39 protein-coding genes and 2 pseudogenes (1 of these 41 only partly in view) are annotated in these 46,941 nt (G+C 74.3%); 15 read left to right on the plus strand and 26 right to left on the minus strand.

The genetic code is table 11. The features are described from left to right. Positions 1 to 857, minus strand: the 5' portion of a protein-coding gene (locus ACFVWU_RS09775) for a cytochrome P450 (RefSeq protein ID WP_387617576.1). The gene continues 328 nt to the left of window position 1, outside the view; the window shows 857 of its 1,185 coding nt (coding positions 1-857); its start codon is at positions 855 to 857; its stop codon lies beyond the left edge, outside the window. Positions 858 to 926: 69 nt separating this feature from the next. On the opposite strand from ACFVWU_RS09775, the gene ACFVWU_RS09780 reads away from it, so the two are divergent. Next, a complete protein-coding gene (locus tag ACFVWU_RS09780) occupies positions 927 to 2,264 on the plus strand; it encodes a pyroglutamyl peptidase (protein WP_387617578.1) in 1,338 nt (445 codons plus the stop codon). Between the two features lie 70 nt (positions 2,265 to 2,334). Here the strand turns inward: ACFVWU_RS09780 and ACFVWU_RS09785 are convergent, their stop codons facing one another. From ACFVWU_RS09785 to ACFVWU_RS09795, 3 genes are all read right to left on the minus strand, one after another. Further along, positions 2,335 to 2,760, minus strand: coding sequence for a cupin domain-containing protein (locus tag ACFVWU_RS09785; RefSeq protein WP_387617580.1), 426 nt, complete (start codon positions 2,758 to 2,760; stop codon positions 2,335 to 2,337). 129 nt (positions 2,761 to 2,889) lie between these two features. Further along, positions 2,890 to 3,621, minus strand: a complete 732-nt coding sequence (locus ACFVWU_RS09790) for a Mut7-C RNAse domain-containing protein (RefSeq protein WP_387617582.1) — start codon at positions 3,619 to 3,621, stop codon at positions 2,890 to 2,892. 81 nt (positions 3,622 to 3,702) lie between these two features. After that, entirely contained in the window at positions 3,703 to 4,962 is a 1,260-nt protein-coding gene (locus ACFVWU_RS09795) for an MFS transporter (protein WP_387617584.1), read from the minus strand. A 455-nt stretch (positions 4,963 to 5,417) separates the two neighbouring features. Between ACFVWU_RS09795 and ACFVWU_RS09800 the strand changes: the two genes are divergently transcribed. Together ACFVWU_RS09800 and ACFVWU_RS09805 are read left to right on the plus strand one after the other, a co-directional pair. Further along, positions 5,418 to 7,766, plus strand: a complete 2,349-nt coding sequence (locus ACFVWU_RS09800; protein WP_387617586.1) for a molybdopterin cofactor-binding domain-containing protein — start codon at positions 5,418 to 5,420, stop codon at positions 7,764 to 7,766. Between the two features lie 30 nt (positions 7,767 to 7,796). Continuing rightward, the gene (locus ACFVWU_RS09805) at positions 7,797 to 8,261 is read left to right on the plus strand and encodes a (2Fe-2S)-binding protein (protein WP_387617588.1); all 465 of its coding nucleotides are present in this window, start codon (positions 7,797 to 7,799) and stop codon (positions 8,259 to 8,261) included. Between the two features lie 53 nt (positions 8,262 to 8,314). On the opposite strand, the gene ACFVWU_RS09810 is transcribed toward ACFVWU_RS09805, so the two are convergent. Together ACFVWU_RS09810 and ACFVWU_RS09815 are read right to left on the minus strand one after the other, a co-directional pair. After that, a complete protein-coding gene (locus ACFVWU_RS09810) occupies positions 8,315 to 8,722 on the minus strand; it encodes a hypothetical protein (protein ID WP_387617590.1) in 408 nt (135 codons plus the stop codon). Between the two features lie 237 nt (positions 8,723 to 8,959). Beyond that, positions 8,960 to 9,358 (minus strand): hypothetical protein, encoded by a 399-nt coding sequence (locus ACFVWU_RS09815; protein WP_387617592.1) that lies wholly within the window; start codon positions 9,356 to 9,358, stop codon positions 8,960 to 8,962. 266 nt (positions 9,359 to 9,624) lie between these two features. Between ACFVWU_RS09815 and ACFVWU_RS09820 the strand changes: the two genes are divergently transcribed. After that, positions 9,625 to 10,851 carry a hypothetical protein gene (locus tag ACFVWU_RS09820; protein ID WP_387617594.1) on the plus strand — a complete coding sequence of 409 codons (1,227 nt, stop codon included), beginning with the start codon at positions 9,625 to 9,627 and terminating at the stop codon, positions 10,849 to 10,851. A gap of 20 nt (positions 10,852 to 10,871) precedes the next feature. On the opposite strand, the gene ACFVWU_RS09825 is transcribed toward ACFVWU_RS09820, so the two are convergent. The 6 genes from ACFVWU_RS09825 to ACFVWU_RS09850 all read right to left on the minus strand — a co-directional run bounded on the left by ACFVWU_RS09825 (position 10,872) and on the right by ACFVWU_RS09850 (position 19,102). Further along, on the minus strand, positions 10,872 to 11,477 hold the full coding sequence (locus ACFVWU_RS09825; RefSeq protein ID WP_387617596.1) for a TIGR03086 family metal-binding protein: 606 nt from the start codon (positions 11,475 to 11,477) through the stop codon (positions 10,872 to 10,874). A 120-nt stretch (positions 11,478 to 11,597) separates the two neighbouring features. Further along, positions 11,598 to 12,353: an SDR family oxidoreductase gene (locus ACFVWU_RS09830; RefSeq protein ID WP_387617597.1), complete on the minus strand. Its 756-nt coding sequence runs from the start codon at positions 12,351 to 12,353 to the stop codon at positions 11,598 to 11,600. Between the two features lie 357 nt (positions 12,354 to 12,710). Next, positions 12,711 to 13,457, minus strand: a complete 747-nt coding sequence (locus ACFVWU_RS09835; RefSeq protein WP_387617599.1) for a transglycosylase family protein — start codon at positions 13,455 to 13,457, stop codon at positions 12,711 to 12,713. A 555-nt stretch (positions 13,458 to 14,012) separates the two neighbouring features. Continuing rightward, positions 14,013 to 14,681 (minus strand): response regulator, encoded by a 669-nt coding sequence (locus tag ACFVWU_RS09840; RefSeq protein WP_387617601.1) that lies wholly within the window; start codon positions 14,679 to 14,681, stop codon positions 14,013 to 14,015. 104 nt (positions 14,682 to 14,785) lie between these two features. Next, complete coding sequence (locus tag ACFVWU_RS09845; RefSeq protein WP_387617603.1) at positions 14,786 to 16,471, minus strand: sensor histidine kinase; 1,686 nt, start codon at positions 16,469 to 16,471, stop codon at positions 14,786 to 14,788. A 36-nt stretch (positions 16,472 to 16,507) separates the two neighbouring features. Then, entirely contained in the window at positions 16,508 to 19,102 is a 2,595-nt protein-coding gene (locus tag ACFVWU_RS09850) for a SpoIIE family protein phosphatase (RefSeq protein WP_387617605.1), read from the minus strand. Between the two features lie 243 nt (positions 19,103 to 19,345). Here ACFVWU_RS09850 and ACFVWU_RS09855 point away from each other — a divergent pair, with 243 nt between their 5' ends. After that, entirely contained in the window at positions 19,346 to 20,662 is a 1,317-nt protein-coding gene (locus ACFVWU_RS09855) for a PQQ-binding-like beta-propeller repeat protein (protein ID WP_387617607.1), read from the plus strand. Positions 20,663 to 20,702: 40 nt separating this feature from the next. Further along, the gene (locus ACFVWU_RS09860) at positions 20,703 to 21,338 is read left to right on the plus strand and encodes a uridine kinase (RefSeq protein WP_387617609.1); all 636 of its coding nucleotides are present in this window, start codon (positions 20,703 to 20,705) and stop codon (positions 21,336 to 21,338) included. 46 nt (positions 21,339 to 21,384) lie between these two features. Here the strand turns inward: ACFVWU_RS09860 and ACFVWU_RS09865 are convergent, their stop codons facing one another. Both ACFVWU_RS09865 and ACFVWU_RS09870 read right to left on the minus strand, forming a co-directional pair. Next, a complete protein-coding gene (locus tag ACFVWU_RS09865) occupies positions 21,385 to 22,191 on the minus strand; it encodes a DNA-formamidopyrimidine glycosylase family protein (protein WP_387617611.1) in 807 nt (268 codons plus the stop codon). Positions 22,192 to 22,258: 67 nt separating this feature from the next. Beyond that, positions 22,259 to 22,714, minus strand: a complete 456-nt coding sequence (locus ACFVWU_RS09870; RefSeq protein WP_387617613.1) for a universal stress protein — start codon at positions 22,712 to 22,714, stop codon at positions 22,259 to 22,261. 148 nt (positions 22,715 to 22,862) lie between these two features. Between ACFVWU_RS09870 and ACFVWU_RS09875 the strand changes: the two genes are divergently transcribed. Next, positions 22,863 to 23,303: a hypothetical protein gene (locus ACFVWU_RS09875; RefSeq protein WP_387617615.1), complete on the plus strand. Its 441-nt coding sequence runs from the start codon at positions 22,863 to 22,865 to the stop codon at positions 23,301 to 23,303. Here the strand turns inward: ACFVWU_RS09875 and ACFVWU_RS09880 are convergent. From ACFVWU_RS09880 to ACFVWU_RS09890, 3 genes are all read right to left on the minus strand, one after another. After that, the gene (locus tag ACFVWU_RS09880) at positions 23,248 to 24,216 is read right to left on the minus strand and encodes a zinc metalloprotease (protein ID WP_387617617.1); all 969 of its coding nucleotides are present in this window, start codon (positions 24,214 to 24,216) and stop codon (positions 23,248 to 23,250) included. The genes ACFVWU_RS09875 and ACFVWU_RS09880 overlap by 56 nt on opposite strands. 137 nt (positions 24,217 to 24,353) lie before the next feature. Beyond that, a complete protein-coding gene (locus tag ACFVWU_RS09885) occupies positions 24,354 to 24,971 on the minus strand; it encodes an AAA family ATPase (RefSeq protein WP_387617619.1) in 618 nt (205 codons plus the stop codon). 193 nt (positions 24,972 to 25,164) lie between these two features. After that, positions 25,165 to 26,091, minus strand: a complete 927-nt coding sequence (locus ACFVWU_RS09890) for an LLM class F420-dependent oxidoreductase (protein ID WP_387617620.1) — start codon at positions 26,089 to 26,091, stop codon at positions 25,165 to 25,167. A 142-nt stretch (positions 26,092 to 26,233) separates the two neighbouring features. Here ACFVWU_RS09890 and ACFVWU_RS09895 point away from each other — a divergent pair, with 142 nt between their 5' ends. Further along, entirely contained in the window at positions 26,234 to 26,587 is a 354-nt protein-coding gene (locus tag ACFVWU_RS09895) for a DUF6401 family natural product biosynthesis protein (protein ID WP_387617622.1), read from the plus strand. A gap of 113 nt (positions 26,588 to 26,700) precedes the next feature. Further along, entirely contained in the window at positions 26,701 to 27,480 is a 780-nt protein-coding gene (locus ACFVWU_RS09900; RefSeq protein ID WP_387617624.1) for an alpha/beta hydrolase, read from the plus strand. 106 nt (positions 27,481 to 27,586) lie between these two features. On the opposite strand, the gene ACFVWU_RS09905 is transcribed toward ACFVWU_RS09900, so the two are convergent. Next, on the minus strand, positions 27,587 to 28,573 hold the full coding sequence (locus ACFVWU_RS09905; protein ID WP_387617626.1) for an ArsR/SmtB family transcription factor: 987 nt from the start codon (positions 28,571 to 28,573) through the stop codon (positions 27,587 to 27,589). A gap of 117 nt (positions 28,574 to 28,690) precedes the next feature. On the opposite strand from ACFVWU_RS09905, the pseudogene ACFVWU_RS09910 reads away from it, so the two are divergent. Beyond that, positions 28,691 to 29,188 (plus strand): annotated as a pseudogene (locus ACFVWU_RS09910) (GlxA family transcriptional regulator); the annotation flags it as partial. Here the strand turns inward: ACFVWU_RS09910 and ACFVWU_RS09915 are convergent. Then, positions 29,136 to 30,656 carry a sensor histidine kinase gene (locus tag ACFVWU_RS09915; protein WP_387617628.1) on the minus strand — a complete coding sequence of 507 codons (1,521 nt, stop codon included), beginning with the start codon at positions 30,654 to 30,656 and terminating at the stop codon, positions 29,136 to 29,138. The pseudogene ACFVWU_RS09910 and the gene ACFVWU_RS09915 overlap by 53 nt on opposite strands. Beyond that, positions 30,653 to 31,372: a response regulator transcription factor gene (locus tag ACFVWU_RS09920; RefSeq protein WP_387617630.1), complete on the minus strand. Its 720-nt coding sequence runs from the start codon at positions 31,370 to 31,372 to the stop codon at positions 30,653 to 30,655. The genes ACFVWU_RS09915 and ACFVWU_RS09920 overlap by 4 nt, the downstream gene beginning before the upstream one ends. Positions 31,373 to 31,605: 233 nt before the next feature. Between ACFVWU_RS09920 and ACFVWU_RS09925 the strand changes: the two genes are divergently transcribed. The 5 genes from ACFVWU_RS09925 (at position 31,606) to ACFVWU_RS09945 (ending at position 36,134) form a co-directional block, all read left to right on the plus strand. Next, entirely contained in the window at positions 31,606 to 32,973 is a 1,368-nt protein-coding gene (locus ACFVWU_RS09925) for a ferric reductase-like transmembrane domain-containing protein (RefSeq protein ID WP_387617632.1), read from the plus strand. Between the two features lie 51 nt (positions 32,974 to 33,024). Next, the gene (locus ACFVWU_RS09930; protein ID WP_387617634.1) at positions 33,025 to 33,537 is read left to right on the plus strand and encodes an FMN-binding protein; all 513 of its coding nucleotides are present in this window, start codon (positions 33,025 to 33,027) and stop codon (positions 33,535 to 33,537) included. Positions 33,538 to 33,567: 30 nt separating this feature from the next. Beyond that, positions 33,568 to 34,332, plus strand: a complete 765-nt coding sequence (locus ACFVWU_RS09935) for an FAD:protein FMN transferase (protein WP_387617675.1) — start codon at positions 33,568 to 33,570, stop codon at positions 34,330 to 34,332. A gap of 277 nt (positions 34,333 to 34,609) precedes the next feature. Continuing rightward, a complete protein-coding gene (locus ACFVWU_RS09940; protein WP_387617636.1) occupies positions 34,610 to 35,230 on the plus strand; it encodes a cysteine hydrolase family protein in 621 nt (206 codons plus the stop codon). 10 nt (positions 35,231 to 35,240) lie between these two features. Further along, positions 35,241 to 36,134 carry an SAM-dependent methyltransferase gene (locus ACFVWU_RS09945; protein WP_387617638.1) on the plus strand — a complete coding sequence of 298 codons (894 nt, stop codon included), beginning with the start codon at positions 35,241 to 35,243 and terminating at the stop codon, positions 36,132 to 36,134. 32 nt (positions 36,135 to 36,166) lie between these two features. On the opposite strand, the gene ACFVWU_RS09950 is transcribed toward ACFVWU_RS09945, so the two are convergent. The 6 genes and pseudogenes from ACFVWU_RS09950 to ACFVWU_RS09975 all read right to left on the minus strand — a co-directional run bounded on the left by ACFVWU_RS09950 (position 36,167) and on the right by ACFVWU_RS09975 (position 46,500). Further along, positions 36,167 to 37,180 (minus strand): NUDIX domain-containing protein, encoded by a 1,014-nt coding sequence (locus ACFVWU_RS09950; protein WP_387617640.1) that lies wholly within the window; start codon positions 37,178 to 37,180, stop codon positions 36,167 to 36,169. 86 nt (positions 37,181 to 37,266) lie between these two features. Continuing rightward, entirely contained in the window at positions 37,267 to 42,492 is a 5,226-nt protein-coding gene (locus tag ACFVWU_RS09955; protein WP_387617642.1) for an SAV_2336 N-terminal domain-related protein, read from the minus strand. A gap of 11 nt (positions 42,493 to 42,503) precedes the next feature. Next, positions 42,504 to 43,537: pseudogene (locus ACFVWU_RS09960) on the minus strand (AAA family ATPase). A 32-nt stretch (positions 43,538 to 43,569) separates the two neighbouring features. Beyond that, complete coding sequence (locus ACFVWU_RS09965; protein ID WP_387617644.1) at positions 43,570 to 45,087, minus strand: hypothetical protein; 1,518 nt, start codon at positions 45,085 to 45,087, stop codon at positions 43,570 to 43,572. A 4-nt stretch (positions 45,088 to 45,091) separates the two neighbouring features. Then, positions 45,092 to 46,039: a trypsin-like peptidase domain-containing protein gene (locus ACFVWU_RS09970; RefSeq protein WP_387617646.1), complete on the minus strand. Its 948-nt coding sequence runs from the start codon at positions 46,037 to 46,039 to the stop codon at positions 45,092 to 45,094. Continuing rightward, positions 46,036 to 46,500: a CU044_2847 family protein gene (locus ACFVWU_RS09975; RefSeq protein WP_387617648.1), complete on the minus strand. Its 465-nt coding sequence runs from the start codon at positions 46,498 to 46,500 to the stop codon at positions 46,036 to 46,038. The genes ACFVWU_RS09970 and ACFVWU_RS09975 overlap by 4 nt, the downstream gene beginning before the upstream one ends. Positions 46,501 to 46,941: the final 441 nt, after the last annotated feature.

A 46,941-nucleotide genomic window follows, 5' to 3' on the forward strand; every position in this document is an offset into this window, starting at 1 on the left:
AAGCGGCGGATGGACAGCGGGGCGGGGCCGTCGAAGCGGGCGAACTCCTCGACGGCGCTCGCGATCAGCTCGGGCTCGGCGCGCAGGGCGGCGAGCTGCTCGGGGTGGGTGAGCAGGGCGAGGACGGCGTTGGCGATCAGGTGGACGGTGTTCTCGTAGCCGGCGAAGAGGATCAGGAAGGCGAGCGAGGTCAGCTCGTCCTCGCTCAGGCGGTCCTGTTCGTCGCGGACCGCGATCAGGTCGGAGAGCAGGTCGTCGGCCGGTTCGGCGCGCTTGCGCTCGATCAGGCCGGTGAAGAAGCCGAGCATCGACTTCACGGCGGCGCGGGTTTGCTCGGGGCGGGCCGGGTCCGGGGTGATCAGGGTGTCGGTCCAGGAGCGGAAGTCGAGCCGGTCGTCCTCGGGGACGCCGAGCAGGTCGCAGATGACCGTGATCGGCAGCGGCGCGGCGTAGCTGGCCAGCAGGTCGGTACGGCCCAACGGCTCGATCGTGTCGAGGAGTTGCTCGGCGACCCGCTCGATCGGCGCGTGCAGGGCGCTGACCCGGCGCGGCGTGAAGGCCCGCGAGACCAGGCGGCGGATCCGGGTGTGGTCCGGCGGGTCCATGTTGAGCAGGTTGGCGTCCAGCGCGGGCGGCAGTGAGAAGCCCCTGTAGTTCCCGGGCGCGGCGTGCGCCTTGTCGAGGGCGAGCCTGGGGTCGGCGAGCGCCTGGCGGACGTCCGGGTAGCGGGTCACCAGCCAGACGGGCAGCCCGTCCGGGCCGACGATCCGCCGGACCGGCGCCTCGGCGCGCAGCTTGGTGTAGGCGCCGTACGGGTCGGCGATCAGGGACTTCACGGTCGGGTCGAGGGGTGTCACCCGCCCAGCCTACGGGTACCGTGCGGGCACCCTGGCGGGGCGTCAGCCCGGCACCTATTGTCGGTGGACATGACACAGCTTCGCCGTGCCACCGGACGTACCGTCGGCCGCCACGCCGAGCGCGCCGGACGCACCGTCGGACGTGCCGGACGCGCCGTCGGCCGTACCGCCGCCCTGGCCGCCGCCCTCGCCGGGACACTCGCGGCCCTGCTGGCCCCGGCCACCGCCCACGCCGAACGGCCCGGCTGCCGGTCCGTCGCCACCGCGCCCGTGGACGCCGAGCAGGCCCGCCTCCAGGACGCCCGGACCGCCGCCTTCATCGAACACTCCGGCTTCGACGAGTTGCTCGCCGGCTTCCCGGCCGCGCTCTGCGCCGCCCGGAACGCCCACCGCGCCGAGCGGGTGGTGGACGCCTGGGGCCGGGCGCTCTGGCAGGCCGGCGTCGACCGCGCCCAGGGCCGCCGACCGGGCGGCGCACTGCCGGCCCGCGACGACCGGCCGCTGTACTGGAGCAGGCTCGCCATGACCGTCCAACTCGAGTGCTGGCAACCGAAGTTCGACGTCGACCACGCCGACCTGCGGGCCCGTTTCGAGGACGCCTCCCGCGGCCTGGACGACGGCTTCAGCAGCGACCCCGACATCCGGCGGATCTTCGTCAGCGGCTTCGACCCGTACGGCCTGGACACCGAACCGCGCCGCGCCAACCCCTCCGGCGCGGCCGTCCTGCAACTGCACGGACAGCGGATCACCCTCGCCGACGGCAGCGCCGCCGAGGTCCGGGCCGTCGTCCTGCCGGTGCGCTACGGCGACTTCGACGACGGCATCGTGGAACGCGCGTTCGGCCCGCACCTGGTGCCCGGCGCCCAGTCAGCCGACCTGATCACCAGCATCAGCCAGGGCTACCCCGGCACGTTCACCCTGGAGGCCTGGGCCGGCCGCGCCCGCTCCGCCGACCCGGCCACCGACAACGTGGGAGCCCTCTCCGGCGGCACCCGCGACCACCCGGTCGACGCCCCGGGCCTGGCCGACGGCCCCCAGTTCATCCACACCACCCTGCCCACCGACGCCATGACGGCCGTCCAGCAGCCCTACCCGGTCCTGCTCAACACCCCCGTCACCGAGATCCCCGAGGGCGCCACCACCCCCGTCACCCGCCCCGACGGCCCCACCCCCGGCTCCCGCGCCGTCGCCGGAGGCGGCGGAGGCTACCTCTCCAACGAGGTCGCCTACCGCTCCAACCGCCTGCGCCTCGACCTCGCCCCCGACCTGCCCGGCGGCCACCTGCACACCCCGGTCCTCACCGGACTCCCGGCGGACCAGGCGCAGGTCACCTCGCCGGAGTTCGAGCGGAACGAGGCGGCGATCTCCGACCAGGTCGGGGCGATCCTGCGCAGTGCCCGGATCTGAGGAGCGGCGGCGCGGCCGCGGGCAGCCGACTCCGAGGCGCCCGGCCCAGCCCGGCCCGGCGTTCCCCGGCTCAGCGGCCGGTCGCCTTCCAGGGGCCGTCCTCGGGCCGCGCCTCGGTGTCCGTCCCCGGCCAGGGCGGCATGGTGACGGCCGTGATCCGCAGCGGGCCGTCACCGTCCGCGTCGGCCCGGAACTGGAAGGCGGTGCCCAGCGGGATCGACGCCGCCGTCCCGGGCACGAGCCGGACGGTCTCCTCCCGGCCGTCCTGGCGCCGCCACAGTTCGCCGCTGCCCGCGGTGACCTGCCACAGCTCCTGCACGGTCGCGTGCGACACCGCGCGGCTGACCTGCCCGGGGGCGAGTACGAAGACCGCGAGGCTGCCGTGCCCGTCCAGGACCAGCAGCGGGCGGACCTCGGCCCCGTCCGGGGCGGTCACCACGGGGGCGTCATCGACCTCCGCGGTCTCGAAGGGGTGGTGCACTGGCTGACCGCTCATCCGACGACCCGGCCTCTCTCCTCATGACGGAGTTCCTGGACTCGTCCCCCACCACCGATGAGACCACGGCCGTCCGAGGGCCCGCCATACCCACTGACGCCTAGCCGACCCCGCGCGGACCCCGAGCCGCTACCCCGGGACACCCCCGAACTCGCGCACGGCGTCGGTGACGATGGCCTCCAGCCGTGCGTGGTGGGCGCCGCGCCAGTAGGCCTGTCCGCAGTCCTCGCACTGGGCGAAGGCGTCGTAGGAGCGCTCGGTGCCGTCCCGGAGCTGCTCGCGCACCGAGGTCTTGGTGACCGTGCGCAACGTGCCGTTGCAGGTGGTGCAGCGGCTCCAGGGGGCGAGTGGCGGGGCGAAGCGGGAGAGCACGTCGCGCAGCTGCTCGGCGGGGCGGTGGCTGTAGACGTAGGCGCCGGCCCAGAGTTCGCGGCGGTGCAGCAGGCCGCGGTCGCGGGAGAGCATGACGCGCTGCTCGGCGGCGGAGCGGGCGGCCAGGGCGGCGTCGCCGATGTCCGGGTTCTCGTAGGCGGCGTCGACGCCGAGCAGGCGCAGTCGGCGGGCGAGGGTGCCGAGGTGGACGTCCAGCAGGAAGCGTGGCGGGGTGGGCGAGGGCTGCGGCCTGGTCACGGCTTCGACGGTGACGTGCTCGGCGTCGGCCGGGACGTACGAGTCGGGGACGGGCCGTCCGTCCACCAGCAGGGCGCCCACCTCGGTGCGCGGGATGCCCAGGGACTCGACCACGTGGCCGAGGGTGGAGGTGCCGTCGGTGCGCAGCGAGGTGCGGCCGGCCCGCCGGGGCGCGGAGACGAAGAGGTGCAGCTCAGGGGCGAAGTCGAGCCAGATCTGGGGCTTGTCCACGCGGCCAGCATGCCAGCGCACGGTGGGCGGGGGCCACCGTTTTCCGGGCGGCCGGCCGCTTTCCGGGCGCCCGCCCTCCGGCTACCCCCGGGTGGCCGCGAGCGCCGGGGCGGCCACGGGCCGGCGCTCGCTCGCCGCCCAGCGGGCGACCGGCCCCATCGCGTACCCGGCGGCGAGGAACACCCCGCCGAGCACCAGCCAGCCCGCGAGGCCGCCGTCCAGCAGCAGCGTGGTGAGCAGCAACGGTCCGAGGGTGCGGGCGACGGCGACGCCGGTGCCGAAGAAGCCCTGGTACTGACCGATCCGCTCCGGCGGCGCGAGGTCGAAGCCGAGCTGCCAGGAGCCGGCCGACTGCCGCATCTCGCCGGCCACCTGCAGCACGGCCCCGCCTGCCAGCAGCGCGCCGACCGCCCACACCGGGACGTCCACCGCGGACAGCCCGAAGACCGCGCAGGAGGCGAGCAGCAGCACCCCGGCCGCGCGGACCGCCTTCACCGCCGAGTCCAGCCCGGTGACGCCGCGCGCCGCCCGGACCTGGAAGGCCAGCACCGCCACGGTGTTGAGCACGAACAGCGCCGAGCCGAGCCAGCCGATCCCTGGGGCGCGCTCGGCGATCCACAGCGGCAGCACCAGGCTGAGCAGCGGCATCCGCAGCAGCAGGACGGTGTTGACCAGGGTGACGGCGGCGTAGCGCCGGTCCCGCAGTACGGCCAGGCGCGGGCCGGTGCCCGACTCCGGTGGCGCGGACGGGACTTCGGGCAGTCGGCGGAGTACCAGCGCGCCGGCCAGGAAGCCGAGCGCGGTGACGGCGAAGGCGCCGAGGTAGGCGGTCCGGGTGCCGAAGGTGAGCGCGATGCCGCCGATGGCGGCGCCAACGGCCAGTCCTCCGTTGAGGGTTGACTGCAGATGGGCGAGCAGTCCGGTCCGTTCGGCGCGCGGCACCAGGCCGGCGACCAGCGCCTGCCGGGCGGCGGTGAGCCCGGACTGCGCGGTGGCGTAGAGGCAGACGGCGAGCAGGAACGGCCCGTAGGAGCGGATCACCAGGAAGGCGGCGACCACGGCCGTGGTGCCGAGCGCGAGCGCCACCGCCGTACGGCGCGGCCCCCAGCGGTCGGCGAGGTGGCCGAGCGGGACACCGGCGAGCGAGCCGAGTGCCCAGGCGACGGCGAGACCGACGCCGAGGGCGGTCGGCGACATGCCGACCACGCGGGTGAAGTAGAGCGCGGAGCAGGTGTAGTAAGCGCCGTCGCCCACGGCGCTCACCAACTGGGCTGCGGCGAGTGTCCGCTGGGGTCCGGCGGGCGGCAGCAGGGCAAACCGGGCGGCGCTGCGGTTCGACACGTCTCTCCTGTTCGGTACTTCGCTCCTGGCCGGCTGACGGGCCGGCAGGCGGGCTGACGGTCGGGCTGACGAGCGGCGCGCAGGCATGGCGTCCACAACCGTCGCCGCCGGCCGTCGGCGTCTTGAAACCCACCCTAGGGGGCCGAATGGACCATGCGACAGGTCCATTGATCTTGCCATTTCCTGGGCCACTCAAGGCCGCCGCCGCACCGCCGGGCGACCGGTGAACCCCCGTACGAAAGCGGCCCGTCGAGCCCCAGGCGCGCTTCGACCGCACCGGGCCCGGCCGCGCCCGCGCGGCCGAAGCGCCGTCCGTACCCGCTCCGACTCCCCCGCCCTGAGCGGACGGAGCACCTCCACCACCCGACCGGAGGGCCAAGATTGGCCGTGTTGACCCGTCAGTAGCGCCCTCCTATGCTCAACGGCGTTCGCGATCCGGCACCGGGGCCGGGGCCGTGCGTGCCCGCCCGATCCGGCGCCGTCTCCGGCTCGAAGGGCTTCCTCCCATCAGCACCTCCATCGCGCCCTCGGACTCCACCGCCTCGAACTCCACCGGCCACCCGGGCGAGGCAGCCGAGCCGGCCGTCGCCGAGGGCACCGGTCGGCGCCGATTCCTCACCTACCTGCTGGCCGCCCCGACCCTCACCGTCGCCGCCCGGCTCGGCCTGGACGCCGCCGCACCCGCCTCCGCCCAGGCCGCCGTACAGGCCGCCGCGGCCGCCCAGGACACCACCGCGCCACCGCAGTTGCTCGGCCTGCCGGGCATCCCGGACGTCCTCGACCTCGGTGACGCGATGATCCTCGCCGGGCTGCCCACCTCGCACCTGCTGGTGCTCGAAATCACCCCCGCCGGGCGTGCCGCGCTCCACCTGCCGCGCCTGGAGGTCGGCCAGGGCCTTACCACCGCGATCGCCATGCTGGTCGCCGAGGAACTCGACGCCAAGCTCACCGACGTGGACGTCCCGCTCTCCGACGGCCGCCCCGAACTGCTCTTCAACCAGCTGACCGGCGGCTCCAACTCGGTGCGCTCGCTGTACGACCCGGTGCGCGCCGCGGCGGCCGCCGCCCGCGCCCGGCTGGTGACCGCCGCCGCCAACCGCTGGAACGTTCCGGCGACCACCCTGCGCACCGCCGACACCGCCGTCCTCGCCCCCGACGGCCGCCGCCTCGGCTACGGCGAACTCGCCGCCGACGCCGCCTCGGTGGTGCTGCCCGCCGTGCCCGGCACGCCCAAGCCGGCCGACCAGCGGCGCCTGGTCGGCACGCCCACCGGCCGGATCGACGCCCGCGACATGGTCACCGGACGCGCCAAGTACGCCGGAGACCTCCAGATCCCGGGCGCCGCGCCGACCGTGGTCGCCCGCCCGACCACCATCAACGGCACCCTCAAGTCCCTGGACGCCTCGGTCGCCCGCGCCATGCCCGGGGTGCTCGCCGTGGTGCAGATCCCCAGCGGCGTCGCCGTCCTCGCCGAGACCTTCGACCAGGCGCTCAAGGCCCGTGACGCCCTGCGCACCACCTGGAACCCCGGTCCGGTCGCCGACCTGTCCACCGCCGACATCCAGGCCCAACTGCGCGCCGCGCACGCGCCGTTCCTCCTGCCGCCGCTGCTCACCCCGTACCTGGACGGCGAGTTCGACTTCGCCTTCGTCAACCACGCCCCGATGGAGGTGCTGACCGCCGTCGCCGACGTGCGGCCGGGTCGCGCGGAGCTGTGGTTCGCCGCGCAGAGCCCGATCATCGCCCAGCAGACCATCGCCGCCGAACTCGGCCTGCCGCAGAACGCCGTCACCGTCCACGTGGTGCGCGGCGGCGGCTCCTTCGGGCGCCGGCTGTTCTTCGACGCGGCCCTGGAGGCCGCCCAGATCTCCCAGGCCGCCGGCCGCCCGGTCAAGCTGATGTGGACGCGCAACGACGACATGCGCCACGGCCGGATGCGCCCCGCCAGCCACCACCGGATCCGCGCCACCTACGGCCTCGGTCAGGTGCTCACCTGGGAGCACCGCGCCGCCACCGTCCGGACCGACCTCTCGCACGGCCTCGGCGAGGCGCTCACCGGGGCCGGGTTCAACCTCTCGTTGGCCGGGCTCAGCCTCGCCCAGGCCTTCTTCCTGCTCACCGAGAAGAACCCGTACAACGTCGGCATCCCCACCCAGCTGCTCGCCGAACTGCCGCTGGCCGTGCACACCGGCAGCTGGCGCTCGGTCTACTCCGGCATGGTCCGGGTCGCCGACGAGATCATGATGGACGAACTCGCCCGCCGGATGGGCCAGGACGAGGTCGCCTTCCGCCGCGCCCGGGTGCGCGACGCCGCCGGACAGGCCGTCCTGGACAGCGTCGCCAAGGCCGGCGACTGGGGCCGCCCGATGCCGGCCGGCCACGCCCAGGGCGTCGGCTACCACGACGAGAACGGCGGCCGGGTCGCCTACCTGGTCGAACTGGACGCCTCCGACCGGGCCAACCCCCGGGTCACCAAGGCGGTGGTCGCCGCCGACGTCGGCCAGGTCATCAACCCCCGCGGCCTGGAAGCCCAGTTGACCGGCGCGCTGATCGACGGCATCTCGGTCATCCTGCAGGCGGGCAACCACATCGACAACGGCGCGGTACGGGAGGGCAGTTACGCCGACTTCCACTACGCCCGCCAGCGGCACACCCCGCCGGTGGTCGAGATCCACCTGATGCCCCCGAGCGGATCACCGGGCGGCGCGGGCGAGTTGGGCGTCCCGGCGGCCTCGGCTGCCGTCGCCAACGCCTACGCGCGCGCGACCGGCACCAGCCCGCGCTCCTTCCCCATCAACTTCTGATCACCCAGAGCCCGAGGATCACCACTCCCCATGCCCACCCACACCTTCGTCCTCAACGGGCAGCCCGTCACCGTCGAGGCCCCGGACGACATGCCGCTGCTCTGGGTACTGCGCGACAAGCTCGGCGTCACCGGCCCCAAGTACGGCTGCGGGGTGGGCGTCTGCCGGGCCTGCACCAGCCACCTCGACGGCCAGGAGTTCCAGCCCTGCACCCGCTCCGTCAAGGACTGCGAGGGCCACACCGTCACCACCATCGAGGGCCTCGCCGACGGCGACACCCTGCACCCGGTCCAGGAGGCCTGGATCGACTGCGACGTCGCCCAGTGCGGCTTCTGCCAGCCCGGCCAGATCATGACGGCGGTCGCCCTGCTGCGCCGCACGCCCGACCCCACCGACGCGGACATCGACCAGATCCAGAACATCTGCCGCTGCGGCAGCTACCCGCGCATCCGCGAGGCGATCAAGCGCGCGGCGGCGGCCCGGCGGACGCACTGACGCGGGTGCGCCCCGCCCGACGGACGGGCGGGGCGCACCGGGTCAGCGGGCGGTCAGCACTGCGGGATGGTCCCCGCGTGGAAGTTCCAGTTGTTGTCGGTGTAGGCACCGTACGTGTAGGCCGTCCCGTACCAGTAACCGTAGCCGGCGGAGTACACGGCGGTCACCCGGTACCACACGTCGCCCTGGTTGTTGATGTCCTGGCCCGTGGTCCAACACACCATGTTGACCGCATCGCCGGACCACGAGTACGAGCCCAGGTCACCGGTGGTCTTGGCCGTCCAGGAGTACGGTGCCGAGTAGACGCCCACGCCGTGGCCGGTGGGGTTGTTGTTGAGGTAGTACCAGCCGACGGCGTTGGCGTCGCCCGCCGAGAGGCCGACCCCGGCCGCTGCCAGCGCCACCGCGGCCACCGCGGTCGCCCCGCGCCGCCCGATCTTGTTGAGGATGTTCTTGACCATGCCGATTCTCCTGTCCGGTCGAACCGTTCTGATGCCGTCCCGTTGACCTCGACGGCGGAGCAAGCTGACCCGATCACCACCGGTGTTCGGTACCGCCTGACAGGAACTGACAACAGCTGACACCATCGGCCGCGCGCCCCGAACGGCCTTCCGACGGCCTTCCGACGGCCTTCCGAGGCCGACAACGCGAAGTGCCCCCGTCCGGCGGCCCGGGGGCACTCGCGGTTCAGTGGGATCTCAGCACTGCGGAACAACGCCCTGGTGCCACACGAGGCCACCGTCCACGTAGGAGGCGTAGACGTAGCCGTTCCCGTACCAGGTCTGCCCGGTGGAGGCGTAGTGCGCGGCGTCCACCCGGTACCACACGTCGCCCTGGTTGTTGATGTCCTCACCCGTGGTCCAGCAGACCACGTCGACGGAGTCCCCGTGGTGCAGGTCTCCCGTGACCTTCCACGACTTGGTGGTGGGCTGCGCGTAGACGCCCACCGCCTGACCGATGACCGGGCCGCCGACGGTGACCCACCCGAAGGCGGACGCCTCGCCCGCCGAAAGGCCGACCCCTGCCGCCGCCAACGCCGCCGTCACCACCACGGTCGCCCCACGCCGTCCGATCCTGCCGAGCAGGCTCTTGACCATGTCGATTCTCCCTTCCTGTGGAACCGTTGTGCCGTCCCGCCGCCTGACGTCGACGGCGGTGCCAGCTGACCTGACAGGCGCTGGTGTTCGATACGGGCCACCGAGATCTGACAACAGCTGACACGGGCGGCTGACCACCCCGAACGCGCCATCCCCCGAGGAAAGTTGTCAGACCTCTGATCGCCACCGTCACCCGCCGCTATGATCCGTACGCAACAAGCAAGCAGCGCCACCAAGGGATCTGACATCTGACAACAGGGGGCGTCATGGCGGAGCACGCACGTGACCCGCGACCCGGGCAAAGGGCAGCCTCGCCCACCGCCGCCGAGAGCTTCGCGGGCGAGCTGCGCACCCTCCGGCTGGACGCGGGCCAGCCCTCGTTCCGCACCATGGCCAGGACGGCCGGCTCGATCTCCCACACCACGCTCTACGAGGCCGCCTGCGGCTCGCGGCTCCCGTCCTGGGCCACCACCAGGGCCTTCGTCCAGGCTTGCGGCGGCAACGAGGAGGAATGGCACCGCCGTTGGACAGCGGCCGTCAACGGGGAGCCGCCCGCCGGGCCGGTGCTCCCCTCGCCCGCGGTGACATCGAACCCGGAACCGCGGCCTCCTCTCCCCTCGGCCGAACCGCCGGTGCCATCGGTGCTGTTGGTCCCACCGTTGCCGCCGGCCGTACCGCACCCGCACCGCCGTCGGATCTGGACCCACGCGCTCAGCCTGCTCGTCGGCCTGCTGCTCGGCATCCTCGGCACGCTGGGCCTGCTCGCGATCCGCGCGCCCGCCGCCCATCCCGACGCGCGGACCTGTCCGTCCGCCGAACCGGACACCCCCGACCCGCAACCGACGCCCGCACCGGACGGCGCGACCCCGAGCACCGAGGCCGGGTCCTGGATCGCCCGGACCGCCTACGACCAACAGGCCGCCTCCAGTACGCGACTCGCGATCCCCGTACGCGTCGCGGTCACCCCGGGAGACACCCTGGTCGTCGCGATGATGCTCACCGGCACCTGCCCCGGCCCGGTCAAGGTCACGGACGGTCACGGCGACCGATTCCAGGTCCTCGGGGACGTCACCGACTCGCTGCGCCACCGGGTGCTCGTCCTCGCCGCCTTCGGCGCCACCGCCCTGACCACCGCCGACTCGATCCGCGCCGACTACCCGCGCGCCGGCGAGTACCACATGACCGTGGACGAGTTCCGGGGCGTCACCACCGTCCGGGCCGTCACCCGTGCCTCCGGCGACGCCGGTGGCACCGACTTCACCACCGCGGCGACCGCCACCACCTGCGACCCGGGCGACCTCCTGGTGAGCGCGGTCGGCAGCAACACCGGCACCGCCCCCGAGTTCGGCACCGGCTGGACCACCCTGCCGGCCCTCCAGCTCTCGTCCTACCGCCTCACCACCGCGCACCGGATCGCGGCCGACGCCGAGCACTGCGTCGCCGCCGGCCGGACCACCTCCCAGTGGGGCGCCGTCCTGGCCGTCCTCCGCTGACCCGCGGTCCCGGACCGCCGTCACGAACCGGAGGCCGCCCAGGGGTCGCGGCCGAAGAACGCGGCGAGCCGGTCGTACGGCGGGGCGTCCGCCGGGGCGGGGACCTCGGGGCCGAAGGCGTGGTGGTCGGACTCCTCGCCACGGTACTCGGGTTTGAGCGCGCCGCGGGCCCAGGTGAGGGCGGCGGCCGAGACCTCGTGGTCCAGACCGTCCGTGGACTGGCTGGTGGCTCTGGCCAAGTCCCAGGCGTGGACGGCGAATTCGGCGACCTGCTGGTCCACCGGGAAACGTGCCGGGAGGGCGCCGACGCCGGGGACCTCCACCGTCCCGGTGAGGTCCCCGGCCGCGCGCCAGGCCTCGACCAGCCGCTCCGCGCCGGCCTCGAAGGCGTGCAGCCACTCCTCTTCCACCCGTTCGAACGGCTGCGACCAGTCCGGCTGCCCGCCCTGCGCCCGGACGGTGAACTGCCGCAGGTCGAACAGCAGATGGCTGATCAGGTCGCCGACGTCCCAGGAGCGGCAGGGGGTCGGGTGCCCGGCCAGCTCGACGCCGGCGCCGTCGATCAGACCGGCGGTCTGCGCGAGGGCCCGGGCGAGCAGCTCGATCGGGTCGTCCACGGCGGTCATGGCACACCTCTCGGTCGGGAAGGGGGGACGGGTCGTGCCGGGTGATCGTAAGCACGTGCGCCCACGACCGCCCGGCACGACACCGGCCCCCCGACCGACCCGACCGCTCCCGACCGACCGTCAGGCCGCGAACCCGCCGTCCACCGCGAGCTCCGCACCGCTGACGTACCGGCCCTCGTCGCCGACCAGGTAGGCGACGGCGGCCGCCACCTCCGCCGTCGTGCCGTAGCGGCCGAGCGCGGTGAAACTGCGCTGGAAGTCGGCGGACTCGCCGTCGGCCGGGTTCATGTCGGTGTCGATCGGGCCCGGGTGGACCAGGTTGACGGTGATCCCGCGCGGACCGAGTTCCCTGGCCAGCGCCTTGGTGAGACCGATCAGCGCGGCCTTGCTGGTCGCGTAGAGCGTGCCGCCGGAGAAGGCGACGCGCTGCGCGATGCAGCTGCCGATGCCGACGATCCGTCCCCCGTCCGTCAGGTGGGCGGCCGCCGCCTGCGCGAACAGGTAGGGCGCCCGGACGTTCACGTCCAGCACCCGGTCGATCTCGTCCAGCGTCATCTCCTCGATCGGCCCTCCGGCGCCGACGCCCGCGTTGTTCACCAGGATGTCCAGCCGACCGAACCGCTCGGCGACCGCCGCCACCGCGGCGCGCACCGCCTCCGGGTCGGCGCCGTCCGCCTGGACGGCCCAACCGGTCCGGCCCATCGCGCTGATCTTCGCGACCACCTCCTCGGCCCGGTCGGCCGCGCCCTGGAAGGTCAGCGCCACATCGGCACCGTCCTCGGCCAGCCGCAGCGCGACCGCCGCCCCGATCCCCCGGCTGCCGCCGGTCACCAGGGCCACCTTGCCGTCGAGCGCCGCCGTACCGCTCATCGTCATATCCACAGAACTCCTTGCTCCGGTCTCGGACATGAGGCAATCCTCGACCGAAGCCCTCCCCGACTCCGGCGGTATTCAGACGTTGCGTTCAACGTTCAACTACGACTCCGCGCGCCCCCGGTCGTACGACCCGACCGCCGGCTGCCCGGTCCAGTTCGGCCCGGCCGACGGGTCGGCGCCCGCGCAGTCGCAGGGCGGCTCGACCGGTCGCCCGCCGTCGAGGAGCAGCAGGTGCCGGCGCGCAGATCCCCCGCGGGGAGCCTGACGCACGGACCCGGCGCGCGGGAACCGCGAACGCGCCGAGCGGCCACCCCGCGCAGGGGTGGCCGCTCAGGCGGCGTCAGGACGCGGGAGGCGTCAGACGGTCAGGGTCTGCCCCGGGAAGATCAGGTCCGGGTTGCCGCCGATGGTGCGGGCGTTCTTGCTGTACAGGCTGTCGGTGTCGACGCCGAACTTGGCGGCGATGTCGCTCAGCGTGTCACCGCTGCGAACGGTGTAGCTGCCGCCGGTGGCGTTCTTCTCCGCGACCGGCGCGGACTGGGCCGGCTTGGCGGACGGCTGGCCCTTGGCGGCCTTCGACGCCTGCTTGGCCTTGGGCGCGGCCGGCTGGGCAGCCTTCGGGGCCGCGGCGGGCTTCTCGGCCCGCTGGACGGGCTTGGCCGCGGCGGCGCTGTCCGCCGAGGTGTCGACGGCCGCCGGGGCGCCGCCCTTGCTCAGGCCCGCCTTCTGCGAGCAGACGGGCCAGGCGCCCGGCCCCTGCGAGGCGAGGACCTTCTCGGCGACGGCGATCTGCTGCGCCTTGGTCGCCTGGTTGGCCTGGGCGGCGTACGCGGTCCCGCCGTACGCGGCCCAGGTGGACGGGGTGAACTGCAGTCCGCCGTGGAAGCCGTTGCCGGTGCTGATGCTCCAGTTGCCGCCGCTCTCGCACTGGGCGACGGCATCCCAGGCGGAGGAGGGTGCGGCAGAGGCCGAGGTGGCCGTGACGAGGCCGGCCACCGGCAGGGCCGCGACGGCGGCACCCGCGAGGACCGCCATCCGAACGCGGTTGCGCTTGGTGCTGACGGTGGTGTCGGTGGCAGCGGCGGTCTCGTGACGGGAAGTCATGAAAGTCCTCTCGACAAGCCCCGGGCGGGCAGGCGGAACCAGGCCCGGGACATGGGCAGGTCGGTCGCGCTTACCTCGCTCGACGGGCGGCCGCGCACGTGTCGGACGTGCCGTGCCGCCCCGGCCACCTCCGCTCGCCGACGGCCTGTTCGAGCCGGCCTGGTCGGCGGGCACCGCCCTCGCGCCGGGGGTCAGTCGGCGGGCAGTGCGTCGGGGTGAACCCGGGTGGCGCTCGTTGCGCCGCCAAGAAAGCTAGGGGGCAGATCCCGGGCACAGCAAGCAATTCTTGGTCATCGCAGGTCAGTTGACTGTTACCGGCGGTATCGATCAAGAAACTGTGCCCGATTCGACCGGGTTTGACCGCATTTTCGCGATCAATCGATCAACTTCCGTGCCCTCACTCACATCTGTCCGCCCGTGAACTCCGGCACACCATCCACGCAGTGCGACGAGAAACTGACAGACCGTCACCAGTTCATCCGGAGTTCCCGATTCGGAAACCCGATTGAGTGGGATCCGCCACATCCATCACGCAACGTGTCCACGCCAACGCGTTCAGCTATGCCCGTCGAGCTCCGCGTCCCGCGCCAGCAACGCCGCCTGGACCCGGTTCTCGCAGCCCAGCTTGGCCAGGATCCGGCTGACGTACGTCTTCACCGTCGCCTCGCTCATGTGGATCCGCGCCCCCGCGTCCGCGTTGGACAGACCCTCACCGAGCAGCGCCAACACCTCCAGCTCGCGCCCGGTGAGCACCTCCAGCCGGCGTCTGGCCCGCTCGCTACGGGCGGCCGCCGAACCGCTGCGGCCGGAGGCCAGCGAGTCGACGATGTGCCGGGTGGCAGCGGGCGAGAGGAAGGCGTTGCCGCTGGCCGCCGCCCGGACGGCCTGGATCAGCTCGTTCGGCGCGGTGTCCTTGAGCAGGAATCCGGCGCCGCCCTCGGTCACGGCGCGCAGGACGTTCTCGCGCTCCCCGAAGGTGGTGAGGATGATCGCCCGTGCGCCGGGTGCGACCCTCGCCAGCTCCCCGAGCGCCGTCAGCCCGTCCATCACCGGCATCTGGATGTCCAGCAGCACCACGTCCACCCGGTGCGCCCGGGCCAGCTCCAGTGCCTCCCGGCCGTCGGCGGCCTCCGCGACCACCTCGATGTCGTCGGCCGAACCCAGGATCATCCTTATCCCGGCCCGGATGAGCGGCTCGTCGTCGGCGACGAGGACTCGGATCACTGGTGGTCATTCCCCTCGGGTGGTGCGTCAGCTGCGGCACCATCCTCACATCCCGCCCGGCCCCGGCCCGAACCCGCCCCCGCGGCGCCCGGGCGGCCGACCGCTCAGCCCTTGCTGACGTACTCCTGCTTGTCCACCAGCACACCGTCCTTGAAGCAGAACCGCGCCACGTGGTCCTCGTCCCAGGCGACCCCGGGCTCCCCGTCGAGGAGGAACCAGCGGCAGTGCGAACCCTCCGGCGCGACGGGCCCGGTGCCCTTGTAGCCGTCGGTGAAGAAACCGTTGCCGGGCGGCAGCTCGTGCAGCACCTCGGACTCCGCCGTGCCGACCTTGATCTGCTCGTACTTCGGTTTCGGCACCGTCGCGTCGTCGGCACCCTGGATGAGGACGACCAGGCCCCAGATCAGCAGGCAGAGCACGGTGACCGCGACCCCGGCCACCCCGACCGCGCAACCCATCGCCGGGCTGCGCCTGCCGCCGTCCGGCTCGTCGGCCGACGGCAGGCCCTCGAAGACCCAGTCGTCCACCCCGGCCACCGCCGCGCCACCGTCCTGCTCCGACCCCTCGTACGGGAGGACGGCCGCGAGCCGGAAGCCCTGCTCGGGTGTCGCCCCGGCGTGCACCATGCCGCCGACCAGTCGGGCGCGCTCCCGCAACCCGGTCAGCCCCTGTCCGCCGCTCACCGCCGCACCCGCGCCGGCGCGCGCGCCCACGAGCTCCGGCGCGCGGGGATTGGTGACCTCCACCACCAGCGCGTCCGGCTCGTACCGAAGCGCGACCGCGATCGGCGCGCCGGGGGCGTGCTTGTGGGCGTTGGTGAGCGCCTCCTGCACGATCCGGTACGCCGCGTTGTCGACCGAGGCCGCCAGCGGGCGCCGCTCGCCCTCCGCCGAGTACGCCACCTCCGTCCCGGCCGCCCGGGAGGACTCCACCAGCCCCACGATCCCGTCGACCCCACCGCGCGCCGGCGCCGGGCCCTGGGTACCGACCACGGGCGGCGCTGCCGTCGACTCGTCGTGCAGGACCCCGACCACCTCGCGCAGCTCGCGCATCGCCGCGACCGCCGCCTGGCGCAGCACGCCGACCGCCTCCCGCTGCCGGTCGGTGAGGCTGCGATCCACCTCCAGCGCGCCCGAGTGCACGGAGATCAGCGCGAGCTGATGGCCCAGGCTGTCGTGCATGTCCTGGGCGATCCGGTGCCGCTCGCGCAGCCGCGCCTGGTGCACCACCATGGCCCGCTCGCGCACCAGCTGGTCGTTGCGCTCGCGCAGCGCGTCCAGTAGGGCGCGGCGCTGCGCCCGGTACCGGCTGTAGAGAGCGGGCAGGACGGCGAAGACCAGGAAGGTGCCGAGCGACAGTCCGATGATCAGCTTGGGCGAGGCCGAGGCGCCGTCCTTCAGCACACCGGTGGCGGTGAACAGCAGGTAGCTCAGGACGAAGGAACCGACCAGCCACCAGACCCGGCGGATCCGCGCCCCGGCGGCCCAGCCCGCGCAGACCAGCATCAGCAACGGCCCGAACGACCAGCCGGTCAGCGCCGCCGTCAGCAACAGCACGCTCGCCGGGAACCCCCGCCGCAGCACCCACAGCACGGCGACCGCGAACCCGAACGGAACGGCGAGCCCGCTGCCCGCCACCAGCTCCAGCAGGGCCGCGACGGCGCCCATCACCAGGGCCAGCGAAGCCTCGCCCACCACCCGCCGCCAGGGCCAGGGGCCCGGCAGCGCCGTCCGTACCACCTTCGACGCCGTCCGTACCGCCCTCGACCAGGCCCGCGCGATTGCTTCCACCCGTCGAGGCTAACCGGGCGGTCACCGCGCCCGCGGTCACCCTTCGTCGCCCTCCGCACCGACGAAAGTCGCCGGTCCGCAGGCGGTGAGCAGCAGCGCCACGTCGTCCACCCGCCCGGTCGAGCCGACCTCGCGCAGCAGCCGCTCGGCCAGCTCCTCCATCTCCTCCCCGGCCCGGCCGTGGTCCAGCGCGGCGCGCAGCCGCTCCACCCCCTGGTCGATCGCCAGCGCCGGGTCCTCCACCAGTCCGTCCGTGTAGAGGGCGAGCAGCGAGCCGGGCCGCAGCCGCAGCTCGCTGATCGGGTACGCCGCCTCCTCGTCCACGCCCAGCAGCGGCCCGCCGGCGACGTACAGCGCTTCGGCCCGCCCGTCCGGGTGGCGCAGCACCGGCGGCAGGTGCCCGGCGCGGGCGATCCGGACGGTGCCGTCGGCGGGGGTGAGGCGGACCAGGCAGCAGCTGGCGAGCAGCCCGGGGTCGAGGTCCAGCAACAGCCGGTTGGTACGGGCGAGCACCTGGTCGGGCGGCTCGCCGCCGCAGGCGAAGGCGCGCACGGCGCTGCGCAGCTGGCCCATCGCGGCGGCGGCGCCGACGCTGTGGCCCTCGACGTCGCCGATCACCAGGGTGAGGTCCGCGCCGGTGACGATCGCGTCGTACCAGTCGCCGCCGATCTCCATGCCCTGGGTGCCGGGCAGGTAGCGGGCGGTGATCCGGATGCCGGGCACCTGCGGGAGGCGGTGCGGCAGCAGGCCCTGCTGCAGGCCGCGGGCCAGGGCGAACTCCGCGTCGTAGAGCCGGGCGCGCTCCAGGGCCTGGGCGATGAAACCGCTGAGGCCGGTGAGCAGGCCGCGCTCCTCGGCGGTGAACGGGCGCGGGAGGTCGAAGCCGAGGATGCAGCTGCCGACCGGGCGCCCGGAGGCGATCAGCGGCAGGAAGGCCCAGGCACCCATGTCGTCCAGGGCCAGGCCCGGGTAGGTGGCGGCGAGCTCGCCCACCGACTCGAAGAAGATCGGGGTTCCGGTGCTGAGCGTCTCGGCGCCGGGCACGCGGGCGTCGAGCGGGGTGCCCTCGAAGCGGTCCAGGAAGCCGTCCGGGTAGCCGAACTGGGAGACCAGGTGCAGGTGCTGCTCGCGCACCCCGTAGATGGCGAGCTCCTGACCGCCGAAGGCCGGGAGGATCTCCTCGGCCACCGCCCGGCACACGTCGCGCACGGTGACCGCCTCGGTGAGCGCGCTGGCGAGCTGGAGCAGGTGGTGGGTGCCGCCCACGCCGGTGGTCGTGGGTGGCGGCGGGGCGGCGGGCGGTTCGGCCGCGCCCGGCGGGGCCTCGGCGGCGACCACCCGGCCGGTGACGCCGTGGATGTCGGGGTAGAGCGAGAAGGCGAGCCAACCGTCGGGCGGTCGGGTGGCGAGGAAGGCGGTGGGCTGCTGGGAGATCAGGGCCGCGCGGTAACGGTTCTCGTAGACGGGGTCGGTCAGCCAGGGCAGCACCTCCCAGAGGTGGTGGCCGACCAGCTCCTCCCGGCTCGCCCGCAGCAGCGGCTCGCTGGCGCGGTTGGCGTAGGTGATCAGGCCGTCCGGGTCGAGCGAGAAGACGCCCTCGCGCAGCCGCTCGACGGCGGCCGCCGCGGCGGTGAGGGTCCGGACGTCCAGGACGGCGCCGACCAGGTGGGTCCGGCCGTCGACGATCGCGCCGGGCACCCGGGCCCACAGCTCCACCGGGTACGGGCGGCCGTTCGGCCCGAGCACCCGCACCCGGGCGGCCAGCACCTCGCCGCGTTCCAGGGCGGTGCGGGCAGCGGCCCGGAACTCGGGCAGGTCCCCGGGGGCGATCCGGCGGGTCAGACAGCTCACCGTGCCGTCGAACTCACCGGGCGCGAAGCCGAAGATCTCCCGGAACACCGCGTCGGCGGCGAGCGCGCCGGTGGCCGTGTTCCAGTCGAACAGCCCGACCCTCGTGCTGGGCACCGCCGGCGGCGGAAGCTCCACCACGGCGGCGTCCCCGGCCGGCTCGACCGGTTGCCCGGACCCGGCCAACCCGGCAAGCCCGAAGGCGAGTCGGGAGGCGATGGCGTCCAGCTGACCGGCCGCCTGCTCCGGCACGCCCTCGTCCGAGGCCGGCCACAGCACGCTGAGCACCCCGAACCGGTCCCCGCCGTACTCCACCGGCACGCAGGCCGAGACGAAGTCGTACGGCAGGCCGACCGCGAGCTGCGGGAAGCGCCGCATGGTGTCCTCGGTGTCGGCCAGCGCGATGGTCCGGCCGGTCCGGAAGCAGACCGCGACCGGCAGCGGCCCGGCGGCGGCGACCCGCCGGAACGAGCTCATGATCGAAAGCGGCACCCCCGCGAGGGTGCACAGCACCAGCGACCGGCGGTCCCGCGAACGCAGGTACGCCATCGCCCCGTGCGCCCCGGTGGACCCCAGCACCCGGCGGACGGCCTCCGCCAGCAGCTTGTCCCGCTCGCGGACCGCCACCGGAGCCGCCTCCAGGGCCACCTCCACGACCGACTCCCAGACCTCCCCCGGCACCGCGCCCGCATCCGGAGCCGTGTCCAGGACCGGTTCCGGCAGGATTTCCGGGACCTCCTCGTGAACCGGCTCAGCGGCCCCGGTCGCATGCGGACGGCGCATGCTCCCTTGCTACGTCCGCCCCGGAACCGTGTCAAGGCGAGCACCCACTGCCCCGGGTGCACCGGCACGGACGTCCGTACCGCCCTCGCGGCCCATCCGCCAGGAGGGTGAAGATCTACAGCTCGGTGAGGTCGACCTCCGCCGGGTACGGCTGAGCGGCGGCTTCGGATGGTTCGGGGACTGTTCGATATCCTCCCGGCGGGTGGCGGCGCCGAGGCCGCCGGGGGTGGAAGCGAGAGCGGGATGCAGTCGCCGTCGTCCGAGGGGGCCGCCCGGGAGCAGTCGTGGCAGTGGGACGGGGAGGCGGACGGCGCGGCCGAGGCGCCCGGGGACGTGATCGGCGCGGGCGGGGACGGGCCCCGGCTGAGTCGGCGCGGGCTGCTGGTCGGGGCCGGGGTGCTGGCGGTCGGCGGGGTGGCGTGGGCGTTCGCGGGCTCGGGCTCCGACCGGCCGGTGCCGGAGCCGACGAAGCCGACGCCGACCGCGCTGTCCGGGCCGACCCCGCTGTGGACGTACCGGGGCGCGCAGGCCATGACCCCCGAGCGGCTGGTCGCCCCGCCGGACCGCCCGGTGTTCCTTTCCAAGGCCGGGATGCAGGTCCTCGACCCGGCCAGCGGTGCCCCCCAGCGGCTGCTGGTGTTCGACCCGCCGCCGCCCCCGGGCTGGCCGAGCGACCTGGAGCCGCCCGTCGGGAAGGTCGCGGTCGGGCCCGAGTACCTCTTCACCGCCGCCTCCCGAGGACACCTGGACGCCCGCCACCTCACCGACCCCACCCGCGACTGGAGCCTGCCGCTGCCCGATGAACTGCAGGACCAGCTCCTGTTCACCTGCATGGGCGGCGGCGTCCTCTACGGCTACGTCTGGGGCCGACCCCGCGCGGACGGCACCGCGCCGGGCAACCGGGTCTTCGCGCTGCAGCTCGACGGCCGTTCCCTGCTCTGGTCCGTCGCCGCCGACCACCAGGAACAGCCGATCGCCCCCGCCACCAGGGGCACTGCCCGCCTGGTGGCCTGCGCCCGCTCCCTCGGCAACCGCACCGAGCTGGTGGTCCGGGACGCCACCACCGGTCGCGAGCTGTGGACCGCCCCCGGCGACGAGGATCTGCGCTGGTGCGCTGCCGTTCGGGAGAACTTCCTCGTCCCGGACGGCAACGGCGGCGTGCGCGGGCTGGGGCCCGGCGGCGAGCCGCGCTGGACCCACTCCCCCGCCCGGGGCGAGTCCTGGCGGGCGTTGCCGCCCGTCCCGGACGGCGTCCGGGTGTTCGTCCCGCGCGACAACGGCCTCGTCACCTGCCACGACGCGGGCACCGGCACGGTGCTCTGGTCCTACCGCCTGCCGTTCCTGCTGGACCGACGCAGCCGTCCACTGGTCGTCGGCGGCACGCTGTACGTCCCGGGTCCGGCGGCGGGTGGGGTCAGCGCGATCGACACCGCGACCGGCGTGCCGGCGTGGACCTTCCACGACTCCGGCCCGGGCCGGGACGTCTGGACGGTCGCCGCCGACGGAAACCACCTCTACGCCGGCCACGACGACATCCTGCACGCCCTCCCGCTGTCCTAGGACCTGCCCGGCGGACGGGACGACGCGGCAGGATGGCCTGATGCAGGTACGCCCGATCTCCCCCGACAAGCTGGCCGAACTGCTCGCCGACCGCATCACCGCGCTGCCCGGCGCCGGCGAGCGCCGGCTGCGGGTCGCGGTGGACGGCGCCGGGCCCGCCCGGCCCGAGGTGCTGGCCGACGCCCTGGTGGAGCCGTTGCGGCTGCGCGGCCGCCCCGCGCTGCGCGTGTCCGCGGCGGACTTCCTGCGCCCGGCCTCGATCCGGCTGGAGTACGGCCGCCACGACGCGGACGCCTTCCACGACCTCTGGCTGGACGACGGCGCCCTGCTGCGCGAGGTGCTGGACCCGCTGGAACCGGGCGGCAGCGGCCGGGTGCTGCCCTCGCTGCGCGACCCCGTCACCGACCGCTCCACCCGCGCCCCGTACACGCAACTCCCGCCCGGGGGCGTGCTGGTGCTGGACGGCGCGTTGCTGCTGGGCCGCTGGCTGCCGCTGGAGCTGACCGTCCATCTGGCGCTCACCCCGGCCGCGCTGGCCCGCCGCACCCCCGCCGACCAGCAGTGGACGCTGCCCGCCTTCGCCCGCTACGAGGCGGAGACCGGGCCCGCCGAATCCGCCGACGTCACCGTGCGGGTGGACGACCCGCGCCACCCCGCCCTGGTCGAGCGGCCGTAGGGCCCGACCGGAGGGTCGCGCCGCGGACCCGGCGGGGATCCGCCGGTCAGGCCCTGCCCGCCGGGGCCGGGCCGCGCTGGCAGTAGGGGCACCAGAACACCATCCGGTCCCGTGGGGGTTCGCCCTGACGTCCCGACCGGACGGGCGTGACGCAGCGCGGGCAGGGCCGTCCGGCCCGGCCGTACACCCAGTGCTGGTAGCCGGGCCGGGTGTCGCCGGTGGTGATGTGGCCGGGGCGCAGCTTGTTGGCTTCCAGCATCTGCCGGGCACGTTCCACCAGCCGGTCGGGGTGCGGGAGTTCGCCGATCGCGGTCCACGGCGTCAGTCCGGCCGTGAAGCACAGCTCGTTGGCGTAGACGTTGCCGATCCCGGCCAGGTTGCGCTGGTCGAGCAGGGCCTCGACGAGCGGGCGGCCGGGGTGGGCGAGGAGTCGGCGGACGGCCTCGACCGGATCCCAGTCGGGGCCGAGCAGGTCGGGGCCGAGGTGGCCGACGGCCCGCTGCTCGTCGGTGGTGCGCAGCAGCTCGACGACGGGCAGCCGGTAGCCGACGGCGGTGCCCCGCTCGGTGTCGAGGACGGCGCGGATCTGCCGGGCCGGGCCGCCGGTCCAGCGCTCGCCGGGGCGGTAGACCTCCCAGCGGCCGTCCATCCGCAGGTGGGTGTGCAGGGTGAGGCCGCCTTCGAGGCGGGTGAGCAGGTGTTTGCCGCGCGGGCGGACCTCGAGCACCCGGCGGCCGGCGAGGGCGGCGGTGGCGTGCGCGGGCACCCGCAGCTCGGCGCTGGTCAGCAGCTGCCCGGCGAGGGCGTCGTGCAGCCGGGCCGCCACGCGGTAGATGGAGTCACCTTCTGGCATGACTCCATTCTGGTCCGCATGACGGCCCGGCGGGCTGCCGCCCCTGGCTGCCGGCCGGCCCCGGGCGCTATTCGGACTCGGCCGCGACCTGGCCCTCGCGGACCACGACCACCGGGCAGGGCGCGTGCTCGGTGACGTGGCGGCTGACCGAGCCGAGCAGTACGCCGGAGAAGCCGCCGAGGCCGCGGCTGCCGACGACCAGCAGCGCGGCGCCCTTGGCGGCCTGGAGCAGGGCCCCGGCCGCATTGCCGGGCATCACGCGCTGGCTGATCCGCACGCCCGGGTCGTCGCCGACCACCTTGACGACGCTCTCGGAGAGGGTCTTGCCGGCGAGCTCCTCCGGGCTGTAGACGTCGGCCGGCACGCTCGTCCCGCCCCAGCCGTAGAAGGCCGGGTACTCCCAGGCGGCGATCGCGTCGACGGTCCCGCCGACGGCCTTGGCGTAGTCGACCGCCCAGCGCAGCGCCTGCTCCGAGGCGGGTGAGCCGTCCACACCGACGACGATCCGGGGGTTGGCAGTCATGCCGTGTCTCCTTCGGTTGCTCCTGCTCGGCATCAACCCGCCAAACATAGATCAAATCGGACAAATGGTCGGTAGTTGCCGCGCCGTATGCGGCGTTCCGCATTCACATTCGGGTGCGACGACCCGGCGCGCCTGGGACCATCGACGGATGCCGAGCAAGCCGCGCCGCCGTACCGGCGGCTTCGCCGAGGTCCTCGCCGCCCTGGCGTCGAGGGAGGCGCACGAACCCCGGGGCCGTGAGCACCCGGTCGCGGCCGGCGGCTTCCTGGACGCCGACGGCTGCTCCTGGCACCTGGACCGGGGCCCGCTGGAGCGCCGGCTGGCCAAGCGGCTGGCGGTCGGCGCCGACGAGATGACACTGGGCGACTGGGACGGCTGGCACCAGGACTTCCCGGATGCCCTGGTCCCGGTGCTGCTGGCCCCCGAGGAGCGCCCGGCCGCCTGGCGGAAAGCCTCGGCCGAGGACCACCGGGCGTACGAGTTCCGCGCCGCCGGCGGCCGGACGCTGCTCTACCTCGACGTCTTCTGCCGACTCAACTGCGGTAGGCGGCCCATGAGTTCGCCATCCGCTGGGCCTGACCCGGGGTGAACTGGCTCATGCAGGAGTCGTAGCTGTAGTCCATGAAGTTGTGGATCGGGTCGAGCCCGGAGCCCGGGCAGCTGTGGCGGCCCTCGGGGCAGCCGTAGCCGGGCGTGCCCTCGGGCGGGGTGTCGTCCACGTAGTCGCCCGGGGGCAGGCAGCCGCCCTGGAAGGTGTGGAAGAGGCCGAGCCAGTGGCCGGTCTCGTGGGTCGCGGTGTTGCCCTCGTTGTAGTGGGTGGCGGGACCGCCGGGCAGGGAGTCGTCGAGGACGACCACGCCGTCGTCGGTGGGGTTCGAGCGGTAGACGTTCGGGAAGGTCGACCAGCCGAGCAGGGACTGCCCGAGGTGGGCGGTGTAGAGGTTGAGGGTGCCCTGGTCGCCCTTGCGCAGGGCGGTCTTCATCGCCCGCTCGGTGGCGGAGCCCGGGGTCATGCCGGTGTACCAGGCGGCGTTGTCGGTCCAGTCGGTGCCGGCCAGCTCGAAGTGGAACGGGGTGGGGGTGTTGCCCGCGCCCTGGCCGCCGTAGGTGGCGTTGAGGTGGTCGATCTGGGCGGCGACGACGCCCTGGTCCAGCCGCCCGGCGTCCCCGGCGTGGATCACGTGGACGTACACCGGGACGATGGTCGGGACGGCGGCGAGCGGGACGTGGGCGGAGCCGAGCTTGGCGAGCCGGTCGTCCAGGTCCGTCTGCATCGCCCGGGCCTCGGCGGCGCTGACGGCGTTCGGGTCCTTCCCGGCCCGGCTGCCGGCCGGCTTGCGGGCGGCGGCGGCAGCGTCGGCGCCGTCGCAGACCGCTGCGGCGGCCACCGCGTGGTGCGGGGCCGGGGCCACGAGCTGACTCAGCCCGGCGGCGGCGACCAGCGCGGCGGCGCAGGGGAACAGACGAGGGGCACGCGAGCGCGCCCGGGCGGTACGGCGCATCAGCGCTCCTGACGGGAAAGGAAGGTGACCGGGTGTCGCCCGCGCCACGCGCCCGCCCGTCGGCGCCCGGCCGCTGACCACCGGGCGCAGCCACCGACGAAAGCCCACCGGCGGTGCCCGGCGCGGATTCGCCGAGACTACGACGCCGTGAAGTCGATCTCCCGCAGGGCGCGCGCGGCGGCCCGGTCGAGTACCACGGCCGACGCACAGCCCGCCGGCGGCCGCCCGGCCCCGAGCAGCAGCCGGCGCAGCCGGTCGGCGGCGGCCCGGTGCCGGGCGAAGGCGTAACGGGAGACGCCGCGTCCGCGCCGCCGCTGGCCCGCCCGGGCCTCCGCCGGGTCGACGTCGAGCAGCAGCAGGTGCACCCGTCGGCCCTGCCGGGCGGCGGCACGGGTGAGCCAGGCCCGGACGAAGGGGAGCGTGCCGCAGTCGTGCACGGCGAGCGGCCCGCCGCCCAGGACGGCGCGGCGCAGCCGCCGGTAGTGGGCGAGCCGGGCGAGCGGACGGTAGAGCGCGTACGGGAGGCGGCCGGGCAGCCGGACCGCGTACTCTTCCCGGACCTGCTGGGAGTCGACCAGCGGGGCGCGGACGCTGCGGCGCATCAGGGTGCTCTTGCCGCTGCCGGGCAGTCCGGTGACCACCAGCAGGTCGCCGGCGGGGTAGTGCAGGGCGGCCGGGCCGGGGCCGCGCAGCTCGTGCAGGCCCGCTCGGATCGCCCGGCCGCCGGCGGGGCGGGGCGGCGGCGCCGTGGGCACCGCCGCCCTCGCTGTTCGTGTCCCGGCCACCGGCCCGCCCCCCACCGTTTCCTGGTTCCTCCCCCAGGAGCATGACGCATTCCCAAGAACGAGTAAAGACCCGTGGTCAGGGCGGGTACGGAGGGCCGGTGCGGGCAGCCGGGCCCGTCCTGTGGACCTTGGCGGACCCGGCGAAGACCCGCAGGACGGACCTTCAGCCCAGCTGAGGGGCGACCCGGGAGGCGATCAGCTCCAGGTGGTCCAGGTCGGCCAGGTCGAGCACCTGGAGGTAGACCCGCTCGCTGCCGACCGCCGCGTACCGGCCGATCTTCTCCGCGACCTCGTCCGGGGTACCGGCCAGGCCGTTGGCCTTCAGCTCGTCGACCTCGCGGCCGATCGCGGCGGCCCGGCGGGCCACCTCCGCGTCGTCCCGGCCGACGCAGACGACCAGGGCGTTGGAGTAGACCAGCCCGTCGGCCGGACGCCCGGCCCGCTCGGCGGCCTCGCGGACCCGGCCGAACTGGGCGGCGGTGTCCTCCACCGAGGCGAACGGCAGGTTGAACTCGTCGGCGAAGCGGGCGGCCAGCGCCGGGGTGCGCTTCGGGCCGTAACCGCCGACCAGCACCGGGATGCGCTCCTGGGCGGGCTTGGGCAGCGCGGGCGAGCCGGTGAGGGTGTAGTACTCGCCGGAGAAGTCGAAGGTGTCGCCGAGCTTGGTCCTCCACAGCCCGGTGATGATCTCCAGCTGCTCCTCCAGCCGCCCGAACTTCTCCTTGGGGAAGGGGATGCCGTAGGCGGTGTGCTCGGCCTCGTACCAGCCGGCGCCGAGGCCGAACTCGACCCGGCCACCGCTCATCGCGTCCACCTGGGCGACCTGGATCGCGGTGACGCCCGGCAGCCGGAAGGTGGCGGCGGTCATCAGGGTGCCGAGGCGGATGGTGCTGGTCTCGCGGGCGAGGCCGGCCAGGGTGATCCAGGCGTCGGTAGGGCCGGGCAGGCCGTCGGCGTCGCTCATCTTCAGGTAGTGGTCGGAGCGGAAGAAGGCGCTGAAGACGCCGAGCTCCTCGGCGGTGCGGGCGACCTTCAGGAGGGTGTCGTAGCTCGCGCCCTGCTGGGGCTCGGTGAAGATGCGGAGATCCATGCGGGCCATTCTGGTACAGACCACCCGCCCGTGAACGCAGGGAACCGGCCATGCCACGGAACGTTCCGAAGGTGGCCAAGGTCTCACCACGGAACCGTCACGGGTCGGCTTGCCCACCCGCCGGTTCGCCTACCTTGGACGGATGTTCGCGACCCCCGACGAACCGTTCCGGCCCTCCCCCGACGGGCCGGACGGCTGCCCGCTTCCCGGCATCGTGGCCTCCTTCACGCCCCGGCTGGCCGAGCTCGCCTTCGAGCCCGGCTTCGTCGCGGCGGTCGACCAGCACGTGGCGATGCTGCGGGAGCTGCTGTACGCGCAGGGGCCGGAGCTGGCGCCCCGGCCCCTGGACCGTGCGGAACTGGCGGACTACGCGCTGGGCTTCCTGGACGCGCTGGCCGAGATCGGCTGGCAGGAGCCGGTGGGCTACGACTACGCCGTCCTCCGGCTGACCGCGATCTGCTGGCTGGTGCGCGAGCAGGGCCTGCTGGAGGTCTGAGTTCCGCTACCGGTTCCGGGCGCGCCCGGTTGTCCGGGATGGTTCCGTCGGGTGAACGCTCCGGCCGTCCGCACGCGTACAGTGGCGGTCCGGAGGATCGGGAGGGTGCGCAGGTGATCGGAAGCGGTACGGACAGCGGTACGGACAGCCGTGCGGCCGCGCACCGGGTGCTGCAATGGCGGGTGCGGCCTTCCGGGGCCCGGGCCGCCGTCCTCGTCCTGCACGGGGGCGAGGAGCACAACCTCTCCCGGCCGGGCCGCCTCAACCTGCCGCTGCTGCGGATGCGCGGCTTCCTGCGCTCGCTGGGCCGGGACACCGCGGGCGCCGGGATCGCCGTCGGCACCGTCCGCTACCGCCACCGCGGCTGGAACGGCGAACGCGCCGACGCCGCCCGGGACGCCCTGGCCGCCCTCGACGAGGCGGCCGCGCTGCTCGGCCCGGTGCCGACCGTCCTGATCGGCCACTCCATGGGCGGCCGCGCCGTCCTGCGGGCCGGCGGCCACCCCTCCGTCACCGGCCTGGTCGCCCTCGCCCCCTGGTGCCCGGCCGAGGACCCCTGCGAGCACCTGGCCGGCCGCGACGTCCTGCTGCTGCACGGCGACCGCGACACCGTCACCCCGCCCGCCGACACCTACGCCTTCGCCGCCCGCAGCCGCGCCGCCGGCGCCCGCGTCTGCGGCTACACCGTCACCGGCAGCGGCCACGCGATGCTCCAGCGCATCCCCGACTGGCACCGTGCCACGACGCGCCTGACCACCGCGCTCCTGGGCCTGCGCCCCCTCCCGGCCGAGACCGCCTCGGCGTTGGCGCTGCCGGCCACCTCACGGGAGGCGCTGACGCTGCCGCTGCCCCGGCAGCCCCGGGTCGCGCCGAACCTGCCGGCGAACGTCTGAGGCCGGCGCCCCGGCGCGGTGGCCACCTGTGCGGGTGAACCGTACGCGGGTGAGCGCGTGCCCGGCTGCACCTGTGCGGATGCGGGTGCGGAACGGCCGCGCGGCCCTAGGAAGCGGCCGGGGGCGCGGGGAGACGACCGGCCAGGAGGGCGTGGGCGAGCGGGGTGGGCCGGTGGGTGACGGTGCGGCCGTCGCGCTCCTTGGCGCTGAGGCCGGATTCGGCGAGGACGGTGGCGTGTTCGCTCGCGGAGGCGGCGGAGATGCCGAGTAGGGCGGCCAAGTCCTTGGTGGAGCACGGGCCGTGGTCGACGATCGCCTCCAGGGCGGCGGCCCGGGTCTGGCCGAGCAGGGCGGTGAGGGTGCGGCTGGGGGTGGGTTCGGCTTCGGCGAGCAAGGGACCGTTGATCCTGGCGGGGTAGAGGAGGACGGGCTGCTGCCCCGGGTCCTCGAAGCGGGCGATGACCGGGCGGCGGACGCCGAACACGCAGGGCTGGAGCAGCAGTCCGCGACCGTCCAGTCGCAGGTCGTGCCGGCAGCCGCCGACCAGCGGGAGGGTGAGCACCGGGCTGCGCCAGGAGATCGCCGGGTGCAGCGAGCGCAGCACCCGGTCCGGCTCGGTGATCCTGCGGCGGAGGCCGTGCTCGGTGGTGACGATGGTCTCGATCTGCCGCCGGTAGGGGTCGATCGCCCGGGTCTGGTACTCGGCGGTGACGTTGCCGAGCAGCTTCCTGGCCCGTCGGTCCCCCGCCGCCACACCTCGGGCGAAGGCGCTCAACTGCCGTTCCCCGCCGACCGATCGCAGGTGCTCGCGGAGCGGCTCCTCGGGCGCCTCGGCGGTGGCGCTCTCGGTCGCGCCGGGGTCGCGGCGGACGGTGAGGAACTCCGGGATCGCGGAGCGGGTGTAGAGGTCGAAGAGCAGCGCGGTGCGCGGGTTCCAGGAGGACCGCAGCCGGTCCCGCCAGGGCTTGAAGCGCGGATCGCGGTGCCCGCTGACCAGGGCGTGCACGCTCAGTGACAGCTCCATCGACATGTCCGGACGCGCGGCCACCCGGAGGCGTTCCAGGTCGTCCCTACCGAAGAAGATTCGCAGCACGCTGCTGATCGTCGCCTCGGAACCGCCCGGGCCGCAAGGCAGTTCGGCGAGAACCGAATCGTTTGCGGGCGGTTCGGGGCCCGGCCAGGCTCGTAGGGGCGCCCGGGTGACGGACCGGTCGCCGAGGACTTCGGCGAGGAACTCGCCCTGCGGGTCGCCCGGCAGCTCGTGATGTACCTCAAACGCCCCAGCGGCCAGAGCCAGTTCAGCGTCCCGCTGGAGCCGGTCTCCGCCACCCGGCGGATCGAGGAGCTGCGCCACCACATCCGGCGTCACCTCTCCGAGCGGCTCACCGTGCCGGACCTCGCCGCCCACGCGCACGTCAGCGAACGGCAGTTGATCCGGATCTTCAAGACCGAGCTGGGCACCACCCCGAGCGCCCACATCGAGTCGGCCCGGGTCGAACTCGCCCGCCACCGGCTGGAGTCCACCGACGACACCCTCGAACGCGTCGCCACCGCCTGCGGGTTCGGCACCACGGACACCCTGGTGCGCGCCTTCCGCCGCCGACTGGGCACCACGCCGACGGAGTACCGCCGGCGCTTCCGTACGGTCGCGCCGCTCACGCCGGTCGCGCCGGTCGCGCCGGTCGCGCCCCCGGCAGTCGGACGGTGAACGACGTACGGCCGGGCCGGCTCGCCACCGTCACCGTGCCGCCGTGCGCCTGGACGACGGCGTGGACGATGGCCAGGCCGAGCCCGGTCGAGCCGGTGGCGCGCGAGCGGGCGCGGTCGCCCCGGACGAAGCGTTCGAAGACCCGGTCCAGCAGCTCCGGGGCGATCCCCGGGCCCTCGTCGGTGACGGTCAACTCGACGTGTCCGTCGGCCGGTTCGAGGCTCAGCTCGACCCCGGTGCCGGGCGGGATGTGGGTACGGGCGTTGGCCAGCAGGTTCGCCACCACCTGGCTCAGCCGGTGCTCGTCCCCGGACACCAGCACCGGTTCCTCGGGCAGGGCGAGGCGCCAGCGGTGCCCGGGGCCGGCCGCCCGGGCGTCGGCGACGGCGTTGAGCGCGACCCGGGTGAGGTCCACCTCCGCCTCGGCCAGCGGGCGCCCGGCGTCCAGGCGGGCGAGCAGCAGCAGGTCCTCGACGATCGCGCCCATCCGCAGCGCCTCGGCGTCGATCCGCTCCAGCGAGTGCCGCACCGGCGCGGGCACGTCCCCGGGGTGGCGCAGCGCCAGCTCGGCGTGGCCGCGCACGGTCGCCACCGGGGTGCGCAGCTCGTGGCTGGCGTCGGCGGCGAAGGCGCGCAGCCGCTCCTCCACCGCGTGCCGGCGGGCGAGGGCGTCGCCGACGTGCCCGAGCATCCGGTTGAGCGCCGCCCCGACCCGGCCGACCTCGGTGCGCGGGTCGTCGTCCGGCACCCGCTCGGCCAGCATCACCGCGCCGCTGGCCAGCGGCAGGGCGCTCACCCGCTCGGCCATGCCCACCACCCGCCGAAGCGGGCGCAGCGACCAGCCGACCCACACCGCCCCGGCGGCGCCGGCCGCGGCGACGGCGATCGCGAAGACGGTCAGCTCCAGGGTCTCCAGCCGTTCCACGGTGTCCTCGGCCGGGCGCAGCGGCAGCCCGCTGACCAGCACGTCGCCGTCCCGACCCGCCACCGCGCGGACCCGGTAGCGGCCCAGCGTCCGACCGAGGTCGAGGGTGCCGGCCGGGCCGCCGACCGGCAGGGCTGCCAGGGCGTGCTGCTGGGCGGGCGAGAAGGCGACCCGGTCGTCCTCGTCGTCGGGGTTGTCGGCGTCGTCGGCGTCCCCGTCGACCACACCGGCGGCGGTGACCCGGCCGTCCAGCAGCCGCACGCCCAGGGTGCCGGGGGTCTGCGCCCGGGTGTCGGGGCCGGCGCCCGTGCCGGTGTGCTCCAGGCTGGCGGCGTAGCGGCCGCCGGCCTCGGTGAGCTGCTGGTCCAGGCGGTCGACCAGGAAATGGCGCAGGGCGGCCGCGGTGGCCAGGCCGACGGCGGCGCAGGTGACCACCAGCAGCACCAGCAGGCCGGCGATCAGTCGGGCGCGCAGGGTGCGCGGCAGGAGCTTCCGAGCCGCATTCACGGCGCGCTTCGCGGCGCGGTTCACGGCGCGGTTCACGGAGCGGCCTTGATCAGGTAGCCGGCGCCGCGCACGGTGTGGATCATCGGGCTTCGGCCCGCGTCCAGCTTCTTGCGCAGATAGCTGATGTACAGCTCCACGATGTGCGCCTGCCCGCCGAAGTCGTACGACCACACCGCATCCAGGATCTGCGCCTTGCTGAGCACCTGCCGGGGGTGGTGCATCAGATAGGCGAGCAGCGCGTACTCGGTCGGGCTGAGCTCGACGGTCTCGCCGCCCCGGGTCACCTCGCGGGCCCGCTCGTCCAGCACCAGGTCGCCGAGCACCAGCGCGTGCGCGGGCACCGGGCGCGGCCCGGTGGGCGGGGCGGCGCGGCGCAGCAGCCCGCGCAGCCGGACCACCACCTCGGCCAGGCTGAACGGCTTGGTCACGTAGTCGTCGCCGCCCGCCGCGATGCCCGCGATCCGCTCCTCGACGGCGTCCCGTGCGGTGAGGAAGAGCACCCGCACCTCGGGCTGCCCGGCGTGGACGCGGCGCAGCACCTCCAGGCCGTCCAGGTCGGGCAGCATCATGTCGAGCACCACGGCGTGCGGACGCCATCGGGCCGCCGCCGCCACGGCCTCCGTGCCGGTGGTCGCACCCCGGGCCTGCCAGCCCTCGTAGCGGACGGCGCCGCAGACCACCTCGACCACGTCCGGTTCGTCGTCGACGACCAGGACGCGCCAGTCCGGGCGGTCGGTGGCGGTGTCGTCCATGGGGCTCCTCGGGTCGGCGACGGGGCGACGTTCATTCTGGCCTGCCGCGATGAGAAACCCGTGAGATCACCGGAATCGGTTCGTGGGCCTGCCTATCGACTCTGACCTGCAGCAATTGTGCCATCGGCGGGTGTCGCAGCGGCTCCGGTTCAGAGGTGGCTCAGAGCTTGCGGTGCCATCGTGGACCGCCTCGGCGGGGCCGTGCCACCGCCGGGAGCTGAGGAGGATCCCCGATGACCACTGCCACCGTGCCGAAGTCCCGGCCGGGCGCCGCCGGCCCGCGCCACCGGGCGGCGCCGCGCCCGCCGCTCGCCCTGCCGCCGCGCGCGGCGCTCGGCCTGATCGCCACCGGGGCGCTCGGCGTGCTCGGGCTGTGGTGGGTGAACACGCCGGAGGTGGTCGGCGCGGCCGGCTGGCTGACCGGCGCCGGGCGGATCACCGGACTGCTCGCCGGATACGCGGCACCGGTGCTGCTCCTGCTGATGGCCCGGCTGCCGCCGGTGGAGCGCGGGGTCGGAGCCGACCGGCTGGCCCGCTGGCACGCCTTCGGCGGCCGGTGGCTGGTGTCCCTGGTCACGGTGCACCTGCTGACCGTTGTCTGGGGCTACGCGCTCACCGACGGGCGCGGGCTGGTCGACGAGGGCGTGGAGATCGTCTTCCACTACCCCGACATGCTCAAGGCCACCTTCGGCACCCTGCTGATGCTCGGCACCGGCGCCGTCTCCGCCCGGGCCGCGCGCCGCCGCCTCTCCTACGAGACCTGGTACTACCTGCACCTGGCGACCTACCTCGCGGTGGCGCTGGCCTTCGCGCACCAGCTGACCACCGGCGCCGACCTGGGCGGCGGGCCCGGCCAGGCCGCCTGGTACGCGCTCTACTTCGGGACGGCGGCACTGGTCGGCTGGTGCCGCCTGCTGTGGCCCTGGCTGCTCGACCGGCGGCACGGGCTGCGGGTCGCCGAGGTACGGCCGGAGGGCCCCGGCGTGGTATCGCTGTTCCTGTCCGGCCGACGGCTGGACGAACTCCATGCCGAGCCGGGCCAGTTCTTCCGGCTCCAGTTCCAGGCGCCCGGGCTGCGCTGGGCCGCCAACCCGTACTCGCTGTCCGCGCCGCCGCACCCGGAGTTCCTGCGGTTCACGGTCAAGGACCTCGGCGGGCACAGCGCGGCCGTCGCCGGGCTGCGCCCGGGCACCCGGGTACGGGCCGAGGGGCCGTACGGGGCGTTCACCGGGCGGCAGCAGCGGCAGCGCAAGGTGCTGCTGCTCGGGGCCGGCGTCGGGATCACGCCGCTGCGGGCGCTGTTCGAGACGCTGCCGGGCCAGGTCACGCTGGTCCAGCGGGCCCGGCGCGCGGAGGACGTGCTGTTCCGGGCCGAGCTGGCCGAGGTCGCCCGGCAGCGCGGCGCGGCGGTGCACGAGTTGCTCGGCTCGCGGGAGCAGGTCGGGGCCCTCGGGGCGGCGCTCGGCCGGCTCGTCCCGGACCTGGCCGAGCACGAGGTGTACCTGTGCGGGCCCGAGGCTCTCACCGAGGAGGCCGTACGCGCCCTGCGGGCCGCCGGCGTGCGGCCGGGGCGCATCCACCACGAGTCCTTCGCCTTCTGAGTCCCGCCTTCTGAATCCGCTGACGTTCGTTCCTGAGGAGTTGTTCCACTCATGCGTCGAGCCATCGTCACCAGTGCCGCCACCGCAGCCGGGGTGGTGCTGCTGCTCTCGCTCAAACCGCACCAGACGGCCGGGCCCGCGCCGGTGATCAGTTCGGGGGCGGGTTCCTCCGGATCCGACTCCGGTCCCGCCTCCACCTCCGGGTCCGGGTCCGCGTCCGCGTCCGGGTCCACCGGCGCTTCCTCGGCCCCCTCGGCCGCGCCCGCGCCGGCCTCCTCCGGCGGCACCACCCGGAAGATCAGCGGCGACACCGTGAACACCCGGTACGGCCCGGTGCAGGTGCAGGTCACGCTCGCCGGCAGCCGGATCACCACCGTCGACGTGGTCAAGTACCCGAACGAGGAACGCCGGGACCGCGAGATCAACAGCAATGCCCTGCCCGTGCTCAACCAGGAGGCGATCTCCGCGCAGAGCGCCCAGATCGACGTGGTCAGCGGCGCGACCTACACCAGCGACGGCTACGTCCGTTCGCTGCAGAGCGCGCTCGACCGGGCGAAGAGCTGAGGCCCGGTGCTGCGCCACGCCGAGCCCGTGATGGGCACCGTGTTCTCGATCGCCGTCCGCGACCCGGGCCCGGACACGCCCGGGGCGCTGCGGCGGATCGTCGAGCGGCTGCACCGGATCGACACGGTGTTCTCGACGTACCGGCCGGAGAGCCAGATCAGCCGGCTCGGGCGCGGTGAACTGGCCCTCGCGGACTGCGATCCGGAGGTCCGCACAGTGCTCGCCGCCTGCCGCGAGGTGGCGGCCGAGACCGACGGCTACTTCACCGAGCAGCCCGGCGGGCGACTCGACCCCAGCGGCTGGGTCAAGGGCTGGGCGGTCGAGGAGGCGGCCGCGCTGCTACGGGCGTCCGGCGCCCGGCAGTACTGCGTCAGCGGCGGCGGGGACGTGCAGACCTCCGGCGGTCCGTGGCGGATCGGCATCGCCGACCCCCGGCAGGACTCCACGGACCCGGGCCGGCTCGTCGCCGTACTGAGCGGCCGCGACCTCGCGGTGGCCACCTCCGGTACCGCCGAGCGCGGCGCCCACGTCCTCGACCCGCACACCGGCCGCCCCGCGACCGGACTCGCCTCGCTCACCCTGGTCGGCGCCCCGGGCACCGGCATCGCCCGCACCGACGCCTGGGCCACCGCCGCCTTCGCCATGGGCCCCGAACGCGCGCTGGCCTGGGCCACCCGGCGGCCGGCCATCGAGGCGCTGGCCGTGCTGCCGGACGGGACGAAGCGCTGGACGCCCGGCCTGCCCCAGCACCTCCCGCCGTCCGGTCCGGCCGACTGGCAGCTCGCGGCGCGCTGACCCGCCCGTCCAACGTCCGTATCGCTGAACCGACTTCACTCCATCAGGTGAACCCCGCGATCATGCCTCGCCCGTCGCTCCACCATGGTCAATAGTGGGAGACCGATCGGGTACGGAACGCCCGGTCCGACCACACCCGAGCCGAGCTGGATCGAGGAGGCCATGTGACACCCGTCGTCGCCCGCGCGGTCGGCCGGGGAACGGGCGCGGAGCCCGCGACCGCCTTCGAGCGCGCCCCGCACCGCACCCCGATCGGCGCGCTGCCGGGCCCTGGCGCATGAGTGCCCCCACGGACGCCCCGACCGGCCGTACCGCACTGGTCGTCGTCGACCTGCAGAACGACTTCTGCGCCGGCCCGGTGGCCGCCGCCCGTTACCCCGGCGACCCGACCCGGCTCGCCACCGTCGCCGCCAACACCGCCCGGGCCGTCGAGGCCGCCCGGGCGCACGGCACCGAGGTGGTCTTCGTCCGCTTCATCGGCGATCCGGTCCACCAGGGCGCGAGTTGGCGCCACCGCGACGCCGTGCTCGGCAAGCGGCCCAAATGTCTGGACGGCAGCTGGGGCGCCGAGTTCCACGCCGTGACCCCGGCACCGGAGGAGGCGGTGTTCACCAAGGCGGCCTGCTTCGACGCCTTCCTGAGCGAGGGCTTCGAGGCGCACCTCGTCGGCGGCGGGGTCCAACACCTCGTGCTGGCCGGAGTGTTCGCGGACGTCTGTGTGGACAGCACCGCCCGGACCGCCTTCCAGAAGGGCTTCCACGTCACGCTGCTCACGGACTGCACGGCGGCGCTGCACCTGCCGGACGAGGCGATCCTGGCCTTCATGCGCCGGGTCTACGGCGCCCGCGTCACCACGCACGACCGACTCGCCGTCTGGACACGGCATCCCGAGACCTGAGGAGCAGCCCATGGGTGTTGGCGTAGACAAGATCACTGGCGTGGACGAGGGCGTGGCACTCACCGCTCTCCTGGTCGCCGCCGCCCGCGCGATCGAGACCCACCGCCCCGACGCCCTCGCCCGGGACACGTACGCCGAGCACTTCGTCCGTGCCGCCCCCGCCGCCGCGCGGTGGCCCGTCCACCCCCGGGACGTCCCGGACGGCGACGCCGATCCGCTCTGGGGCCGGCTCGGCCGCTACTTCGCCCTGCGGACCCGGGCGTTGGACGACCAACTGCTGCGCGCCGTCCAACTCGGCGCCCGCCAGGTGGTCCTGCTCGGAGCCGGCCTGGACGCCCGCGCGTACCGGCTGGACTGGCCGCCCGACTGCGTCCTCTACGAGGTCGACCGCCCCGGGGTGCTGGCCTTCAAACAACGGGTGCTCGACGGCCTCGACAACCGGCCCCTGGCACCGCACCGGGTGACGGTCGAAGCCGACTTCCGCACCGACTGGGCCGCCGCCCTCACCGCCGCCGGGTTCCACCCGGACCAACCGACCGCCTGGCTCGCCGAGGGGCTGCTCCTCCACCTGCCCGGTGCCGTCGAACGCGACCTCTTCGCCGCCGTCGACCAACTCAGTTGCTCCGGCAGCACCTTGGCCTACGAGACCGAGATCGGCGTGGAGTCGGCAGCGCTACGCGACACCCCCGTCCACACCGCCACCCGCGAACGCACCGGCGTCGACCTGCTCGCCCCCGTCGACGCCGAGCCCCGCCCCGACACCCTCGCCGACCTCACCGCCCGCGGCTGGTCCACCACCGCCCACACCCCCTTCGAGTTCACCCGCCACTACGGCCGCGGCCCGCTCCCCGAACCGGACGACGCCCTGGCGGCCAACCGCTGGGTCTTCGCCGTCCGCCCCTGACCGCCGAGGCCCAGGACGCCCCCTGCACGCCGCTACGCACGCCCCTGCTGCGCCGCCCGCCAGGCCTCCCGCGCCACCAGCGGCGCCAGGTACGACCATCGCCGCGAACCGTCCGGGCACACCCCGCCCTCGATCAGCGCCGACACCGCCCGGCGGGTGAACGGCAGCCACACCGCCATGTCGTGCTCGAAGGTGCTGTGGCAGGCCTCGCGCCGCCGGTCGATCTCGGCGGCGTCGAGCCGCGCCCGGACGGTGGCGACCAGCGTGTAGCAGGAGGCCGGCTCGCTCCAGCCCAGCCAGCCGATCACCGGCGAACCGACGTCCTCCGGCAGCAGGCCCAACTCCTCCTCCAGCGCCCGGTGCACCAGCGCGTAGAAGTCCTCGGCCGCCCCCGGCTCGTCCCGGTACTTCATCGTCTCGTTGATCCCGACCGTCCACTGCGCCGGAAAGGTGTTGACGGCCAGAGAACGCCGGAGCAGCAGCAGCCTCCCGGCCCGGTCCCGCACGGCCACGCAGGCACTCACCATGGTCGGCGGCGCGACGGCGACGAACGCGGTGAGGCCCTGCCCCAGCGCCTCCCGCAGCAGCCGGGCGGCCTCCGGGTCCTCACGTCCAAGCCGGGTGGTGGCCATGCACTCCGCGTAGTCGCTCTCGACGATGCCCACCTCGCACACCCGGGCCGCACTGTGCTCACCGTGGTCGACCGTCAGCCGTGCGATGTACGCCGTACGCCCCGCCGCCCCACCCGCCCGTTGCCGCGCCACCTCGTCGGCCCAGCCCGTCCGATCCAGCACATGTGGGCGCTGCAGCCGCCCCTCGTACCCGGTCACCAGCGTCCCCGGCATCAGCGGCCGCGCCCCCGACCAGGTGATCAGCGGCACCAGCCCGTCCGCCGCAACGTCATGCGCGCGCGCCGCCGCCGTCAGACTGCCCCGCCGCACCCGCGCCAGCGGAACCCGGGACCCGCCGAACTTCACGAAGTCGTACACCAGGTTGGTCACCACCCCGAGCAGCAGTGCTCCACCGATCCCCAGCAGCCACTCCACGCGGTCCCCCGACTCTCGTGCCCGACCGTCCCATTGTGGAGTCGACGCGCCCGGGCTGAAACCCTTTCGGGCACGTCGGCTTCCGATCAGGAGCGTGGCAACCAGCCGATCTGGATCGGCCTTCCGTAGGTCCGCCCCGGGGTGACGTACATGCCTCGTCCCGGCGCCCGGGGTTGCGGCTCGACGGTGCCCAGCAGGAGGCCCTCGTCGACGTCGCCGGAGAGCACCACGCCGTGCGGGCCCAGATCACACAGGGTGCGCAGGAACGAACCGACCGAACGGGCCCGCCCGGCGCCCGCTGTACGGCGGGCGACTATCACCCGCAGGCCCAGTTGCCGGGCGAGCGGTAGGTACTCGACCAGGGGCTGCAGCAAGTCCTCATCAGCGGCGGCCAGTTCGTACTCGTCCACGATCAGGAAGATGTCCTTGTCGCGGCGCCGGCGCGGTGCGGCTTCCGGGTTGTCCCGCATCCGACTGAAGCAGGCGACGCGCAGGATCCCCACCAGGGTGGCCAGGGACGACGTGCTGGGCGCGTAGTGGACGAGGTAGTCGGCCGGTACCACGTCGAACAGCGAGCGACGGAGGTCGCCGACCAGGATGCCGACTTGGTCGGGGCCATAGCGTTCGGTGATCTGCTTGACGAGCAGCCGGAGCAGCGCCGTCTTCCCGGACTCGCTGTCGCCGAACGCGACGAACAGCGGATTCCTGTCGAAGTCGACGAAGACCGTGGAGAGTTCGTTCGCGTCGAGGCCGATGGCAAGGCCCTGCTCGGGGTGCGCGGAGCCGGGCGGGAGCTCGCGGGCGTCCACGAGGGAAGGTGCGATCGGCTTGCCAGGGGCCAGCAGGGATCCCTCGACCCCGCCCGGCTGCTGGAGTTCGGGGTCGTCGGCCTGAATCCTCTGACGGAGCACCCGCAGGACCGGGCTCGGCTCGACGGCCACATCGTCGAACAGCAGCTCCTGGAGTTGCTCGTAGGCATTGAGCGCTTCGGTCCGGCGCCGACACCGGTGGAGCGCCAGCATCAGAAGGGCGACCAGCCGCTCGCGCGTCGGATGCTCGGCGACCAGCGGGCTGAGCTCGTACACGATTTCCTCGTGCCGACCGAGGCCCAGCGCGGCGGTGTACATGTCCTCGAAGACGGTCAACCGCCGCTCAGCCAGGCGCGTGCGCTCCCACGAGATGTACGCCCCCGGAATACTCTCCAGTAGCGGGCCCTCCCACAGCGACAGCGCCGCCCGCCGCACGTCGTGCGCCAAACGAAGGTCGCCGGCGGCCTCCGCCGCTTGCGCTTCCGCGAGCCGCGCCTCGAAAACGGACAGGTCCACCGCTTCCGGGGCGACGAGCAGTTGGAAGCCGTCACTCGCCGACTGAAGGGTCACGGCCGCACCTCGCGGCTCGGAGCGGTCTCCCAGGACGGTGCGAATGCGGGACACATAGGTGCGCAGCTCCGCGAGCGGTTGGGGAGGTGGCTGATCACCCCAGACCGCGTTGACCAGGCTCGCGGTGGACACCGGCCCCGGGGAGTGCAGGAGGAGAGTGCCAAGGACGGCCCGCTGCTGAGGTACCCCGAGGTCCAGAAGTTCCCCGTCCCGCCACACACGCAGAGGACCGAGCAGCGAGAAGCGCAGGCCGTTCCGGTCCGGAGCGGAGGGCGGGTTGACGGTCTGTACGACCTCGCGCCGCAGCTCCTGCGCGCGTTCGTACAGACCGTTGAGGCGCGTCCGTTCCCCGGTCGCGGACAGCCCGGGCAGGCCCGGCAGCGGGGTCCCCTTCCAGAGGGCGAGAGCCTCGTCGACATGTTGCCGGACGGCGCTCGGGTCGCCGGCGGACCGAGCCGACTCGGCGCGTTCCAGGGCGCGTTCGAAGAGGGTGACGTCGATCTGATCGACGTCGACGTTCAGCACGTAGGCCTCGTCGAGGTCCAGCGACTCCAGCACGTCCGGGGCCGCCGGAGCCGCGTTCAGGGCATCCCGCAGGCGTCGGACACAGCCGCGCAGCCAATTGAAGTTCTGGATGAAGAACTCGTCCTCGGCCTTCGACTCCCGAAGCAGGTCTCCCTCCGACACGGGTCGGCCGCAGCGTTTCAGCAGCACGGCGAGCACCGCCGCCTGCGCAGGTGCCCCGATGCCGACGGGCTCGTCCCCGCGCCAGGCACCCACCTCCCCGAGCAGCGTGAACCTGAGCGTCGGGTCCGCCGGAGGAGGCGGTTGTATCCGGCAGCCTGACAACTCCCAGACGTGGACGTGGTCGTCGCGCTCGCCGATGGTGGCGACCACGGTACGGTTCTCGTCTCCGGCGAGGCCGACGATCGTCTTCACTCGGGCGGGGTCGATGCGCTCGCCCGTTCGGATGCCGCTTCCGGCGGAATCGGTCGACCAGCGCCGGATCGATCCGTCCGGGTCGACTCCGAGCAGGAACGACGGGCCGTCGGCGTGCCGGACCGAGGTCATCGTCCCGGGCCCCACACCCGGCAGGTCGTGCGCCGGAGCTTCGAGCTGCGGGTCCCACAGCTGCATACGGCCCAGGGCATCGACGATCAGGACGTACTGCCGCCCGTCCGTATGCGTGTGGGTGGCCATCGCCTCGGGCGGCAATGGGAGTTCCCTGTAGTGCGTGCTGCGGCCGTCGACCGTGAAGACCCGGGTTTCGAGTCCGCCGTCGGCATGCGCCGTGAAGAGGCTGGCGCGCACGTTCCAGTCGCCGAACGCGGCCATGGCGACGACGTCGGAGGGAACATCGACGTCCAGGGGGGGCGTGATCTCCTGCCCGTTCGTCGGATCGACGAGGTAGACCCTGTTGTCCACGCCGAGGACGGCGAGGCGGCTCTCGCCGTCGGAGTTCGGCACCGCCGCCATGGCCACCGCGCGGCAGGGCAGGGGGAAGCTGCGGACGGTGTCCGACGCGCCTTCCCGCGCCGACGCCGTCAGCATGGCGAGCTTCGCGTCGAGGTTCCAGCTCGCCAGCTCGTCCGGGATCCTCGGCATCCGGTCGATCAGCTGCTGGAGCTCCTCCGACTCCTCGATCCGCGCGTAGTCGTCCCCGAGCCGGGCGCGGATCTCCTCGCGCAGGTCGGCTTCGCTGAGATAGCCGAGGGCGATGACCGGAGCATCCCTGGGGAAGGCCAGCTCCGAAGCCGAGTCGGTGGTGATGATCAGGGAGCCCGGCCCGGAGTAGGCCAAGCCGAAGAACCTCTGGAGACTGCCTTGGGTTCGAAGATCCGACCGCGATCGCAGGCCGTCGACGATGACCACCCAGTTCGGATGGTCGTGGCCGAGCTTGCTCAGGGGAAGGGCTCGGAGCCGGTCCAACCCGGCCTGCAGGGACCCGGAGGTCCGCCCATCGATCCAGTGGACGAACGAGTGGCGCGGACCGTAGCGCTGGACGTACTCCTGGACGAGGCGGCGCCTACCCATGCCCGGGCTGGCTTCGATCACCACCAACTTGGGATATGAGTAGCCGGTTTGGCGCAGTTCCAGGGTGAGCTGCTCGAGTTCGACCGCCCGCCCGATCATGCGCGGCGGGTCCGGCGGGCTGACGATCGGCGGCACCGGCGTGAGCAGCTCCCGCCGGCTCTCCGACCGGCTCACGGTACCGCCCAGCGTCCGTGCGATCGCCGCGTGCTGTCCGCCCGCCCCCGCGAGCACCGCCGCCGCGACCTCCGCGAACGGGCGGCTGCGTTCCGGCAGTCGGGACCCCGCCTCGCCCGCCCCCGCCGCCAGCGCCCGGAAGTCGAGCGTCCCGCCGAAGGTCGCCGCGACCCGCCCCGACACCTTGGCCAGCACGTGCTCCAGCACCCGCACCGACTCGCTGCGGGTCAGTTCCCCGAGCAGTTCCTCCCGTACGCCGTCCCCGAAGTCGTACACCACCTCGTCCGGGTCGACGGCCCCCGCCCGGACCTCCAGCAGTCCCGACAGGAACAGCTCGGCCAGCTCCCGCTGACCGGACTCCGGCACCGTCGCCCGTTGCACCAGCCGCATCACCGGCAGGCTCAGCGGCGCGGCCGCCAGGTGACAGGCGAGCCGGTAGGCCTCCGGCGAGCTGCCGGCCCGGAATGCGCCGACCCGCTCCGCCGCCGTGCGCGGCTCCGCGCCCGCCGCGCGACGCGGGCGCGGTGGCCGGGGCACTCCGCTGAGCGGTGCCGCGAGCATGGGCGTCCAGCCGCTGGCGCGCCCTGCGGTGAGGTCGGCCCAGGGTGACAGCCAGTCCGCGTCGATCTCCATCACCGGCAGCCACCGCACCACCGCCCGGGCGGCCGCTCCGGCCGCTCCGCGCGGGATGCCGGGGAGCGCGGCGTCGGAGCGGAAGGCGGGGGCCGGTCGGCCGTGGGCGGCGGCCCGGCCCTCGACGGGGGCGGGGCGCAGTGCGGTGCGGTGCCAGAGCCGTCGGGGCAGGACCTGGAGGGCGGCGGTCGGGCCGTTGCCGGCGGTCCGGGCGAGGAAGGCGGGCAGTTCGTCGCCGTACCAGGCCGGTCCGACGCCGTCGGTGAGGACGAACAGCATGCGCCGCCCGTGTGGGTCGGCGAGTGGGCGGGCCCATGGTCCGGGCGGGCCGGCCGGGCCGGCCTGGCCGGTGGTGGGCGGCGGTGCGGCCGCGCGGCGGCGGCGTCGGAAGGGGGCCAGGCGCGGAACGTCCCCGTCGGTGTCGAGGGACCAGGTGCGCACCTCTTCGAAGGCGCCGTGGCGTTCCAGCAGGGTGGCGAGTTCCCCGGCGAGGTCGTGCCAGACGGCCATGGTGGCGCCGGTGTCGATGAGCAGGTCGACGGAGTACCTGGCGCGGGTGCGCTTCCAGACCGGCAGCAGCACGCCTGCCTCGGCGGTCGCGGCGGCCGTGGCCTCCTCGTCGAGGTGGAGCTGTGGCACGCCGCCCGCGTGGTGGCCGAGCGGTCGGCGCAGCGGCCGCAGGGCTCGGGCGATGGCCAGGGCGCCGGGCAGGGCGGTGGGGCGGGTGACCTGGACGACTTCGGCGCTGCGGGCCATGCCCCCGGGGCCGCCGGTGGGGGTACAGCGGGGATGCAGTTCCAGCTTCGGCTCGGGCTGCGCAGGTGGGGGCGGCGCGGGCTTCCTCGGCTCGTACGAGTCGGGGACGTTCTGCTCCGGCGGGTCGAGCGGCGTGGGCGGGGGCGGCAGTGGCGGGGCGGCCGGCGGCCGCGCTCCAGGACCTGGCTCGGGTGAGAGGCCGGCGAGCCGGGAGATCCACAGGGCGTCCGCCAGGTCCTGCGGCTGCGGTTCGCCGTCCACGGGCGCGACGAGCGCGGCCAGCGCCTCCTGCAGCACCGACCTGGCCGACTCACCGTTCTGCCCGATCTCCCCCACCGGCCCCTGCCTCAGCTCTCGTTGAGCGGGCGCAGCAGCACGTCGTGGATGACGCCGCGCCCGGGTTCGCTGTCCCACAGCCCGCGCTCGGCCATGAGCAGGGCGTTGAGCAGTTGGTCGTTGGCGAGGTCGGCGCCTTCCTCGCGCTGGCGGCGCAGGAACTCGGTGATGAGCCTGGCGCGCTGGGCGCCGTCCGGCGATGCGTCGGCGCCGAGGTGGGCGGCGACCATGGCGGCGAGCCGGTCCTCGGTGGGCGGCTGGATCTCCAGCCGTACGCAGCGGCGCAGCAGGGCCGAGGGGAACTCCCGTTCACCGTTGCTGGTGAGGACGACCAGCGGGAAGTGGGCACAGCGCACGTGGCCGCCCCGGACGACGGCGGTTCGGCCGGGGTCGGCGATGGCGACCTCCTGCGGCCCGGTCCGAGGCGCTGGAGCTCGGGGATCTCGAACTCGCCTTCCTCGAAGACGTTCAGCAGGTCGTTGGGCAGGTCAATGTCGCTCTTGTCGATCTCGTCGATGAGGACGACGCGGGGCGTGCGCCATGGCAGCAGCGCGGTGCCGAGCGGGCCGAGGCGCAGGAACTTGCCGATCGCCGGCGGGCGCCGCTCGCCGTCCTGCGGCGCGTGCAGGCCCGCCTCGTGGAGCCGGCCGATGGCGTCGTAGGTGTAGAGCCCGTCGCGCAGCGTGGAGCGGCTGCTGATCGGCCAGCGCAGCACCGGGCCGAGGCCCAGTTCATGGGCGACCGCGTAGGCGAGCGTCGACTTGCCGACGCCGGGCTTGCCGGTGATCAGCAGTGGGCGCCGCAGGTGCAGGGCCAGGTTGACGAGGTGGATCTCGCGCTCGTCGGCCTGGTAGGCGGTGGCCTGCCGGGCGCGGCCGAGGCGGCGGGCCGTCAGGCCGGTGGGGTCCTCGGCCGGGGGCGGCGGCAGTTGCCCGTCGTCCTCGACCCAGTCGCCGAAGGCGCGCCAGGCCGGGGCGGGCGGGAGCTCGGCGATGCCGTCGTGGGGCACGCCGGTGCCCCGGTAGATCCACCAGTTCTCGGGCATCGTTACCGCCTCATCGTGGGTTTCCATCGGTTTCACACCATCCCCGGGAAGCCGGCGTCCTGGTCCGGGTCGACGCAGTCCGGGTCGTCCCAGAGCAGGGTGATGCCGTCCTGGCCGTCCGTGGCACGGGTCTTCCGGCGGTGCCGGTGGACGGCCTCGGGCAGCTGCACCAGCGAGCGCCGACTGTGCTCGCGCAGGGCCTCGACCAGGTCCGCCGGGGGGCCGGGGCTGCGGCGCCAGACCATGGCGGGTATGCCGCCGACCACGATGGCGTCGAGGACGGCGTCGCGCACCCGGGGGTCGAGGTCGTCGTACGGGATGTCGAGGCCCAGGCAGGCGAGGGTGGGCTGGTCGTCGAGCCAGCCGGGCAGGTCGGCGGCGCGTTCGGGGACGAGCGGCGGCCAGCCGATCCGGTCGACGGCGTCGCGGTCCATGGTCTCGGCGAACAGGTGCTGCCACCGTTCGCGCCAGGCGGTGGTCGGCACCCAGGGGTCGGCGTAGCGCTCCAGGGAGCGGACCACCACCGGGTGGTGGTGGCCGAGCCGCTGCCCGTAGCGGCTCGGGGACCACAGTTCGGCGCTGTGGCCGAGCAGCGGGACGGGGAGCAGGAACTCGATCCGGACCGGGTCGTGCGCGGCGGCGCGCATCTCGACCAGCAGCGCGGACCAGTCGGCCAGTCGGGCGCTGCCCTGGGCGATGAGGTCGTCCTTGGCCAGCGAGGCGGTGACGGGCAGGGCGTTGAGCCGGCGGAACCGTCCGCCGTCCAGGGGCTGGCGGTAGTAGGAGGCGCGCAGCAGGTAGCGGCTCCTCTCGATGTGCTCCGGTGTCTCCGGGTCCAGCCGGATCTGGACGATCAGTCGGCCGGAGGCGCTGCGGGCACTCTCGGACGAACGCCCGAGGCTCTCCAACAGCACGGCCAGTTCACCGAGTTGGGGATGGGACCGGGACAGTCCCGGGTCGCCGGCGAGCGAGCCCAGGAAGGCGAGCACGGGACCGGCATCCGGTGCGCCGCGCCGGTCCAGCAGCCGCCGCAGGATCTCCGGGACGCTCGCCCGCCCTCCGAGCAGGGCCAGGCCGGTGACGCCCTGCGGCAGGTGGCAGAGCAACTGCTCCGGCCCGGGCTGCGGGGTCATCGCCCGCAGCAGCCGGACGATGCGCAGCAGGGCGTCGACGGGCAGCGCGGTGTCGGTGGTCAGGCCGAGGGCGGTCAGTTCCAGCCAGGGCAGCGCGCCGTCGTACGGCGCCTGGTCCTGCAGCGCCGCGCAGAGCGAGCCGAGGACGGCGCGCGGGTCGCGGGCGCAGCGGATGTGCCGGACGATCTCCCAGACGTGTTCGCGCGCGCTGCCGAACTCCTCGACGTCCACGTCGAATCCGGGTGAGGACGCGGAGCGGCCCATCGCCTCCAGGACGTCCTGACGGAAGGACAGCCGGGATATCCTCTGGAAGCCGAGCAGGCTCTCGGAGAGCAGCCCCTCGGCCGCTTCCGACCAGGCCGCCGGGCCCATCCCCGCCGTGCGCCCCCACGCGTCGTGCACCCCCCCGTCGCCCATCGCCCTACCTGTTCTCCCAGCCGCCGGTCGCCCGCCCGACCACGGCCTGGAGCTGTTCCAACCCGCCGTCGTGCGGGGCGAGTTCGGCCAGCGCCGCGTACAACGCGCGCAGCGCCGCCGAGGCGTCGCGGTGGTGGCGGCAGCGGCGCACGATGCGGAACAGGTGGTCCCGTCGGTCGGAACGCTCCTCGACTTCGAAGGAGTGCGACAGGCCGAGGTGTTCGCCCATCCGGTCCAGCAGGTCGAACCGCCCGTCGGCGCGCGCGGTGTACGGGATGGCCATCAGCGCCGTCACCAACTCGGCGTCGTCCGGCGATGACTGCTTCGCCACCGGCCCGACCGCCGGGCCGAGGAAGGCGAGCAGCGCCGCCAGCGGGACGTACCAGCCGCCCAGGTCCTGCTTGTACGAGCGGCTGCCCTTCAGCACGCCGTGCACCAGCCCGTCCGGTCCGACCAGCATGCTGCCGCTGAAGCCGGGCTGCACGAATCCGGTGACGCTGATGAACTCCCCCGATCGGCCCACCACTTGGAGCGCGACCGTGTCGGCGTTGGCGCCCGGCGAGGGGGTGGTCTCGGAGAAGCCGAGCGCGGTCAGCCAAGCCCCCGGCTCGGCCTCGCCGCCGGCCAGCGGCGCGACCGGGTGGCCGGGTCCGGCCGCCGCCTCCGGAACGCCGAGCAGCGCGAGATCGGGGAACGCTTCGAACGGGCCCGCCCCCGCGGACACGGGCTCCGCCCGGACCGCCTCGGGTGCGACCGGGTACGCGCCGGACTCGTGGCGGACCGTCAGCCCGTCCGCGACCCCGTCCTTGTCCAGCACGACATGCGCACAGGTGAGCGCCAGGCCGGGGGCGACCAGGAACCCGCTGCCCCGGAAGCCCCGCACCGACTCGATCCGGACCGCACACCGGTGCAGCGCCTCGGACCGGGCGCGATCGAGATGCCGGCCGGTCACTCCGCGGCAGCGGGGGTGGTCGCGGCGCCCTCAGCGCCCCCAGTGCTCCCAGCGCCCTGAGCGCCCTGAGTGCTCGCCCGCGCACGCCGCGCCGCGAGGTCCCAGGACAGCTTGACGGTCAGCCCCGCCTCGCTGCCGGCCTCCGCGATGATCCCCAGCAGCTGCCCGGACTTCACCGCCAGCTTCAGCCCGAACTCCACCTCGAACGAGTCCGGCGACCCGGCCGCCCCCTGGGCGATCGACTCCTCGGCCCAGCGCCCGATGCCCTGTACGGTGCCGCGTACCTGGTCCAGCGTCAGCGCCACCGCCGACCCGACCCGTGCGGTCCGCTCCCGCAGCCCGACGTCGCCGTAGCCGTCCTCGTCCCCGACCGCTTCGAAGCCCACCTCGCCGATCACCTCGGCCCGCACCGTAGTGCCGTCCCCCAGGTCGATCGTCTCCACCGTCACTTCCCCGGCCACGCCTCTCCCCTCCCACAGCGACCGCCGAACCGGCCGCGCCACAATACCGCGACCCCCACACCACCGGCCGTCACCGGGCCGACCGCCCACGCCCGGCCGCGATGGCCGTACCGGTCGACGCGTGCCCCCGGACCGGCCGCCGTCCATGCCGCATCATCGAGACGGGCCTGCTGACGCGTGAGTTCGACACGGACCGAGGAAGTCGTGCTGCAGCCGCGACCCCCGCTGATCGAACGCGTTTGGGACACGACCAGGATGTCAGCCCCTCGGGGATCCCGGCCCTGGGCAGCACGACCAGCAGGGTGAGCGCGACCGCGGCGACACCGACGCCGACCGGGCCTTTCACCATGCCCCCTGATCCGGTAACTCCCGGGAGGTACGGCGTGGGGTGGGCCCCCGCGGGTAGAAGCCCACCACCCCCCCCCCCGCCGCCAACCCGGG

This window comes from Kitasatospora sp. NPDC058190 (genome assembly GCF_042883685.1).
Lineage (GTDB): Bacteria > Actinomycetota > Actinomycetes > Streptomycetales > Streptomycetaceae > Kitasatospora.

What these genes read in the sequence shown, in the direction of transcription:
- ACFVWU_RS09780 (WP_387617578.1), top strand. Translation starts at nt 927, where the DNA reads ATGACACAGCTTCGCCGTGCCACCGGACGTACCGTCGGCCGCCACGCC.
- ACFVWU_RS09785 (WP_387617580.1), bottom strand. Translation starts at nt 2,760, where the DNA reads ATGAGCGGTCAGCCAGTGCACCACCCCTTCGAGACCGCGGAGGTCGAT.
- ACFVWU_RS09805 (WP_387617588.1), top strand. Translation starts at nt 7,797, where the DNA reads ATGCCCACCCACACCTTCGTCCTCAACGGGCAGCCCGTCACCGTCGAG.
- ACFVWU_RS09810 (WP_387617590.1), bottom strand. Translation starts at nt 8,722, where the DNA reads ATGGTCAAGAACATCCTCAACAAGATCGGGCGGCGCGGGGCGACCGCG.
- ACFVWU_RS09815 (WP_387617592.1), bottom strand. Translation starts at nt 9,358, where the DNA reads ATGGTCAAGAGCCTGCTCGGCAGGATCGGACGGCGTGGGGCGACCGTG.
- ACFVWU_RS09820 (WP_387617594.1), top strand. Translation starts at nt 9,625, where the DNA reads ATGGCGGAGCACGCACGTGACCCGCGACCCGGGCAAAGGGCAGCCTCG.
- ACFVWU_RS09825 (WP_387617596.1), bottom strand. Translation starts at nt 11,477, where the DNA reads ATGACCGCCGTGGACGACCCGATCGAGCTGCTCGCCCGGGCCCTCGCG.
- ACFVWU_RS09830 (WP_387617597.1), bottom strand. Translation starts at nt 12,353, where the DNA reads ATGACGATGAGCGGTACGGCGGCGCTCGACGGCAAGGTGGCCCTGGTG.
- ACFVWU_RS09835 (WP_387617599.1), bottom strand. Translation starts at nt 13,457, where the DNA reads ATGACTTCCCGTCACGAGACCGCCGCTGCCACCGACACCACCGTCAGC.
- ACFVWU_RS09850 (WP_387617605.1), bottom strand. Translation starts at nt 19,102, where the DNA reads ATGCGCCGTCCGCATGCGACCGGGGCCGCTGAGCCGGTTCACGAGGAG.
- ACFVWU_RS09855 (WP_387617607.1), top strand. Translation starts at nt 19,346, where the DNA reads ATGCAGTCGCCGTCGTCCGAGGGGGCCGCCCGGGAGCAGTCGTGGCAG.
- ACFVWU_RS09860 (WP_387617609.1), top strand. Translation starts at nt 20,703, where the DNA reads ATGCAGGTACGCCCGATCTCCCCCGACAAGCTGGCCGAACTGCTCGCC.
- ACFVWU_RS09865 (WP_387617611.1), bottom strand. Translation starts at nt 22,191, where the DNA reads ATGCCAGAAGGTGACTCCATCTACCGCGTGGCGGCCCGGCTGCACGAC.
- ACFVWU_RS09870 (WP_387617613.1), bottom strand. Translation starts at nt 22,714, where the DNA reads ATGACTGCCAACCCCCGGATCGTCGTCGGTGTGGACGGCTCACCCGCC.
- ACFVWU_RS09875 (WP_387617615.1), top strand. Translation starts at nt 22,863, where the DNA reads ATGCCGAGCAAGCCGCGCCGCCGTACCGGCGGCTTCGCCGAGGTCCTC.
- ACFVWU_RS09880 (WP_387617617.1), bottom strand. Translation starts at nt 24,216, where the DNA reads ATGCGCCGTACCGCCCGGGCGCGCTCGCGTGCCCCTCGTCTGTTCCCC.
- ACFVWU_RS09890 (WP_387617620.1), bottom strand. Translation starts at nt 26,091, where the DNA reads ATGGATCTCCGCATCTTCACCGAGCCCCAGCAGGGCGCGAGCTACGAC.
- ACFVWU_RS09895 (WP_387617622.1), top strand. Translation starts at nt 26,234, where the DNA reads ATGTTCGCGACCCCCGACGAACCGTTCCGGCCCTCCCCCGACGGGCCG.
- ACFVWU_RS09920 (WP_387617630.1), bottom strand. Translation starts at nt 31,372, where the DNA reads ATGGACGACACCGCCACCGACCGCCCGGACTGGCGCGTCCTGGTCGTC.
- ACFVWU_RS09925 (WP_387617632.1), top strand. Translation starts at nt 31,606, where the DNA reads ATGACCACTGCCACCGTGCCGAAGTCCCGGCCGGGCGCCGCCGGCCCG.
- ACFVWU_RS09930 (WP_387617634.1), top strand. Translation starts at nt 33,025, where the DNA reads ATGCGTCGAGCCATCGTCACCAGTGCCGCCACCGCAGCCGGGGTGGTG.
- ACFVWU_RS09935 (WP_387617675.1), top strand. Translation starts at nt 33,568, where the DNA reads ATGGGCACCGTGTTCTCGATCGCCGTCCGCGACCCGGGCCCGGACACG.
- ACFVWU_RS09940 (WP_387617636.1), top strand. Translation starts at nt 34,610, where the DNA reads ATGAGTGCCCCCACGGACGCCCCGACCGGCCGTACCGCACTGGTCGTC.
- ACFVWU_RS09945 (WP_387617638.1), top strand. Translation starts at nt 35,241, where the DNA reads ATGGGTGTTGGCGTAGACAAGATCACTGGCGTGGACGAGGGCGTGGCA.
- ACFVWU_RS09965 (WP_387617644.1), bottom strand. Translation starts at nt 45,087, where the DNA reads ATGGGCGACGGGGGGGTGCACGACGCGTGGGGGCGCACGGCGGGGATG.